Annotated in this window: 43 protein-coding genes (2 of these 43 running past the window's edge); 17 read left to right on the top strand and 26 right to left on the bottom strand. The window is 69.9% G+C overall.

The window, feature by feature from the left end:
* The 8 genes in view from AC1HIL_RS40835 to AC1HIL_RS40800 are tightly spaced (at most 31 nt apart) and all read left to right on the top strand, a layout consistent with a single transcriptional unit that may run on beyond the window.
* Positions 1–748, top strand: partial view of a PDR/VanB family oxidoreductase gene (locus AC1HIL_RS40835; protein WP_413765467.1) — the 3' portion only. It extends 224 nt beyond the left edge of the window; only the last 748 of its 972 coding nucleotides appear in the window; its start codon lies beyond the left edge, outside the window; the stop codon is at positions 746–748.
* Positions 749–764: 16 nt separating this feature from the next.
* Positions 765–1,514 carry a FadR/GntR family transcriptional regulator gene (locus AC1HIL_RS40830; RefSeq protein WP_261214255.1) on the top strand — a complete coding sequence of 250 codons (750 nt, stop codon included), beginning with the start codon at positions 765–767 and terminating at the stop codon, positions 1,512–1,514.
* Between the two features lie 31 nt (positions 1,515–1,545).
* The gene (locus AC1HIL_RS40825) at positions 1,546–2,526 is read left to right on the top strand and encodes a Bug family tripartite tricarboxylate transporter substrate binding protein (protein ID WP_261214272.1); all 981 of its coding nucleotides are present in this window, start codon (positions 1,546–1,548) and stop codon (positions 2,524–2,526) included.
* 11 nt (positions 2,527–2,537) lie between these two features.
* Entirely contained in the window at positions 2,538–3,830 is a 1,293-nt protein-coding gene (locus AC1HIL_RS40820) for a CaiB/BaiF CoA transferase family protein (RefSeq protein WP_479669303.1), read from the top strand.
* Complete coding sequence (locus AC1HIL_RS40815; protein WP_479669304.1) at positions 3,827–5,008, top strand: thiolase C-terminal domain-containing protein; 1,182 nt, start codon at positions 3,827–3,829, stop codon at positions 5,006–5,008. The genes AC1HIL_RS40820 and AC1HIL_RS40815 overlap by 4 nt, the downstream gene beginning before the upstream one ends.
* Positions 5,005–5,469: a Zn-ribbon domain-containing OB-fold protein gene (locus AC1HIL_RS40810; RefSeq protein WP_479669305.1), complete on the top strand. Its 465-nt coding sequence runs from the start codon at positions 5,005–5,007 to the stop codon at positions 5,467–5,469. Before AC1HIL_RS40815 ends, AC1HIL_RS40810 begins: the two co-directional genes overlap by 4 nt.
* The gene (locus AC1HIL_RS40805) at positions 5,462–7,210 is read left to right on the top strand and encodes an FAD-dependent oxidoreductase (protein ID WP_479669306.1); all 1,749 of its coding nucleotides are present in this window, start codon (positions 5,462–5,464) and stop codon (positions 7,208–7,210) included. The genes AC1HIL_RS40810 and AC1HIL_RS40805 overlap by 8 nt, the downstream gene beginning before the upstream one ends.
* Entirely contained in the window at positions 7,207–8,316 is a 1,110-nt protein-coding gene (locus tag AC1HIL_RS40800) for a CaiB/BaiF CoA transferase family protein (RefSeq protein WP_479669307.1), read from the top strand. Before AC1HIL_RS40805 ends, AC1HIL_RS40800 begins: the two co-directional genes overlap by 4 nt.
* Positions 8,317–8,332: 16 nt before the next feature.
* On the opposite strand, the gene AC1HIL_RS40795 is transcribed toward AC1HIL_RS40800, so the two are convergent.
* From AC1HIL_RS40795 to AC1HIL_RS40785, 3 genes are read right to left on the bottom strand one after another with little or no spacing between them, the layout of a single operon-like run.
* Positions 8,333–8,968, bottom strand: a complete 636-nt coding sequence (locus AC1HIL_RS40795) for an aspartate/glutamate racemase family protein (RefSeq protein ID WP_057595739.1) — start codon at positions 8,966–8,968, stop codon at positions 8,333–8,335.
* Positions 8,965–9,870 carry a polysaccharide deacetylase family protein gene (locus tag AC1HIL_RS40790; protein WP_057595740.1) on the bottom strand — a complete coding sequence of 302 codons (906 nt, stop codon included), beginning with the start codon at positions 9,868–9,870 and terminating at the stop codon, positions 8,965–8,967. The genes AC1HIL_RS40795 and AC1HIL_RS40790 overlap by 4 nt, the downstream gene beginning before the upstream one ends.
* Positions 9,867–11,177, bottom strand: a complete 1,311-nt coding sequence (locus tag AC1HIL_RS40785; protein WP_057595741.1) for an MFS transporter — start codon at positions 11,175–11,177, stop codon at positions 9,867–9,869. Before AC1HIL_RS40785 ends, AC1HIL_RS40790 begins: the two co-directional genes overlap by 4 nt.
* Positions 11,178–11,266: 89 nt before the next feature.
* Between AC1HIL_RS40785 and AC1HIL_RS40780 the strand changes: the two genes are divergently transcribed.
* From AC1HIL_RS40780 to AC1HIL_RS40770, 3 genes are all read left to right on the top strand, one after another.
* Positions 11,267–12,199 carry a LysR family transcriptional regulator gene (locus tag AC1HIL_RS40780; RefSeq protein ID WP_479669308.1) on the top strand — a complete coding sequence of 311 codons (933 nt, stop codon included), beginning with the start codon at positions 11,267–11,269 and terminating at the stop codon, positions 12,197–12,199.
* A gap of 111 nt (positions 12,200–12,310) precedes the next feature.
* Positions 12,311–12,583, top strand: a complete 273-nt coding sequence (locus tag AC1HIL_RS40775; protein ID WP_479669309.1) for a hypothetical protein — start codon at positions 12,311–12,313, stop codon at positions 12,581–12,583.
* Between the two features lie 127 nt (positions 12,584–12,710).
* Complete coding sequence (locus AC1HIL_RS40770; RefSeq protein ID WP_479672818.1) at positions 12,711–13,028, top strand: hypothetical protein; 318 nt, start codon at positions 12,711–12,713, stop codon at positions 13,026–13,028.
* Between the two features lie 24 nt (positions 13,029–13,052).
* On the opposite strand, the gene AC1HIL_RS40765 is transcribed toward AC1HIL_RS40770, so the two are convergent.
* From AC1HIL_RS40765 to AC1HIL_RS40715, 11 genes are all read right to left on the bottom strand, one after another.
* Positions 13,053–14,024 (bottom strand): tripartite tricarboxylate transporter substrate binding protein, encoded by a 972-nt coding sequence (locus tag AC1HIL_RS40765; protein WP_261214301.1) that lies wholly within the window; start codon positions 14,022–14,024, stop codon positions 13,053–13,055.
* 105 nt (positions 14,025–14,129) lie between these two features.
* Entirely contained in the window at positions 14,130–15,065 is a 936-nt protein-coding gene (locus AC1HIL_RS40760; protein WP_479669311.1) for a LysR substrate-binding domain-containing protein, read from the bottom strand.
* 74 nt (positions 15,066–15,139) lie between these two features.
* Positions 15,140–16,357: a CaiB/BaiF CoA transferase family protein gene (locus AC1HIL_RS40755; RefSeq protein ID WP_479669312.1), complete on the bottom strand. Its 1,218-nt coding sequence runs from the start codon at positions 16,355–16,357 to the stop codon at positions 15,140–15,142.
* A gap of 46 nt (positions 16,358–16,403) precedes the next feature.
* On the bottom strand, positions 16,404–17,210 hold the full coding sequence (locus tag AC1HIL_RS40750) for an enoyl-CoA hydratase-related protein (RefSeq protein WP_479669314.1): 807 nt from the start codon (positions 17,208–17,210) through the stop codon (positions 16,404–16,406).
* A gap of 103 nt (positions 17,211–17,313) precedes the next feature.
* Positions 17,314–18,291 (bottom strand): branched-chain amino acid ABC transporter permease, encoded by a 978-nt coding sequence (locus AC1HIL_RS40745; RefSeq protein WP_479669315.1) that lies wholly within the window; start codon positions 18,289–18,291, stop codon positions 17,314–17,316.
* 10 nt (positions 18,292–18,301) lie between these two features.
* The gene (locus AC1HIL_RS40740; RefSeq protein ID WP_057595750.1) at positions 18,302–19,189 is read right to left on the bottom strand and encodes a branched-chain amino acid ABC transporter permease; all 888 of its coding nucleotides are present in this window, start codon (positions 19,187–19,189) and stop codon (positions 18,302–18,304) included.
* A gap of 4 nt (positions 19,190–19,193) precedes the next feature.
* Entirely contained in the window at positions 19,194–19,901 is a 708-nt protein-coding gene (locus AC1HIL_RS40735; protein ID WP_479669316.1) for an ABC transporter ATP-binding protein, read from the bottom strand.
* Positions 19,901–20,680 carry an ABC transporter ATP-binding protein gene (locus AC1HIL_RS40730; RefSeq protein ID WP_479669317.1) on the bottom strand — a complete coding sequence of 260 codons (780 nt, stop codon included), beginning with the start codon at positions 20,678–20,680 and terminating at the stop codon, positions 19,901–19,903. The genes AC1HIL_RS40735 and AC1HIL_RS40730 overlap by 1 nt, the downstream gene beginning before the upstream one ends.
* A gap of 60 nt (positions 20,681–20,740) precedes the next feature.
* Positions 20,741–21,946, bottom strand: a complete 1,206-nt coding sequence (locus AC1HIL_RS40725) for an ABC transporter substrate-binding protein (protein WP_296736690.1) — start codon at positions 21,944–21,946, stop codon at positions 20,741–20,743.
* Positions 21,947–22,054: 108 nt separating this feature from the next.
* Positions 22,055–22,999, bottom strand: a complete 945-nt coding sequence (locus AC1HIL_RS40720; RefSeq protein WP_412179720.1) for an NAD(P)-dependent oxidoreductase — start codon at positions 22,997–22,999, stop codon at positions 22,055–22,057.
* Positions 22,995–24,419: an aldehyde dehydrogenase family protein gene (locus AC1HIL_RS40715; protein WP_216087460.1), complete on the bottom strand. Its 1,425-nt coding sequence runs from the start codon at positions 24,417–24,419 to the stop codon at positions 22,995–22,997. Before AC1HIL_RS40715 ends, AC1HIL_RS40720 begins: the two co-directional genes overlap by 5 nt.
* Before the next feature lie 146 nt (positions 24,420–24,565).
* Here AC1HIL_RS40715 and AC1HIL_RS40710 point away from each other — a divergent pair, with 146 nt between their 5' ends.
* Positions 24,566–25,519, top strand: coding sequence for a LysR family transcriptional regulator (locus tag AC1HIL_RS40710; protein WP_057597802.1), 954 nt, complete (start codon positions 24,566–24,568; stop codon positions 25,517–25,519).
* Between the two features lie 39 nt (positions 25,520–25,558).
* Here the strand turns inward: AC1HIL_RS40710 and AC1HIL_RS40705 are convergent, their stop codons facing one another.
* On the bottom strand, positions 25,559–39,151 hold the full coding sequence (locus tag AC1HIL_RS40705; protein ID WP_479669318.1) for an autotransporter-associated beta strand repeat-containing protein: 13,593 nt from the start codon (positions 39,149–39,151) through the stop codon (positions 25,559–25,561).
* A 264-nt stretch (positions 39,152–39,415) separates the two neighbouring features.
* Between AC1HIL_RS40705 and AC1HIL_RS40700 the strand changes: the two genes are divergently transcribed.
* The 4 genes from AC1HIL_RS40700 (at position 39,416) to AC1HIL_RS40685 (ending at position 43,437) form a co-directional block, all read left to right on the top strand.
* Positions 39,416–40,237 (top strand): isocitrate lyase/PEP mutase family protein, encoded by an 822-nt coding sequence (locus AC1HIL_RS40700; protein ID WP_479669319.1) that lies wholly within the window; start codon positions 39,416–39,418, stop codon positions 40,235–40,237.
* A 229-nt stretch (positions 40,238–40,466) separates the two neighbouring features.
* Positions 40,467–40,628 (top strand): hemin uptake protein HemP, encoded by a 162-nt coding sequence (hemP, locus tag AC1HIL_RS40695; RefSeq protein ID WP_261211258.1) that lies wholly within the window; start codon positions 40,467–40,469, stop codon positions 40,626–40,628.
* A 129-nt stretch (positions 40,629–40,757) separates the two neighbouring features.
* Complete coding sequence (locus AC1HIL_RS40690; protein ID WP_057594672.1) at positions 40,758–41,171, top strand: ferric uptake regulation protein; 414 nt, start codon at positions 40,758–40,760, stop codon at positions 41,169–41,171.
* 142 nt (positions 41,172–41,313) lie between these two features.
* A complete protein-coding gene (locus AC1HIL_RS40685) occupies positions 41,314–43,437 on the top strand; it encodes a putative bifunctional diguanylate cyclase/phosphodiesterase (protein ID WP_057594671.1) in 2,124 nt (707 codons plus the stop codon).
* Here the strand turns inward: AC1HIL_RS40685 and AC1HIL_RS40680 are convergent.
* From AC1HIL_RS40680 to hutU, 7 genes are all read right to left on the bottom strand, one after another.
* Entirely contained in the window at positions 43,434–45,980 is a 2,547-nt protein-coding gene (locus tag AC1HIL_RS40680) for a PAS domain S-box protein (protein ID WP_479669320.1), read from the bottom strand. The two genes, AC1HIL_RS40685 and AC1HIL_RS40680, sit on opposite strands and share 4 nt — an antisense overlap.
* Before the next feature lie 135 nt (positions 45,981–46,115).
* Positions 46,116–47,087, bottom strand: a complete 972-nt coding sequence (locus tag AC1HIL_RS40675) for an NADPH:quinone oxidoreductase family protein (protein ID WP_479672817.1) — start codon at positions 47,085–47,087, stop codon at positions 46,116–46,118.
* The gene (locus tag AC1HIL_RS40670; protein ID WP_261211239.1) at positions 47,084–48,271 is read right to left on the bottom strand and encodes a CaiB/BaiF CoA transferase family protein; all 1,188 of its coding nucleotides are present in this window, start codon (positions 48,269–48,271) and stop codon (positions 47,084–47,086) included. Before AC1HIL_RS40670 ends, AC1HIL_RS40675 begins: the two co-directional genes overlap by 4 nt.
* A gap of 7 nt (positions 48,272–48,278) precedes the next feature.
* The gene (locus tag AC1HIL_RS40665; RefSeq protein ID WP_479669323.1) at positions 48,279–49,073 is read right to left on the bottom strand and encodes an ABC transporter ATP-binding protein; all 795 of its coding nucleotides are present in this window, start codon (positions 49,071–49,073) and stop codon (positions 48,279–48,281) included.
* Positions 49,070–49,963, bottom strand: a complete 894-nt coding sequence (locus AC1HIL_RS40660; protein WP_479669324.1) for an ABC transporter permease — start codon at positions 49,961–49,963, stop codon at positions 49,070–49,072. The genes AC1HIL_RS40665 and AC1HIL_RS40660 overlap by 4 nt, the downstream gene beginning before the upstream one ends.
* Positions 49,964–49,973: 10 nt before the next feature.
* On the bottom strand, positions 49,974–50,930 hold the full coding sequence (locus AC1HIL_RS40655; RefSeq protein ID WP_479669325.1) for an ABC transporter substrate-binding protein: 957 nt from the start codon (positions 50,928–50,930) through the stop codon (positions 49,974–49,976).
* 17 nt (positions 50,931–50,947) lie between these two features.
* Positions 50,948–52,684 carry a urocanate hydratase gene (gene hutU / locus AC1HIL_RS40650; RefSeq protein WP_296734448.1) on the bottom strand — a complete coding sequence of 579 codons (1,737 nt, stop codon included), beginning with the start codon at positions 52,682–52,684 and terminating at the stop codon, positions 50,948–50,950.
* 150 nt (positions 52,685–52,834) lie between these two features.
* On the opposite strand from hutU, the gene AC1HIL_RS40645 reads away from it, so the two are divergent.
* Entirely contained in the window at positions 52,835–53,797 is a 963-nt protein-coding gene (locus AC1HIL_RS40645) for a LysR substrate-binding domain-containing protein (RefSeq protein WP_261211233.1), read from the top strand.
* Here AC1HIL_RS40645 and AC1HIL_RS40640 read toward each other — a convergent pair.
* The 4 genes from AC1HIL_RS40640 to AC1HIL_RS40625 form a co-directional block, all read right to left on the bottom strand.
* Positions 53,775–55,733 carry a putative bifunctional diguanylate cyclase/phosphodiesterase gene (locus AC1HIL_RS40640; protein ID WP_479672816.1) on the bottom strand — a complete coding sequence of 653 codons (1,959 nt, stop codon included), beginning with the start codon at positions 55,731–55,733 and terminating at the stop codon, positions 53,775–53,777. The genes AC1HIL_RS40645 and AC1HIL_RS40640 overlap by 23 nt on opposite strands.
* A 181-nt stretch (positions 55,734–55,914) precedes the next feature.
* Complete coding sequence (gene rraA, locus AC1HIL_RS40635; RefSeq protein ID WP_057594661.1) at positions 55,915–56,400, bottom strand: ribonuclease E activity regulator RraA; 486 nt, start codon at positions 56,398–56,400, stop codon at positions 55,915–55,917.
* Between the two features lie 3 nt (positions 56,401–56,403).
* Positions 56,404–57,387: a Bug family tripartite tricarboxylate transporter substrate binding protein gene (locus AC1HIL_RS40630; protein WP_413765487.1), complete on the bottom strand. Its 984-nt coding sequence runs from the start codon at positions 57,385–57,387 to the stop codon at positions 56,404–56,406.
* 38 nt (positions 57,388–57,425) lie between these two features.
* A protein-coding gene (locus AC1HIL_RS40625) for an aconitase family protein (RefSeq protein WP_479669327.1) crosses the window boundary here: on the bottom strand, positions 57,426–57,671 show its 3' portion. The gene runs 1,758 nt beyond the window's last position; the window shows 246 of its 2,004 coding nt (coding positions 1,759–2,004); the start codon falls outside the window, past its right edge; it ends in the stop codon at positions 57,426–57,428.

Below are 57,671 nucleotides of genomic sequence, written 5' to 3'. Positions count from 1 at the left end.
CGACGCACAGGGCCGCGGCGGCTCGGCCTGGATGCATGCGCAGCCGCGCGTGGGCGACCGCTTGCGCGCCGGCCTGCCGGCCAACGACTTCGCGCTGGCCGAGGAGGCCGCGCACTCGGTCTTCATCGCCGGCGGCATCGGCATCACGCCGATCCTGTCGATGCTGCACCGGCTCGAGGAGCTGGGCCGGCGCTGGCAGCTGCATTACGCGGGCCGCTCGCCCGAGGAGACCGCCTTCGCCGACACGCTGCGCGCCATGCAGGGCGGACGCGGCCGCGGCGAGGTCGAGTTCTGCTTCGGCTCCTCGCGGGCCGAGCGGCTGGATATCGCGGCCATCGTGCGCAACGCGCCGGCCGGCGCGCACCTGTACTGCTGCGGCCCGGCGCGCATGATCGACGCCTTCGTCGAGGCCTGTGCCGGCCGGCCCGCGCACACGGTGCACTTCGAGCGCTTCGCCGCCGGCAGCGCGGCCGCCACCGAGGGCGGCTACGAGGTGGTGCTCGAGCGCAGCGGCCAGCGCCTCGCGGTGGCACCGGGCAAGACCATCCTCGACACGCTGCTCGACAACGCCATCGACGTGCCCTATGCCTGCAGCGCCGGCGTCTGCGGCACCTGCCGCACGCGCGTGATCGCGGGCGAGCCCGACCATCGCGACGACTACCTGGATGCGCAGGAGAAGCAGTCGAACGAGGCGATCATGATCTGCTGCTCGGGCTCGCGCTCGAAGACGCTGGTCCTGGACCTCTGAGGCAGGTGAGCAGTCCATGACGACCCGGCTCGACACCACGGCGGAACCGCAGGAAGCCAGTGCTTCCAACGCGGCGGGCGCGGGCAATGGCGCCATCGCCGGCATCCTCGCCTACCTGCGCGACCGGCGCCTGCAACCGGGCGACCGGCTGCCCTCCGAGCGCGACCTCGCCGAGCGCCTCGGCGTCGGCCGCAACGCGGTGCGCGAGGCGCTGGCCACGCTGGTCACGCTGCGCATCGTCGAATCGCGGCCCAACTCGGGCATCTACCTGCGGCACGTCGAGCGCGAAGGCAGCTTCGAGGCGCTGGTGATGCTCACCGACATGGGCGCCGTGCCCACGCCGGTGGAAGTGGCCGAGACGATGGAGGTGCGCGGCCATCTCGAGGTGCTGGCCGCGGGCCTGGCCTGCCAGCGCCGCACCGAGGCCGACCTCGCTCGCATGGAAGCCGTGCTGCAGCGCACCGAGCAGGTGCTGGCCGAGGGCGGCAACATCGCCGCGGCCGACACCGAGTTCCATGTCGCGCTGGTCGATGCCACCCACAACTCGGTGCTGGTGCGCGTGCTGCATGCCTTCTACCGCTTCACCGGCCGGCGCCGCGAGGCGATGTTCGCCGACACGGTGCAGGGTCGCGCCTCGCTGCTCGACCACCGCCGCCTGCTCGGCCACATCCGCGCGCGCGACGCGGCCAAGGCGCAACTGCTGATCCTGCGCCACATGGACCGCGCGCGCAGCTACTGGTCGAGCGTGCTCGGCGACACGGATTGACACGACACCCACGAACCCAAGGAGACCCCCGATGACAAGCTCTTTCTTCCCCCGCCGCGCGCTGCTGGGCGCCGCCTGCGCCGCGCTCGTGCTCGGCGCCCTGCCCGCCCATGCGCAGGGCGGCTATCCGAACAAGCCGATCCGCATGATCGTGCCCTATGCCGCCGGCGGCAGCACCGACCAGCTCGCGCGCGCCATCCAGCAGTCGATGAGCGAGACGCTGGGCCAGACCGTGATCGTCGAGAACAAGCCCGGCGCGGGCGGCACCATCGGCACCGACTACGTGGCCAAGGCCGCGCCCGACGGCTACACGCTGGTGTTCGGCAACACCGGCCCGAATGCGGTGGTCTCGCTGATGCGCAAGGTGCCCTACGACGAGCTCAAGGACCTGCGCCCGATCTCCACCGTCGCGATCACGCCGATGATCCTGGCCGTGCCCGCCGACAGCCCGGCGAAGACGCTGAAGGACTTCCTCGCCTACGCGAAAAAGAACGGCAATGCGCTCAACGTCGGCTCGGTCGGCAACGGCTCGCTGTCGCACCTGACGGCCGAGTACTTCAACGAGGCCGCGGGCCTGCGCATGCAGCACATCCCCTACAACGGCGGCGCGCCGATGATGACCGCCTTCGCCGGCGGCCAGCTGCAGGCCGCCTTCGTGACCGGCCTGGACGGCGCCACGCTGGTGAGCTCGGGCCGGGTGCGCTACCTGGCCGTGGGCACGCCCAAGGCCACCGAGACCGTGCCGGGTCTGCAGGCCATCGCCGACGAGGTGCCGGGCTTCCGCAGCTCGGCCTGGTTCGGCGTGCTCGCGCCGAAGGACACGCCCGACGAGATCGTCACGAAGCTGCACGACGCGATCGTGACCGCGGTCGCGCGACCCGAGGTGCGCAAGATGTTCTCGGTGCGCAACGTCGAGGCGCGCAGCAGCACGCCGCAGGAGCTCGAGAAGCTCATCCGCGACGAGATGGGCCAATGGGGCCCGGTCGTGCGCAAGGCCAACATCCAGATGTGAGAACCGCCCTCATGCTTGAAAAACTGGAATCCGATTTCCCCGAGCACCAGCCGCGCCCCGCGGGCGCGCCGCAGGCGCTGGCCGGCATCAAGGTGGTGGACTTCACCCACTTCATCGCCGGCCCCTTCGCCACCATGATCCTGGCCGACATGGGCGCCGACGTGATCAAGATCGAGGCGCCCGGGCGCGGCGACGACTTCCGCCAGTACCCGCCGGTGCATCCCGAGCTCGCGCAGGGCGCGCCCTTCCTCTGGTCGAACCGCAACAAGCGCAGCGTGGCACTGGACCTGAAGACGCCCGAGGGCCTGGAGGTGGCGCGCGCCCTGATCGCGAGCGCCGACGTCGTGGTCGAGAACTTCTCCACCGGCGTGATGGAGCGCTTCGGGCTCGACTACGAGAGCTGCCGCAAGGCCAATCCCGAGCTCGTCTACTGCTCGGTGTCGGCCTACGGCCGCGAGGGCGCCTTCGCCGACCGCCTGGGCTTCGATCCGATCGCGCAGGCCGAGAGCGGCTTCGTCTCGATGAACGGCTATGCCGACCGCCAGGGCGTGCGCGCGCTGTCGCCGGTGATGGACATCAGCACCGCGATGATGGCGGCCAACGCGATCCTCGGCGCGCTGGTGGCGCGCGAGCGCACCGGCCGCGGCCAGGCGGTGGAGGTGGCGCTGTTCGACAACGCGGTGCTGATGACCGGCTATGCGACGCTGCAGCACGTGTTCAGCGGCGCCGAGCCGCAGCGCCACGGCAACACCAGCCCCGACACCTGCCCCTCGGGCGTGTTCGAGGCCCAGGACGGCTCGTTCTACATCAACTGCGGCAACAACAAGATCTTCCAGCGCCTGATGACGCAGGTGCTCGAGCGGCCCGATGTGGCTGCGGACCCGGCCTATGCCAGCGGCCGCGAGCGCTCGCAGCGGCGCGAGGTGCTGTTCGCGCTGCTCGGCGAGGCTTTCGCGAAGCAGCCCTGGTCGCACTGGCAGTCGCGCATGCGCGCGGCCGGCGTGCCCTGCGGCCAGGTGCGCTCGGTCGGCGAGGCCATCCGCTCGCCCGAGGCGCGCGAGCGCCGGCTGGTGACGCGCATCCCGCATCCGCAGGTGGGCTGGGTGCCGAACATGGCGCTGCCGATCCGCTACTCGCGCACGCCGATCGCCGACCCGGTGGCCGCGCCCACGGTCGGACAGCACACGCAGGAGGTGCTGCGCGAGGCGCTGGGCTACGACGAGCAGCGCTTCGCGGCGCTCGCGCGCGCCGGCGCCTTCGGCCCGCCCGCCGAACGGCACGAACCCGCCGGCACGCCGGCATGACCAACCGCACGCTGCGCGGCCGGGTCGCCGTGGTCGGCATCGGCGAGACCGCTTACTACCGCCACGGCCAGTCGCCCGACGCGGAGTTCAAGCTCGCGCTCAAGGCCATCCTTGCCGCCTGCGCCGACGCGGGCCTCGATCCGCGCGAGATCGACGGCTTCGCCTCGTACAGCGACGACCGCAGCGAGGCCTCGCGGCTGGCGGCCGCGCTGGGCATCCACCGCCTGCGCTCGGCCACCATGCAGTGGGGCGGCGGTGGCGGCGGCTGCGCGGCGGCGGTGGCCAATGGCGCGGCCGCCATCGCGGCCGGGCTGGCCGACTGCGTGGTCGTGTTCCGCGCGCTCGCGCAGGGCCAGCACGGGCGCTTCGGGCAGGTCGGCGGCATCGACACCATCTCCGGCGAGAAGGCCTACCTCATGCCCCACGGCGTGCTCTCGCCGCCGCAGCGCTTCGCGATGCGCGTGCGCCGCTTCATGCACGAGCACGGCGTGCGGCAGGAGGCGCTGCGCGCCATCGCGCTCGCCTCCTACCACCATGCGCAGGCCAATCCGCGCGCCGTGATGCACGGCAAGCCGCTCGACGCCGCGAAGTACGACGCCTCGCGCTGGATCGCCGAGCCCTTCCACCTGTACGACTGCTGCATGGAGAACGACGGCGCCGCCGCCATCGTGCTGGTGGCGGCCGAGCGCGCGAAGGACTTCGCGCACAAGCCCGCCTACCTGCTCGGCGCGGCCTCGGGCTCGGGCTTTCGCGCCGGCGCCCATCCGCACAATGCGCCGCGCTATGCGAGCGCGGGCTTCGACACCGTGGCCCCCGACCTCTATGCCATGGCCGGCATCGCGCCGGCCGACGTGGGCGTGGTGCAGAGTTACGAGAACTTCACCGGCGGCGTGGCGATGGCATTGGCCGAGCACGGCTTCTTCGAACCCGGCGAGGCCAACGACTTCCTCACGCTCGAGAACCTCGTCGCCCCCACGGGCCGGCTGCCGCTCAACACCAGTGGCGGCAACCTCGCCGAGTGCTACATGCACGGCTTCGAGCTGGTGCTCGAGGCGGTGCGCCAGGTGCGCGGCAGCTCGACCAGCCAGGCGGCGCGCAGCGACGTGGCGCTGGTGATCGGCGGCCCCATGGTCACGCCCGCGAGCGACCTGCTGCTGGGATCGGAGAACGTGCTGTGAACGACACGAACGACGCGAACGACGAGAAGCGCTACCTGCCCGCGGGCCTGCCGATCCCCGTGTCGGAGCCCGACGGATTGTCGGAACCCTATTGGCAAGGCCTGCGCGAGAGCGTCCTGCGCGTGCAGCGCTGCACCCACTGCGGCACCTGGCAGTTCGGCCCCGAGTGGATCTGCCACCGCTGCCATGCCTTCGATCCCGCCTGGGTGGAAGTCGCGCCGCGCGGCCGCATCTACAGCTGGGAGCGCGTCTGGCATCCGGCGCACGCGGCGCTCAAGGAGCATGGCGCCTACCTCGTGGTGCTGGTCGAGCTGCCCGGGGCCGGCAAGGTGCGCATGGTCGGCAACCTGCTCGGCGATCCGATGCAGGCAGTGGAGATCGGTGCCGAGGTCGAGGGCGTGTTCGAACACCATCCGGATGCGCAGCCGCCGTACGCGCTGCTGCAGTGGCGGCGTGCCTGAGTCCGCGCGCACCCGCGCTCAGGAGGCGGACACCTGCGACCTGCTCGTGATCGGCGCCGGCGCGGGCGGCATGAGCGCCGCGCTCGCGGGCGCGCTCATGGGCCTCGACGTGGTGCTGTGCGAGGCCGGCGAACAGGTCGGCGGCACCACCGCCACCTCGGCCGGCACGCTGTGGGTGCCCGGCAATGCGCAGGGCGCGGCGGCGGGCTTCGCCGACTCGGCCGCCGAGGCAGCGCGCTATCTCGACGCGATCCTCGGCGAGGACGATCCGCGCGGGCTGCGCGCCGCCTATCTCGCGAGTGCTCCCGAGGCGATCGCCTTCCTCGAAGCGCATTCGGAACTGCGCTTCGCCTCGGCCGGCCGCCACCCCGACTACCTCGCGCTGCCCGGCGCGGCCGTGGCGGGCCGCGCTCTCTCGCCGCTGCCCTTCGACGGCCGGCGGCTGGGCCGCGACTTCGAACGCATCCGCGCACCGATGCCGGAGTTCATGGTGCTCGGCGGCATGATGGCCAACAAGGCCGACGTGCAGGCCCTGGCCTACCGCTGGCGCAGCGTCGCGAACTTCCGCCATGTCGCGCGGCTGGTGCTGCGCCATGCGCGCGACCGGCTCACGCATGCGCGCGGCACGCGCCTGGTGCTGGGCAATGCGCTCGTCGCGCGGCTGTACTTCAGCCTGCGCCAGGCCGGCGTGCCGGTGCGATTCGGCATGCGGCTGCGGCAACTCGATATCTCGGCGGGCCGCGTCACCGGCGGCGTGTTCGAACACGAGGGATCGACGCGGCGCATCGCGAGCCGCCTCGGCGTGGTGCTCGCTACCGGCGGTGTCGGCCATCATGCGGCGTTGCGCGTCCAGCTGGCGCCGGCCAGCGTGTCGCCGCGCACGCTGCGACCGCAGTCCTTCGAAGGCAACCGCGGCGAGGGCCTCGATGCCGCGCTGCGCGCCGGGGCCCGGCTCGAACGCCATCGGGGCGACTTCTTCTGGCAGCCCGTTTCGCTGGCACCGCGCGCCGGCGGTGAACCCGGGCTCTTTCCGCACCTGTACCTCGACCGCGCCAAGCCCGGGCTGATCGCCGTCGATGCCGACGGGCGCCGCTTCGTCGACGAGAGCGCCTCGTACCACCACTTCGTCGAAGCCCTGCTCGCGCGCATGCGCCCCGGCGCATCGACGCCGCCGGCCTGGCTGGTCTGCGACGCGGCCTTCGTGCGCGCCTACGGCCTCGGCACGATCCCGCCCGGCACGCGCGCGAGCGCGCTGCGGCGGCACGAGGCATCGGGCTATCTCGTGCTCGCGCACGACATCGACGCACTGGCCACACGGCTGGGCATCGATGCGCGCACGCTCGCCGCCACCATCGCGCGCCACAACCGCCATGCCGAAGCCGGCGAGGACCCGGACTTCGGCAAAGGCGGCACCGAGCTCGGCCGCTTCAACGGCGATGCGGCGCATGCACCGAACCCCTGCCTCGGCCCGATCGCGCACGCGCCGTTCTGCGCGCTGGCGGTCTGGCCCGGCGAAGCCGCATCGAGCTCGGGTCTCGCCACCGATGCCGACGGGGCCGTGCTCGACACGGACGGGCGGCCCATCGCGGGCCTCTACGCCTGCGGCAACGACATGGCCTCGATCATGCGCGGCGCCTATCCGGGCCCGGGCATCACGCTCGGGCCCGCGATCGTGTTCGGCTGGCGCATCGCGCGGCATGCGGCACGACGCAACCCCCACACACCTTCCTCCCCACGATGAATCCCACCTCCACTCCCCGCGAGGCCAGCGGCCCGCTCGCCGGCCTGCGCGTGATCGAATTCGCCGGCCTCGGGCCCGCGCCCTTCGCCTGCATGCTGCTGTCGGACATGGGCGCCGACGTGATCACCATCGACCGCCCCGCGCGCCGACTCGGCGACCGCAGCGACATCACGGGCCGCGGCCGCACCGTGGTGCTGGCCGACCTCAAGGACCCCGGCTCGCGCGAGGAGGTGCTGGGCCTGCTGGCGCGCGCCGACGTGCTGGTCGAGGGCTTCCGGCCCGGCGTGATGGAGCGCCTGGGCCTGGGCCCCGACGAGGTTCTGCGGCGCAATCCGCGGCTGGTCTACGGGCGCATGACGGGCTGGGGCCAGCACGGCCCGCTCGCGCAGGCAGCGGGCCACGACATCAACTACATCGCGCTGACCGGCGCGCTGCATGCCATCGGCTCGGCCGGCGGCGCGCCGGTGCCGCCGCTGAACCTCGTGGGCGACTACGGCGGCGGCAGCCTCTACCTCGTCGTCGGCCTCCTGGCCGCGCTGCTCGAAAGCCGGCGCTCGGGACAGGGCCAGGTGGTCGACGCGGCCATCGTCGACGGCGTGAACTCGCTGATGAGCCTGTTCGCCACCAGCGCGATGCGCGGCACCTTCCGCGAGGAACGCGGCACCAACGCGCTCGACGGCGGCGCGCCCTACTACGGCAGCTACGCCACCGGCGACGGCCGCCATGTCTGCATCGGGCCGATCGAGCCGCAGTTCTTCGCCGAACTGTGCGAGCGCCTGGGCGTCGACCCCGCGCTGCGCGACGCGCAGCACGACCGCGCGCGCTGGCCCGCGCTGCGCGCCGAGTTCGAGCGGCTGTTCCGCACGCGCAGCCGCGACGAATGGACCGCGCTGTTCGACGGCAGCGATGCCTGCGTCGCGCCCGTGCTCGCGCTGAGCGAGGCGCCCGCCCATCCTCACCAAAGTGCGCGCGAAGCCTTCGTCGATGTGGAAGGCGTGCGGCAGCCGGCACCGGCGCCGCGTTTCTCGCGCACGCCTTCGCGAATCCAGGGGCCGGCGGCGCGCGAGGCGACGCCGGCTGCGGAGGTACTGGCGCGCTGGGACTGAGCGGGCCGTCGGCGCTTCAGCCCTCGCCGAGCCAGGCGAGCAGGTCCGCCACCGGATCGATCACCTGCCGCATGCCGGCATCGCGCAGCCCCGCGGCAAGCGCCAGACCGACCACGCCGACCACGAAGACCGGCTGCCGTCCGCCGAAGGCCTCGCAGCGCTCGCGCAGCGCATCCAGCGCGATCTCGGGCTGCGCGGCGATGACGGCCGGCGCGAGATCGATCACCTGCCAGCCGTCGATCGTGCCCGCATGGCCGGTCGCCTCGAAGGCGGCCTCGTAGAGCGCCGTCATGCCGCGGTCGAAGGTCACGATGTCGAGCCGGTGGCCGAGCTTGCGGTGCAGCGCCAGCACGCTGCGCGTGAAACCATGGGCCGCATCGCCGAAGCGCTCGCGCACGATCTCGTAGCCCGTGTCGACCGACGACATCGCCACCACCCGGTCGAAGCCCTCGCTCAGGCCCGGCAGCGCGCGCGCCAGCGCCGCCTCGGCCCGCGCGTTGTCGGCGGCGGAGCCGATGATCCGTGGCGCCGCCTCGACCTCGGCGATGGCCCAGCACCCGGACGGCCAGCCGCCACGCGCGATGTGGCGCCGCAGCGTGGCCGTGATCTCGCGGCTCGAGTTCGGATTGAGAAACAGCGTCCTCGCCGTCATGGCGTGGCCGGAAAGCGATGCCGCCAGAACTGCGCGATGTCGCGCCGCCGGCAGAACCAGACATCGGGGAATTCGGAGGCCGCGAGCAGGAACTCGCGCAGCGCCTCCGTGCGCCCGGGCCGCCCGGCCAGGCGCAGGTGCAGGCCGATCGACATCATCGACGCCTGCCGGCGGCCCTCGCGCCGCAGGCAGGCGAGCGTGCGCCGCAGGTGGTCGGTGAAGTCGTCGGGCGTGTCGAAGCCCGGCGCCGAGGCGAAGCGCATGTCGTTGCAGTCGAAGCTGTAGGGCAGCACCAGGTGCGGCTTGTCGCCGACCCGCGTCCAGTACGGCAGGTCGTCGTTGTAGGCATCCGAGTCGTACTGCAGTCCCTGCTCGACGGCGAGCGCGCGCGTGCGCGGGCTCACGCGGCCCGTGTACCAGCCGACCGGGCGTTCGCCGCACAGGCGCTCGAGCACGTCGAGCGAACGAACCATGTGCGCGCGCTCGGTCGCCTCGGGCACCTCGTCGTAGTCGATCCATCGCGCGCCGTGCGAGACCACCTCGTGTCCGGCCTCGACGATCGATCGCGCGGCCTCGGGATGCTTCTCGAGCGCGCCCGACACCGCGAAGTAGGTGGCCGGCACCCGGCATTCGGCGAGCAGGTCGAGGATGCGCCAATGGCCGGCCCGGCTGCCGTATTCGTAGTGCGACTCCACCACCAGGTTGCGGCGCCCGGCGCGCGCCGTCGCGCCCGACACGTCGCTGTTGAGCACCTCCGAAAAGGTATCGCCCTCGAGCACGCAGTTCTCCGCGCCCTCCTCGTAGTTGACGACCACGCTGAGCGCGACGCGGCGCCCGCCCGGCCATTCGAAGTCCGGACGCACGCGCCCGTAGCCGATGAAGTCGCGCACCGCCTCGCTCATCGCTGCACCTTCGCCTTCGCCACGCACACCCCGATCAGCAGCAGGCCGAGGGTGCAGTAGATCGAGATCGACAGCGGGCTGTCGAAACGGTCGAGCAGCCAGACGCAGATGCTGGGCGCGAGCGCGCCGCCGAACACGCCCGCGAGCTGGAAGCCCAGCGATGCGCCCGTGCACCGCACCCTGGACTCGAACATGTCGGGGATGAAGGCCGCGAGCGGCGCCCACAGCGAAGCCTGGCAGACCATGCCGATCACCGAGGCCAGCACCACCAGCGAGGGATTGCGCGTCTCCAGCAGCGGAAAGTACGCGAACGACCAGACGATCGAGGCGGCCACGCCGAGCAGCAACATCGGCTTGCGGCCGAAGCGGTCGGACAGCGCGCCGAACAGCGGGATCGCGACCACGCCGACCGCGGCGCCCCACAGCACGGCGTTCAAGGCCACCTGCCGCGGCAGGCCGAGCCGGTTCGGCACGTAGATCAGGAGCAGCAGCGAGAACACGTACCAGATGACGCCCTCGCCGGCGCGTACCCCGATCGCCAGCAGCACCTGGCGCCAGTGCTTGCGCAGCGTCTCGGCCAGCGGCGCCTCGGCCTTGTGGGCGCTCTTCTCGAGGCTCCTGAAGACCGGGGATTCCTCGATCGTGCGGCGGATGAAATAGCCGATGCCGACGAGCAGGATGCTCGCGAGGAAGGGCACGCGCCAGCCCCAGTCCATGAACTGCGCGTCGGTGGTGACCGTGTTCATGAAGCCGAACATCGCATTGGCGATCAGCACGCCGATCGGGCTCGCGACCTGCACCAGGCTGCCGTAGAAGCCGCGGCGGCGCCCGCTGGCATCGAACTCGTTGACCATCAGCGCCGCCCCGCCCCACTCGCCGCCCAGCGCGAGCCCTTGGGCGAAGCGCAGCAGCGCCAGCAGCAGCGGCGCGAGCAGCCCGACGTGCTCGTAGGTCGGCAGCAGCCCGATCAGGAAGGTCGACAGGCCCATGACCAGCAAGGTCGAGACCAGCACGAAGCGCCGCCCGAGCTTGTCGCCCAGCGAGCCGAAGATCGCGGCGCCCACCGGCCGCGCGACGAAGGCGATGCCGTACGACAGCAGCGACAGGATGGTCGCGACGAAGGGATCGGTCTGCGGGAAGAACAGCTTCGGAAACACCAGCGCCGCCGCCGTGCCGAAGACGAAGTGGTCGTAGAACTCCAGCGTGGTGCCGACCAGGCTCGCGGCGGCGACGCGCCGCGGGCTGGTCGAGGATGCGGGCCGGTCTTCGGCGCGCGGGGCCGTGTTCGCCGTGGCGGATGTCGTCATGGGGATGCTCCTGATCGATGGACGGCGCCATTGCAGCACCGGCTCAATGCTTGGACAATCAGAATGATCCGAACGATTATTCGCCAAATATGAATATTACGCTGCGCCAGATCCGCGCCTTCCTCGCGGTGGCCGAGGTCGGTGCCTTCGCCCGCGCGGCCGAGCGCATGCACCTGTCGCCCTCCGCGTTGTCCACGCTGGTCAAGGAACTCGAGGAGCAGATCGGCCTGCGGCTGTTCTACCGCAGCACGCGCGTGGTCCAGCTCACCGAGGCGGGCGCCGAGTTCCTGCCGCTGGCGCGCAAGGCGCTCGAGGACCTCGAGGCCGCGGTCGCCGGATCGCGCGCGCTGGCCGAGGTCAAGCGCGGCCGGGTCACGGTGGCCGCCTCCATCGTGATCGCCGCCACGCTGCTGCCCTGGGTGATCCAGTCGTTCCAGCAGCGCCATCCGGGTATCCAGTGCATCCTCAAGGACGGCTTCGAGGAGACCATCCGCGACCAGGTGCGCCGCGGCGAGGTCGACCTCGGCGTCGGTACGCTGGTCGAAGGCGAGCCGGGGCTGACGGAGGTCACGCTCTACCAGGACCATCTGGTGGCGCTGGTGCCCGATGGCCATCCGCTCGCGGAGCGCGGCGCCGTCACCTGGCGCGAGCTGGCCAGGCATCCGCTGATCAGCCTGTCCGACCAGAGCCCGTCGCGCGCACTGGCCGACGCGGCCTTCGATTCGGTCGGCCTGCGGCCGGTGCCCGCGCATGTCGCGACCTTCTCCTCCACGCTGATCAGCATGGTGGCCGCGGGCATGGGCGTGGCTGCGCTGCCGGTCAACGTGCGCCAGCTCTCGCGCCGCACCGGCGTGCAGACGCGGATGCTGGTGCGGCCGACGGTCAAGCGGAACATGGGCGTCTATTCGCGCAGCGACGCGGAGCTGACGCCGGCGGCGAACGCCTTCCTGAAGCACATGCAGGCGTTCGTGAAATCGAAGGGGAGCCTGCCGAACGAGGCGGCCGAAGTCGCCGCGCATTGAAGCCGCATCGAGGAGCGAAAGACGTTTCCGCTGTGTCAATCTGTTCCAGGCCGTTGACGCCCGCGCAACCCCCTCGCTACATTCGTTCGACCCCTCCCCAGAGCACACCCATTGCACGGCCCCCTCCCCTACGTCCTCGCAGCCATCGCCATCGCGGTCCTCGCGGGCGACCTGGCCGCAACGGTCGTGGTGCTGCGCAGCGATTTCTACTCGGGGCCGCAGCGCGCATGGCAGCTGGCCCTGGTATGGCTCATTCCCATCGTCGGCGCCGCCTGCTGCCTGAGCTTCGCCGCCATCCACAGGCGCGCGATCCCCAAGCCTTCCGAGGCATTCCCCGGTTCCGATATCTACAACCTGCCCGGTGGTGAAGCCAACTCTCTCTGAACCGGTGCGGCGCCTTGCCGGTGCCGCCCTTCTGCTCGCGATGTTCGCCTGTCCGGCAGCGCTGGCGCAGACGCCTTCGCGCGACCTCCCGCCGTCAATCGGGCCCGACCACAGCGCATCGCTGACGGTGGACGACTTCCTGCGCGGCGCGCAGGTGCTCGGCGAGGTCGGTCCCGAGCGCGCGGAGCAGAACGCCGACTACGTGGCGGCGATCCGCGGGCTGGCGAACATCGGCGACAACTACCGCACCGACGTGCTCAAAGCCAGGGCCGCGGGCACCACGATCGACAGCTGCCCCGGCAAGTCCGCGAAGGTCACCACCGACACGCTGATCCCCTTCCTGCTGCACCTGCCGCCCGAGCAGCGGACGATGCCGATGGAGCAGGCGTTCCGGCTGCACATGCGCGAGCTCTACCCATGCCCCGCCAAGGGCGCCGCGCGGTAGCCGCCAGCTCGCTCGATCGAGCGCCTATTCGGGCTTGATCCCCTGCTCGCGCACCACGCGCGTGAACTGCACGATCTCCTGCGAGACCAGCTTGTCGAGCGCCTCGGGCGAGCCGCCAATCACGCGCCCGGCCTGGGTTTCCATGCGTGCCTTGACCTCGTTGTCGGCCAGGGCCGCGAGCGTGGCCTGGTGCAGCTTGTCGACCACGGCCTGCGGCGTGCCGTGCGGCACGAAGGTGCCGATCCAGGTGTCGGATTCGTAGCCCGGTACCGACTCCGCGATGGTCTGCACCTCGGGCAGCAGCGGCGAGCGCTCCTTCGAGGTCACGGCGATCGCCTTGAGCTTGCCGCTGCGGATGTGCGGCAGCGCGCCGCTCAGGGTGCCGAACACCGCGGGCACCTGGTTGCCCACCACGTCCGCGATCGCCGGTCCCGCGCCGCGGTAGGGAATGTGCTGCAGCGAGAGCTTGCCCATCGACTGCAGCAGCCCGCCCGCGAAGTGGCCCGGCGATCCGATGCCGCCGGTCGCGTACTGACGGTACCGCGGATCGCGCTGGCCCAGCGCGATCCACTCCTTGAGATTGCTGGCCGGCACCGAGGGATGGACCGCGAGCACCTGCGGCAGCGCGCCGATCAGCGTGACACCGCGCAGGTCGCGCTCGGTGTTGAAGGGCAGCGAGGGGTACAGGGCCTGGTTGATGCTGTGCGAGGAGACGGTGAACAGCACCGTGTAGCCGTCGGGCGCGGCCTTCGCGACGTAGTCGGTGGCGATCGATCCGCCGGCGCCCGGCTTGTTCTCCACGATGACCGTCTGGCCGAGCTTCTCGCTCATCTTGGCGTTGAGCGAGCGCGCGATGGTGTCGGAGCCGCCACCCGGCGCGAAGGTCACGATCAGGCGCACCGGCTGGCGCGCGGGATAGTCGGGCTGCGCGCCCGCCAGCAGGGGCATGGCGATCAGCGCCCAGGATACGAGCCGTGTGGCCCTGAGGATGTTCATGGTGTCTCCGTCGATTTGTGCAGTCGACTGTAGGGACGGCCTCCCGAACTGAACACTACGAAATCCTGCTACCGGTATAGCGCCGAGCGATGGCGCCACGCACGCTCAGTTTCCGGCCACCAGTCGGGCCCCGTCCCAGCGGCGGGAGCGCACCAGCTCGCGCACCACGCTCACGATCAGTGCGTGCACGCAGGCGGCGGCGGGCTGCAACCGGTTCAGGCGCGAATGCGCGAGCGTCGCGTGGCGCACGATCTGTGGCTCGATCGGGGTCTGGCGCAGCAGCTGCGCGGCCGCATGCCAGGCCAGCGCCGAGTGCGGGATCATGGTGCCCGCGCCGCCTTGCGCGACCATCGCCAGCACGGTGTGGATCGAGCTCGCCTCGGCCTTGATCCGCGGCGCCACGCCCGCCTCGGCGAAGGCACGGTCGACCAGGTCGCGCAAGGTGGTGACCTGCGTGGTGAGCATCAGCGGCACGCTGGCCACCGTCGGCAGGTCGATGCTGCGGCCCGCGCGCACCAGCGGCTTGCGGCGCGGCTGCACGAAGTACAGCGGCTCGTCCACCAGCGGCACCGCCTCGATGCCGGGCAGCGCCACGTCGTCGACCAGCACGCTGAGCTCGACGCGCTCGTTGATCAGGTGGGCCGCGAGGAAGGTGCTGGGGCTCTCGTAGACCTCGAGCACGATCTGCGGATGGCGCTCCTCGAGCGCGGCGATCAGCGGCCCGACCAGCACCATCGCGATGCTCGACGGCAGCCCGAGCCGCACGCGGCCGCTCAGGCCCGCGTCCGACGCCTTCACCACGTTCTTCGTGTCGCCCGCGAGCTTGAGGATCTGCTGCGCGTGGCGGTACAGCGCCTGTCCCGCATCGGTCGGCGTGACGCCCTTGACGCTGCGCTGCAGCAGCTGGGTGCCGAGCTCTTCCTCGAGCTGGGTCATCTGCTGGCTCAGCGCGGGCTGGACGATGTGGACCAGCGCCGCCGCGCGCGAAAGAGAGCCGCTGTCGACGATCGCGACGAAGTAGCGCAGCTGGCGAATTTCCATGGCGCAAGTCCGTGATGGCTGCCTCGGCGCGCGCGGCCGGGGCGATGGAGGGAACGGGGACCGGTACGGCGAATTCAGCCGGGGCCGTGACCGTGCTGGCGCACGACACCGTCGGCGAGCCAGGCATCGATCCGCTCGCGACCATAGCCGAAATCCCGCAGCACCTCGACCGTGTGTTCCCCGAGCAGCGGCGGCGGCAGCCGCACGCTGCCGTCGCGCAAGCCGTCGATGCGCACCGGGTTGCCGACCTGCCGCATGGGCCCGATGACGGGATGGGTGAATTCCTCGACCAGCCCGCAGTGCTTCACCTGCGGATCGGCGAACACATCGGCGATGTCGTTGATCGGCCCCGCCGGAATGCCCAGCGCGACCATCTGCGCGGTCCAGGCCGCGCGCGGCTGCGTGCGCAGGCGTTCCTCGAGCAGCTCCTTGAGCGCGATGCGGTGCTGCATGCGCGCCGCGTTGTTGACGAAGCGCGGATCCGACAGCAGCGCCTCCAGGCCGAGCAGCCGCGCGATCTTCACCCATTGCTCCTGCGTGGCGCCGCCGATGTTCAGCGGCCCGTCCTGCGCCTCGAACACGCCGTACGGCGCGATCACCGGATGCACGTTGCCCACCGGCGCCGGCACCTCGCCGAGCGACAGGTAACGCTGCCCCTGCACGCTGAGCAGCCCGACCAGGCTCGCCAGCAGCGAGGTCTCGACCTTCTGGCCTTGGCCGCTGGCCTGGCGCTGGATCACCGCCGCCAGGATGCCCATGGCGGTCCACATGCCGGAGGTGAGATCGCCGATCGCCACGCCCACGCGCTGCGGGCCGGACTCGGGCGTGCCCGTGAAGCTCATGAAGCCCGAGAAGCCCTGCGCGATCTGGTCGAAGCCCGGCCAGTGGCCCTTGGGGCCGTCGCTGCCGAAGCCGGTGATGCTGCCGTGGATCAGCCCGGGGTTCAGCGCCATGAGCTCGGCCTGGCCCATGCCCATCTGCGCCATCACGCCGGCGCGGAAGTTCTCCACCAGGATGTCGGCCTTCGCTGCCATCTCGCGCACGATCGCCAGGCCCTCGGGGTGGCGGAAGTCCAGCGCCACGCTCTTCTTGTTGCGGTTGCCCGAGAGGTAGTAGACGCTGGTGTCCTCGGCGAACGGACCCCACTGCCGCACCATGTCGCCGTGCGGCGCCGGCTCGATCTTCACGACCTCGGCGCCGAAGTCGCCGAGGATCATCGAGCAGAACGGGCCGGACAGCGCGCGCGAGAGGTCGAGCACGCGGAGGCCCGCGAGGGGCAGCGCTTGGGTCATGAGAGGTCTTTCTTGAGGGGCGATCGGCAAGGCGCCGGCCGGCGTGCTAGCGGCCGACGAATTCGGGACGGGTCTTCTCGCGAAAGGCGCGCAGTCCCGTGCGGTAGTCCTGCGTGTCCGCGAAGGCATAGCTCGCCAGGCGTTCTTCCCGCGTCACGGGACTCGGGTCTTCCATCAGGCGGCGCAGCTGCCGCTTGAGCGCGCGAACCGCCAGCGGTGCGCTCTGCGCGATGGCGTCGGCGGCCGCCTGGGCGCGCCGCTCGACATCCGCATCGTCCACCACGTCGGTCAGCAGGCCCTTGGCCCACGCGGTCTGCGCATCGAGCATGCGGCCCTCGAACAGCAGCTCGGCCGTGAGCGCGGGACCGGCGAGCCGGTAGAGCCATTCCATCTCGCCGAGCGCGAGCGGAAAGCCCAGCAGCCGGATCGGGATGCCGAGGCGGGCGCCGCGGCCCGCGATGCGCAGGTCGCAGACCGAGGCGATCTCCAGGCCGCCGCCCGCGCAGGCGCCCTCGATCAGCGCGATCACCGGCACGGGCAGGTCGTGGATGGCGCGCAGGGCACCTGACACGCACTGCTCGTGGAACTCCGTCACCTGCTCGCGCGTGGCACGCACCTGCTCGAACTCCGAGATGTCGGCGCCGGCCGCGAAATTGCCCGCCGCACCGCGCAGCACCACGCAGCGCAGCGTCTCGCTCTGCCGCAGGTCGGCGAACACCGCCTGCAATGCCTCCCACATCGCCACCGTCAGCGCATTGCGCCGGCCGGGGTTCTCGATGGTGACCGTGGCGATGAAGCCCGATTGCGACAGCCCGATGCGGCCAGGGGCGCGAAGGCCTTGTTCTTCATTCATGTGGCACGGATCCTAGGGTCCGTGCGCGGCGCCGAAAACTACAAGGTATTGATACCACCATAGGTTTTTCTGATGGCATCGTCGTCCAGCACGCGCGGGCCGGCTACGGGCGGCGCCGCGCCATGAACGCCACCACCTCGCCCATGATCCCCTTGCGGAAGGCCAGCACGCACACCACGAAGATCAGGCCCGTGACCATGGTCACCGACTCGCCCAGCGTGTTGAACCACTCGATGGTGGTGATTCGCGCGAGCAGGCTGCCGAACTCGCCGAGCTTGTTCTCCAGCAGCACGACCACGGCCGATCCCACCAGCGGGCCCGACAGCGTGCCGAGCCCGCCCACCAGCGTCATCAGCACGACCTGGCCCGACGCGGTCCAGTGCACGTCGGACAAGGTGGCGAAGCCCAGCACCAGCGTCTTGAGCGAACCCGCGAGGCCCGACAGCGCCGCCGAGATCACGAAGGCCAGCAGCTTGAAGCGGCTGACGTCGTAGCCCAGCGAGAGCGCGCGCGGCTCGTTCTCCTTGATGCCCTTGAGCACCTGGCCGAACGGCGAATGGACGGTGCGCACGATCAGCAGGAAGGCCAGCACGAACACGGCGAGCGCGACGTAGTACATCGTGAGGTCGTTGCTCAGGTCGAGCAGGCCGAACAGCTTGCCGCGCGGCACGCCCTGCAGGCCGTCTTCGCCGCCTGTGAACCTCGCCTGCAGCGCCACGAAGAACATCATCTGCGCCAAGGCCAGCGTGATCATCGCGAAGTAGATGCCCTGGCGGCGGATCGCCAGCGCGCCGAAGACCCAGCCGAGCAAGGCGCCGGTGAGCGTGCCCGCGAGCAGGCCGAGCTCGGGCGTCAGGCCCCAGGCCTTCATGGCCTGGCCCGCGACATAGGCCGAGCAGCCCAGGAATGCCGCGTGCCCGAAGGACAGCAGGCCGGCGAAGCCCAGCAACAGGTTGAAGGCGGCCGCGAACAGCGCGAAGCACAACAGCTTCATCACGAACACCGGATAGGCGCCGAGGAAAGGCGCGAGCAGCAGCCCGGCGAGCAGCAGCGGATAGAGGACGAGAGAAATCTTCTTCATGACCGCGGACTCACTTTTCTTTGCCGAACAGGCCGGCCGGGCGCACCAGCAGCACGATGACCATGATCACGAACACGACCGAGGACGAGGCCTCCGGGTAGAACACCTTGGTGAGCCCTTCGATCACGCCCAGGCCCAGGCCGGTGAGGATGGCGCCCATGATCGAGCCCATGCCGCCGATCACGACGACGGCGAACACCACGATGATGAGGTTCTGTCCCATCAGCGGCGAGACCTGCATCACCGGCGCGGCCAGCACGCCCGCGAAGGCGGCCAGGCCGCAGCCGAAGGCATAGGTCAGCGTGATCATCAGCGGCACGTTGACGCCGAAGGCCTCGACCAGCCGCGGGTTCTCGGTGCCCGCGCGCAGGTAGGCGCCCAGCCGCGTCTTCTCGATCGCATACCAGGTGGCGAAGCACACGGCGAGCGAGGCCACGACCACCCAGGCGCGGTAGTTGGGCAGCACCATGAAGCCCAGATCGCTGGCGCTGGCCAGTGCCGCGGGCGTGTCGTAGCTCAGGCCCGAGACGCCGTAGACCGAGCGGAACGCGCCTTCGATCAGCAGCGTGAGGCCCAGGGTGAGCAACAGGCCGTAGAGGTGGTCGAGCTTGTAGATCCAGCGCAGGAACAGGCGCTCGATCAGCACGCCGAGCAGGCCGACAACCAGCGGCGCCACGGCGAGCATCGCCCAGTAGCCGATGCCCAGGTAGCTCATCGCCATCCAGCTGAACACCGCGCCCACCATGAACAGCGCGCCATGCGCGAAGTTGATGACGTTGAGCAGCCCGAAGATCACCGCGAGCCCGAGGCTCAGGATCGCGTAGAACGACCCGTTGACCAGCCCCAGCAGCAATTGGCTCAGCAGGGCCTGCACGGGAAAACCAAAGACAGTCGTCATCGCCTCAGACTCCCAGCAATTCGTTGAGCACGGGCATCCTGGCTTCGAGCTCGTCGGCGCCGAACTTCAGGACGATGCGGCCGTGCTCCATCACATAGAAGCGATCGGCCAGCGGCGCCGCGAAGCGGAAGTTCTGCTCCACCATCACGATGGTGTAGCCCTTGGAGCGCAAGGTCGTGATCATTCGCGCCAGCGCCTGCACGATCACCGGCGCCAGGCCTTCGGAGATCTCGTCGAGCAAGAGCAGCTTGGCGCCCGTGCGCAGGATGCGCGCGACCGCCAGCATCTGCTGCTCCCCGCCTGACAGCCGCGTGCCCTGGCTGTGGCGACGCTCCGCCAGGTTCGGGAACATCGCGTAGATCTCGTCGACCGACATGCCCTGCCCCGCGCCCTTGAGCTCGGGCGGCAGCATCAGGTTCTCCTCGCACGACAGGCTCGCGAAGATGCCGCGCTCCTCGGGGCAGTAGCCGATGCCCAGGTGCGCGATGCGGTGCGTGGGCATCGCGATCGTCTCCTTGCCATTGACCTCGATGCTGCCCTTGCGCGCGCCGGTCAGGCCCATGATCGCGCGCAGCGTGGTCGTGCGGCCCGCGCCATTGCGGCCCAGCAAGGTGACGACCTCGCCCGGCTGCACGACCATGTCGACGCCATGCAGCACATGCGATTCGCCGTACCAGGCCTGCAGGCCCTTGATCTCGAGTGCGGCGGTCATCAGTTAGCCCCTTGCAGTTGGCCGTCCGTGGTGCCCATGTAGGCCTCCATGACCTGCGGGTTCTTCGAGACTTCCGCGTAGGGTCCCTCGGCCAATACCGCGCCACGCTGCAGCACGGTGATGGTGTCGGCGATGGTCGAGACCACGCTCATGTTGTGCTCGACCATCAGGATGGTGCGGCCCGCCGACACGCGCTTGATCAGCTCGGCCACGCGGTGCACGTCCTCATGGCCCATGCCCTGCGTGGGTTCGTCCAGCAGCATCAGCTCGGGCTCCATCGCGAGCGTGGTCGCGATCTCGAGCGCGCGCTTGCGGCCGTAGGGCAGGTTCACGGTCTGCTCTTCGGCGAGTTCTTCGAGGCCCACCTCGGCGAGCAGCTCGCGCGCCCTGGTGTTGAGCGGCTCGAGCGACTTCTCGCTCTTCCAGAAGTGATACGAGGTGCCCAGGCGGCGCTGCAGCCCCAGGCGCACGTTCTCCAGCAGCGTGAGGTGCGGGAACACGGCCGAAATCTGGAACGAGCGGATGATGCCGCGCCGCGCGATCTGCGCGGGGCGCTCGCCCGTGATGTCCTGGCCGTTGAAGAGAATCGTGCCGCTGGTGGGCTCGAGGAACTTCGTGAGCAGGTTGAAGCAGGTGGTCTTGCCCGCGCCGTTGGGTCCGATCAGCGCGTGGATCGAGCCGCGCACCACCGACAGGTCGACCTTGCTGACCGCGGTGAAACCCTTGAATTCCTTGGTGAGCTGGCGTGTTTCGAGAATGATGTCCGTGCGATACGACATGGAGAGGAGAGTGGGAGCAAAGGAAAAAGCCGCGCGGCGGCGGCACGGCTTCGGCGCTGATCAGCTCTTCGGCATCAGGTGGCAGGCGCCGGGCTTCGTCGGCGCATAGGCCTGCTCGCCCGGGATCTTCGAGACCACCTTGTAGTAGTCCCACGGCTGCTTCGATTCGCTGCGCTTCTTGACCTGCATCAGGTACATGTCGTGCACCATCGCGCCATCCGCGCGGATGTAGCCCTGCGCGAACATGTCGTCGATCTTGAGCGACTTGAGCGCGGCCATCACCTTGTCGGCGTCGGTGCTCTGCGCCGCTTCCACCGCCTTCAGGTAGCTCAGCGTGGCCGAGTAGTCGCCGGCCTGGAAGGTGGTGGGCATCTTCTTGTGCTTCTCGTAGAAGCGGGTCGCGAAGGCGCGCGACTTGTCGTTGAGGTCCCAGTACCAGCCATCGGTCAGGTACATGCCGCTGGTGGTGTCGAGGCCCAGGCTGTGCACGTCGGTGATGAACACCATGAGGCCCGCGAGGCGCATCTTGCTGCTGATGCCGAACTCCTTGGCCGTCTTGATCGAGGTGATGAGGTCGCTGCCGCCGTTGGCGAGGCCGACCACCTGCGCGCCCGATGCCTGCGCCTGCGTCAGGTAGGACGAGAAGTCGCTCGCGTTCAGCGGATGGCGCACGCTGCCCTTCACGGTGCCGCCGCTGGCCTGCACCACGTCGATGCTGGCCTTCTCGAGCGAGTAGCCGAAGGCATAGTCCGCGGTCACGAAATACCAGCTCTTGCCGCCCTGCTCCACCATGGCCGTCGCCGTGCCGCGCGCCTGGGCCGAGGTGCTGTAGGTGTAGCGCACGAGGTAGGGCTGGCAGGCCTCTTCCGTCAGGCTGTCGGCGCCCGCGCCGGCGGAGATGAAGACCTTCTTCTTTTCCTTGGAGATGTTGCTGATCGCCAGCGACGCCGAGGAGTTGGACCCCGCGATGACCAGCTCGACCTTGTCCTGGTCCCACCACTGGCGCGCCTTGTTGGCCGCGATGTCGGCCTTGTTCTGGTGATCGGCGGACAGCACCTCGATCGGCCGGCCCAGCACCTTGCCGCCGAAATCCGCGACGGCCATGCGGACCGCGTCGAGGCCGCCGGCGCCGTCGAAGTCGGAGTACGGCCCCGACATGTCGGTGACGAAGCCGATCTTGAAGCGATCGGGCGCGGCTTGCGCGCTGGCGTTCTGGATCCAGGGCAGTCCCGCGAGGACCGCCAGGGCGATGGCATGCATTCTCATTGTTTGTCTCCTGGGCAACCGATGCTTCGGCTGCGCTTTCTTGTTGATCGGGAGGCAAGAGATCGAGCCTCTTGCCGGACTCGTTTCGCTCGAAAACCTTGACCCTCGTCAGGCGGCCTTCCAGCCCGCGGGCACCCGTGCGCGCTCGATCCTCGCGAGGTCGCAGACCGCATCGGCGATGCCCGAGAAATCGATCTTTCCGTACTCGCTGGCGCGCGCCAGGCTGAACGATTCGAAGACCGCGGCGGCCACGGGCATCGGCACCCTGGCCGCGTGGGCCGCGCCCATCACCAGCGCCATGTCCTTGTGCGCGAGGTCGATCGTGAAGCCCGGCGTGGTGTCGCCCACCAGCACCTTGTTCGGGAAGTTCAGGCGCAACTGCCCGTTGGTCGCCGAGGTGCCGTAGAGCACCTGCAGGGTGCGCGTGATGTCGAGCCCGAAGCGCTGCGACAGCGCAAGCGCCTCGGCGTTGACCTGGCACAGCGTGACCGCGACGTAGTTGTTGACCAGCTTGGTCCGGCCGCCCGTGCCGACGTCGCCGCAGTGGTAGACGGTCGAGCCCATGACATCGAGCAGCGGCCGCACGCGGGCGAAGTCCTCCTCGGTCGCGCCGACCATGAACAGCGATTCGCCGCGGTCCGCGTGTTCGGCCAGGCGGCCCACGGGCGCGTCGACCACGGACTGCCCGGCCGTGCGAGCCGCCGCGGCCAGCCGGTCGGTGGCCAGCGGATCGATGGTGCTCATGTCGAGCAGGATGTTGCCCTTGCGCGCGTTGGCGAAGATACCCTCCGCGCCCAGGGCCACCTGCTCCACTTCGGTCGAGCTGGGCAGCATCGTCGCGACGATCGAACACTCGCGCGCGATCTGCGCGATGCTCTGCGCGCTCGCCGCGCCGGCATCGACCAGCTCGTTGACCGCCGCGGCGTTCAGGTCGTGGACCACCAGCGGGTAGCCCTTTTTTCGAAGGTTCAGGGCCATGGACTTGCCCATGCGCCCGAGCCCGATGAAGCCGATTTTTTCCATTCGATGTCTCCGGTGGTTCCTGGTATCAATGCCCGATGTAGGCGGTCTTGGTCAGCGTGTAGAAATCGGCGGCGTAGCTCCCCTGCTCGCGCGGGCCGAAGCTCGAGCCCTTGGTGCCGCCGAAGGGCACGTGGTAGTCGAGGCCGGCAGTCGGCAGGTTGACCATGGCCAGTCCGCTCTTCACGTTCAGGCGGAAGTGGGTCGCGTGCTTGTGGGACTGCGTGCAGATCCCGGCCGAGAGGCCGTATTCGGTGTCGTTGGCCAGCGCGAGCGCTTCCTCGTAGCCGCGCGCGCGGATCACCGTGGCGAACGGGCCGAACACCTCCTCGCGGTTGATGCGCATGTCGTTGCGGGTGTCGACGAACAGCGTGGGCGCCATGAAGAATCCGGGCGTCGAACGCTCGAGCACGTTGCCGCCTTCGATGAGCCGCGCGCCCTCGTCCTTGCCGACCGCGATGTAGCGCTGGACCATGTCGAGCTGGCGCTGGTTGATCACCGGACCGATGTCGGTACCCGCCGCCAGGGCGTGGCCCACCTGCACCTCGCGCATGCGTGCACGCAGGGCCTCGACGAAGCGGTCGTGGATGCCGTCGGTGACGATCAGCCGGCTGGAGGCAGTGCAGCGCTGGCCGGCCGAGAAGAAGGCGCCGTTCAGCGCGCACTCCACCGCCTGCGCCAGGTCGGCGTCGTCGAGCACGACGAGCGGGTTCTTCCCGCCCATCTCGAGCTGAACGCGCACCATCCTCGCGACCGCGGCCTGGGCCAGCTTGCGGCCGGTGGCGACGCTGCCCGTGAAGCTCAGCGCATCGACGCCTTCGACGATGGCCGCGCCCGCGACCGCGCCATGGCCATTCACCAGGTTGGCGACGCCCGCAGGCAGGCCGTTGCGCTCGAGCACGCGGAAGAGTTCGCTAGCCACCGCGGGCGTCTCTTCGGAGGGCTTGAGCAGCAGCGTGTTGCCGAAGGCCAGCGCGGGCGCGATCTTCCAGGCAGCGATGGCGATGGGGAAGTTCCACGGCGTGATCAGGCCCACCACGCCGATCGGCTCGCGGCTGGTCTGCACGCCGATGTTCGGCCGCACCGACGGGAGGTTCTCGCCGCCGTAGCGCACGGCCTCGCCGGCGAAGAAGCCGAAGATCTGGCTGGCGCGCGTGACTTCGCCGATGCCTTCGGCGCGCGTCTTGCCGGCTTCCCGCGAGACCAGTTCGCCGATCTCCTCACGGCGCGCGAAGAGCTCGTGCGCCGTGCGTTGCAGCAGGTCGCTGCGGACCTGCGTGGTCGTTGCCGCCCAGGCCGGCTGGGCGGCGCGCGCGGCCGCCACGGCCTGGCGGACCTGTGCCGCGTCGGCTAGCGCGAACCGGCCCACCACGTCGTGGGTGTCCGACGGGTTGATGCTGGCGATCGATTCCTGGCCGGCGATCCATTCGCCGCCGATGAGGTTCTTCTGAATGTCCATGGTCCTGTCTCCTGGTCTGCCGGGTCACTCGCGGATGCGTGTGCCGGTGTGAAGTGGGCGGATCATAAATTTGCATTTCACATGCCGTCGAATTACCATTTCTGATCGATAAATCACTTTTTTTGCTGGCAGGAAACGCGATGGATACGCGGCAGATTCGGGCCTTTCTGGCAATCGCGGACACCGGCAGCGTGACGCGCGCCGCCGAGCTTCTTCATGTGGTGCAGCCCGCGATCTCGCGGCAGCTCAAGCTGCTGGAGGACGACCTCGGCGCACTGCTCTTCGAGCGCAGCCGCGGCGGCATGGTGTTGACGGAGGCGGGCCGCACGCTCGTGGAGTACTCGCGGCGCGCGCTGCGCGAGCTCGACAACGCGAGGTCGGAGATCCAGCCCTCGGGCCCGTCGATCGCGGGCATCGTCCACGTGGGACTGCTGCCGAGCAGCTGCGAGCTGCTGGCCGCGCCGCTGGTGCTGGCACTCAAGGAGCGCTACCCCGGCGTGCAGGTGTCGCTGTCGGTGGGCTACACGGACCATCTCGCGCGCTGGCTCGAGACGGGCGAGCTCGACATGGCGTTGCTGTACGACGCCCCGCAACGGCCGAGCGTGAGTCTCGAGCCCTTGCTCAAGGAGGTGCTGTGCCTCACCGCGCCAGCGGCGCACGGCCTCTCGCTGAAGAAACCCGTGAAGGTCCGCGCGCTGGGCCAGGCACCGCTGGTGCTACCGAGCCGGCCGCACAACCTGCGCGGGCTCGTGGAGCATGCGTGCGCGGTCGCCGACGTGCCGTTCAGGATCGCGGCCGAGACGAATGCGCTGTCGGTCCAGCGCGACCTCGTCGTTCAGGGCGTGGGCTTCTCGGTGCTGCCGGCGGTCGCGATTCGCAGCGAGCTCGAACGCGGCCTGCTGTCGGCCGCCCCGATCGCGGCACCCGAGTTCGCGCGCAGCATCTACCTGGCGCTGCCCACGACGCGGCGTAGCTCCACGGCGGTGCAATGCGTGGTGGGTGAACTCAAGCGTTGCATGGAGGCCGCGGTCGAGAGCGGCGAATGGACCGGGGCGAAATGGATCCGGGCCGCGGGCGAGAACGGGCGGACGTAGTCGCGGTTGCCGCGCCTGCCGCCTGCCCGGCCCTCAGCCTCACCACTTCACGCGAACGCCCACCCCCGCATTGACCGAGCTGCCCACGCGAGCCACGCCACCCGATGCCCACTGCTTGCCGAGCTCGCCATACAGGCTCGTGCGCTGGCTTACCGCCAGCGTGAAGCCTGCCGCCAGCTCGGTGCTCGTGCCGCCGATCGGCGCGCCCACCGGCGTGATCGCCGCCGGGTTCACGAAGCGCGCGACGTCGTTGCCCTTCGAGCTGCGGTAGACGTTCAGGCGCGCATACGGCTGCAGCGTGCCCGCTCCCGTCGCGAAGCTGCCCTTGATCCGCACACCGGCGCGTGCGGTCCAGCTGCTGTCGGCATCCTGCTGCACCAGCGCACCGGGAATCGCCACGTCGTCCAGGCGCAGGCGCTGATGGATCAGCTGCAGCTGCGGCTCCACCGACCAGCCACCGGTGCCCAGCGCGAAGGCCTTGCCGATCTCGATCGAGGCCAGGAAGCTGTTGCCCTTGCCCGTCACGCCCGCGCTCAGCTGCGGCTGCACCGTGTAGCGGTGACGGCCCGCCTGCAGCACCGTGTCGGCATAGAAGCCGTCGTCGCTCGTGAACGTGCCGTACAGGCCCAGGTACTGGCTGCGCAGGTCGTTGCGGCCTGCAGCGCCGTTCAGCAGGCCGCTGCTGAAGCCGCTGACACGCGTGTCGCCTTCGAGCTGGCCGACATAGATGCCCGCGCGCCAGTTCGCATTGGCCCACAGGTCGGTGCCGGCCTGCAGCCCGCTCACGCGGCCCTCGGCATGCGGCGACACGGTGCCGCCCTGGCGGATGTCCATGTCGGTGGAGATCAGGCGGCCCCAGGCTCGGCGGTTGCTGCCGTCCACGCTCTGGCTCGCGCCGCCGCTGCCGCGCACGTCGTCGTCGCCGATGCGCTGGCTCAGGCTCGAGAGCATGGCCAGGTTGCTCTGGCGCAGTTGGTTCGGCAGCGCGGCGAACAGCGAGGCTTCGGCGCGGTAGGTCGGCAGCGAGGCGCCCGGTTCTGCTTCGGTGCGCAGGTACCAGTTCTCGCCCTCGCCGCCCGCATCGCCTGCGTACAGACGGTACTCATAGGCGCCGGCGTCGACTCGGCCGCCCGAGAGCACGAAGGCGTCCTTGCTGGTCTGCGCGGTGGTGGTCGCGCCGTTCTTGGCACTGACCACTTCGATGCCCGCGCCGCTGGTGCGTGCGCCCAGGCCGCCGAGGTTGGTGACCTGCACTGTCGTCTTGCCGCTCGCGCTGGCCGATGCACCGTCGAGCACCAGGCGGTCGGCGATGCCGGGGTTGTCGAGCTTGGCGCCCAGGCGCAGCACGCCGTTGTTGCCGACGTAGGGGCCGGTCAGCGTCAAGGTGGTGCCTGGGACCGTGCCGAGCAGGGAGACCGTGCCCGAGTTGTTCAACCCCGCCATCTTCTGGCTGAAGCCCCCGAGGTCGAGCGTGGCGCCGCTGGCGACCACAGCACTCGATGCTGCGCTGAAGGCATTGGTAGCGCCGGCCCTCAGAGTACCTGCTGCGATGCGGGTCTCGCCGCTGTAGGTCGCGGTGCCTGCGAGCGTGAGCGTGCCTGCGCCGACCTTGACGAGCGAGCCCGTCGTGCCGGTGATGGCGCCCGAGATCGTGTTGTCAGTGCCAAGCGCACCGGTGGTCAGCGCCTTGGTGCCGAGCACCACATCGCCTGCGCCGCCGAGCGAGCCGATGCTCGTGCCCGTGGTCGTCAGGTCGATGCGCACCTGGCCGCCCGCTGCATTGGTCACCGTGGCACCCGCAGCGGTCGCGGTGTCCTGCAGGCTCAAGGTGCCCGCGTTGGCGATCGCGAGCTTGCCCGCATCGGCCTTGCCGCCGAACTGCAGCGTCGCGCCCGATGCAATGCTTGCCGCGCCGCTGCCGAGTGCGCCTGTCACTTCGGTGGCGAGCGTCCCCGCATCCACCAGCGTGCCGCCGCTGTAGCTATTGGCACTGCTCAAGGTCAGCGTGCCCGTGCCGATCTTGCGCAGCTTGCCGGTGCCGCTCATCGTGCCCGCATAGGTACCGGCCGTCTTGCCCTGGTCGAAGGCGACTTCGGCGTTGTTGACGATATTGCCCTGCAGGCTCGTCGCACTGCCCTGCAGCACGCCGCCCTTGACGGTGGTGCCGCCGGTGTAGGTGTTGGTGCCGCCGAGGATCAGCCGGCCGGCATCCTCCTTCGAGATCCCGCCCGTGCCGCTGAGCGCCACATTGAGGGTCGCGGTCATCGCCGCACCCGCGGCCGTCCCATCGCCCACGCGGATCACCGAGTTGGCGTTGTCCACCACGATGCCATCGCCCTGCACCACATAGCCATCGGTGGCGAACTGCGCACCGGCGATGCGCACCGCGCCGCCAGCCGCATCCACCGTCACGGTGCCGGCCTTGCCGCCGAACACCGCGAACTGGTTCTGCGCCCAGTTGGCGTTGACCTTGCCGTCCATGTCGGTCCAGGCATCCATCGAGGGCTGCGGGTTGCCCACGCGCCAAGTGCCGCTGCCACCGGCGATCTGGCCGTCGTTGTACTTGGTGCTGTCGCCGCCGTCCCAGAAGTTCAGCGACAGCCCAGCCTTGTTCACCAGGTTGACCTGGTTCGCCACCGAGGTCTGCACCTGCAGGTCCGCCACCTTCGCGGAGCCCGGCACCGTGCCGATGTCCAGGCCGTTGTCGGTGAAGCTGCCGCCGTAGCTCATGAGCCTGTAGAGGCCCGGGCCGAAGCTGCCGCCAGCCGACTGCGCGATGTTCAAGGTGCCATCGAGTTGCAGGTTGCCGGTGACGTTGATCAGGTCGTTGAGCGCGCCGCCCGGAACACCGGCCTGGCCGAGTTCGTAGTTGAGCGTGGAGCCGCCGGCCAGGGTCAGTGCGCCCAAGGTCAAGGTGCCGGGGCTGTTGCCCGCCGCGAGGATGCCGCCCTTGTCGATAGTGACCGCGCCCGCGATGCTGCCGCTGCCAGCCAACGTCGCGCCCGATTGCACCTGCACCGCGCCCGTACCCGTCGCGCTGCCGCTCTTGTTGTTCACGCTCAGCGTGCCCGCACCGACGGTGGTACCGCCGGTGTAGGTGTTGGCACCAGTGAGCGTGAGCGTGCCGCCGCCCACCTTGACGAGCGAACCGCCCGTCCCGCTGATCGTGCCCGACAGCGTGGTGTTGTCGCCGCTCGCGCCCAGCGTGAGCGCCTTGGCACCGAGCACGAACTCGCCCGCGCCGCTCAGCGAGCCGAAGCTCACGCCGGTGGTCGCCTGGTCGATGCGCACCTGCGCGCCGGCCTGGTTGAGCACCGTGGCCTTGTCGGCCGTCGCGTCGCCCGCGAAGGCCAGCACGCCGCCCGCTGCGTTGGTGATGGTCGACGCACCCGCGCTCGCCTTGTCCTGGAAGCGCACCGTGCCCTGGTTGCCAATGGCCGCAGTGCCGGCATCGAAGCCGCCACCCAGTTGCAACGTAGCGCCCGAAGCCACGCTCGCCGCGCCGCTGCCCAACGCTCCGGTCACGTCGGTGGCCAGCGTGCCGGCGTCGACGGAGGTACCGCCGGCGTAGCTGTTGGCGCTGCTCAACGTCAGCGTGCCCGCGCCGATCTTGCGCAGCTTGCCACTGCCGCTCATCGTGCCCGCATAGTTGCCGGTCTTGGCCTGGTCGAACACGACCTCGGCGTCGTTGACGATGCCGCCCTGCAGGCTCGCCGTGTTGCCTTGCAGCACGCCGGCCTTGACCGTGGTGCCGCCGGTATAGGTGTTGGTTCCGCCGAGGATCAGGCGACCCACGTCGTCCTTCACCATGCCACCCGCGCCGGTCAGCGCGACATTCACCGTGGCCGTGCGATCGACGTCCGTTCCCGAGCCATCACCCACGCGCACCACCGTGCCCGAAGCACCGAGCTCGATCGCATCGCCCTGCAGCACATAGCCATCGGCCGCGAACTGCGCGCCGTTGATGCGCACCGTGCCGCCCGCATTGCTGACCGTGACCGTGCCGCCCGTGCCGCTGAACACCGCGAACTGGTCCTGTGCCCAGGCCGCGTTGATCTTGCCGTCCGCACCGGTCCAGCCGTCGCCCGGCACGCCCACGCGCCAGGTGCCCGTGCCACCCGCGATCTTGCCGTCGTTGTACTTGGTGTTGTCGCCGCCATCCCAGAAGTTCAGCGACAGACCCGTACGGTTCACCAGATTGACCTGCTGCGCCACCGAGGTCTGCACCTGCAGGTCCTTCGCCGCGACCGGCGCGCTGCCGATGTCCAGGCCGTTGTCGGTCAGGCTGCCGGTGTAGTCGATGAGGCGATAGATACCCGCGCCGAACACGCCGCCCTTCGATTGCGCCACGTTGAGCGTGCCGTCGAGTTGCAGATTGCCATTGACCTGCACACGGTCGTTGAGTGCGCCACCGGCCGTATTGGCCTGGCCCAGGTCGTAGTTGAGCACCGAGCCTTCGGCGAGGTTCAGGCCGCCCAACGTCAGCGTGCCGACGCCTGCGTTGCCCGCCGACAGCACGCCGCCCTTGGCGATGCTGACCGCGCCTGCGACGCTGCCATTGCCCGCCAGGGTTGCACCGCCCTGTACTTGGACGGCACCAGTACCCGTGGCGCTACCGCTCGCGTTGTTCACGGCCAGCGTGCCCGCAGCCACCGTGGTACCGCCGGTGTAGGTGTTGGCACCACTCAGCTCGAGCGTGCCGCTGCCCACCTTGACGACCGAACCACCGGCACCGCTGATCGTCCCCGACACCGTCGTGCTGGTGTTCAGTCCACCCGTTGTCAGCGCCTTCGCGCCCAGCAGCACGTTGCCCGCGCCTTCGAGCGAGCCGATGCCCACGCCCGCGTTCGTCAGGTTGCTGATGCGCAGCCGCGCCCCCGCGTTGTTCACCACCGTCGCCTGGTCCGCGCTCACGCGGTCGAACAGGTCGATCAAGCCGCCGCTCTCGTTGACCAGGCGTGCCTGGCCCGCGCTTGCATCGTCGAGCAGGTTGATCTGCCCGCCATCGAAGTTGGTGATCTGCGCCTTGCCTGCGTTCGCGTCGAACCACAGGGTGGTGATGCCGCCGCGGTTCTCGATCACGGCATTGCCCGCGCTCGAGGTACCGCGGAACTCGACCGTGGCGTCCTTGTTCGCCGTGATGGTCGCGCTGCCGGCAGAGCTGCTGTCGCTGAAGGCCAGGAAGCCGCCGTTGTCGGTCGGCGCACTGCCGCGCTGTGCCACGGTGATCGCGAGCTTGCCCGCGTCGGCCTTGTTGGTGAAGACCAGCGAGGCATTGCCCGCGACCGACACCGGGCCCGTGCCCAGCGCGCCCGTGACCAATGCCTCGACCGAGCCGATCGCCACTTCGGTGCCGCCCGCGTAGCCGTTGGCCGCGCCGAGTTGCAGGGTGCCCAGACCAGTCTTGCGCAGGCCGCCCGTGCCGCCGACCGTGCCATTGAGCGCCACGGTGCGGATCAGGTCGATGTCGAAGGTGTTGACACCCGCGCCCAGGCTCACGGCGCGCGTGCTCGCGGTGTCGCCGGTCACGTGCAAGGTGGTTCCTTCCAATGCGAGGCCGCCCGTGGCCGCGCCGAGGTTGGCGTCCGACGCGATCTGCAGGATGCCGCCCTTGACGGTGGTGCCGCCGCTGTAGCCGTTGCTGCCCTCGAGCACCAGGGTGCCCAGGTCCTCCTTGACCAGGCCGCCGGTGCCGTTGAGTGCCGAGGCGATGGTCGCGGTCATGCCCGCGCCGGCCGCGGTGCCGTCGCCCACGCGCACGGTGGTGGCCGCGTTGCCGAGTTGGATCGCGTCGCCCTGCACGCGGTAGCCGTCGGTGGCGAACTGCGCGCCGGTGATGCGCACGGTGCCGTTGCCGCCGTCCACGCTGACGATGCTGGCGGTGCCGCTGAAGACGGCGAACTGGTCCTGCACCCAGGCGGCGTTGATCTTGCCGTCGGCGCCAGTCCAGCCGTCGCCCGGCACGCCCACGCGCCAGGTGCCCGATCCGCCGGCGATCTGGCCGTCGTTGTACTTGCTCGCGTCGCCGCCGTCCCAGAAGTTCAGCGACAGGCCCGCGCGGTTCACGAGGTTGACCTGCTTGGCCACCGAGGTCTGCACCTGCAGATCGGCCTTGGCGCCCGGTGCGCTGCCGATGTCCAGGCCGGCGTCGATCAGGCCGCCGGTGTAGCTGATGAGCCGGTACAGGCCCGCGCCGAAGCTGCCACCCGTGGACTGCGCGACGTTGAGCGTGCCGTCCAGGCGCAGGTCGCCATTGACGTTGACGAGGTCGTTGAGCGGACCGCCCACGGTGTTGGCCTGGCCGAGCTGGTAGTTCAGCACGGCGCCGTCGGCGAGGCTCAGGCCGCCCACCGTCAAGGTGCCGGGGCCGCCATTGCCGGCCGACAGCACGCCACCCTTGGCAATGCTGACCGCGCCCGCGATGCTGCCGCTGCCCGCGAGCGTGGCGCCGGACTGCACCTGGACCGCGCCCGTGCCCGTGGCGCTGCCGAGCGGGTTGTTCACGGCGAGCGTGCCCGCCGCGACGGTGGTGCCGCCGGTGTAGGTGTTGGCGCCGCTCAGCGTGAGCGTGCCGCTGCCCACCTTGACGATGGACCCGCCCGTGCCCGAGCCCGGCTGCGTGAACACGCTGCCCTTGTCGCTCACGGTGCCCCAGAGGGTGTCGGTGGTGTTCAGCCCGCCCACGGTGAGCTGCGTGGCGCCGAGCACCACGTTGCCCGCGCCCAAGAGCGAACCCAGTTCGACGCCGGTCTTGGCGGTCGAGCCCGACACGTCGACCACGCCGCCCGCGGCGTTGCTGACCGTGGCTCCCGCGCCCGAGCTGCTGTCGGCGAAGCGCACGAGGCCGCCGAAGGCATTGCTGATCTGCGCGCTGCCCGCCGTGGCGGTGCCGCCGAAGCCCAGCAGGCTCTTGGCGCCGTTGGCGATGGTCGCCGACCCGGCGCTGGCGTTCTCGAAGAAGCTGATCGAGCCGCCGGCATTCGTGATGCTCGACGTGCCCGCGCTCGTGTTGCCGCTGAACTGCACCGAGTTCGCGCCGACCATCTGCCAGGTCGCGCCATTGAGCGTGATCTTCGAGTTCGCGGCCGTGGCGTTCTGCGAGAACAGCAGCATGTTGCCGGCGTCCGCGCTCAAGGCGCGGCCCACGGTGTAGTCGTTGCCGCCCGCGCTCGCCGTGCCGGTGTACAGCAGCAGCGTGCCGTTGCCCTGCTGGCGCACCGCGCCGCTGCCGAGCACGCCGCTCGCGGTGGTGGTGATGCTCGCGCCGTCCTGCAGCAGCGTACCGCCGCTGTAGCTGTTGGCCGTCACCAGGCCCAGGGTGCCGCCCTTGCCGGTGACGGTGAGCAGGCCCGTGCCGCTGACGAGGCCGCCCACGCCGAAGACGCTGTTGCCCAGGTCGATGGTGGCGCCGCCCGCGCCGAGCGCGAGCGCGCGCATGCTGAAGAACGGGGTGGAACCGGCCGCGATGCGCAAGGTGGCGCCATCGATCGCGAGCCCCGTGCCGAACGCGCCGAGGTTGTTGTCGGCCGCGATCTGCAGGATGCCGCCCTTGATGGTCGTGCCGCCGGTGTAGCTGTTGTTGCCGCTGAGCACCAGCGTGCCGCCGTCGTCCTTGACCAGTCCGCCCGCGCCGCCAATCGATGCGGCGATGGTCGCGGTCATGCCCGCGCTGGCATTGGTGCCGTCGCCCACGCGCACCACCGTCTGCGGGGCGCTGATCGTGAGCGGGTCGCCGTTGATCGTGTAGCCGTCGACCGCGAACTGCGCGCCGCCCAGGCGCACCGCGCCGCCCGTGCCTTTGTTGTCCACCGTGACGGTGCCGGCGGTGCCGCTGAAGATCGCGAAGCCGTCCTGCACCCAGGTGCCGTTGGCCAGGCCGTTGGCATCGGTCCAGTTGTCGCCGGGACTGCCCGCGCGCCAGGTGCCCGTGCCGCCCGCGATCTTGCCGTCGTTGAAGTTCGCGCTGTTGCCGCCGTCCCAGAGGTTGAGCACGAGGCCGTCGCTGTTGATCAGGTTGACCTGGTTCGCCACCGAGGTCTGCACCGCGAGCTTGTTCGTGGGTGCCGTGCCGATGTCCAGGCCGTTGTCGGTCAGCGTGCCGGTGTAGTTGATGAGGCGATACAGCCCCGCGCCGAACTTGCCGCCCGCGGTCTCGCTCACGTTGAGCGTGCCGTCGAGCTGCAGGTTGCCGTTGACGTTGATCAGGTCGTTGAGCGCGCCGCCCGCCACGCCGGCCTGGCCGAGCTGGTAGTTCAGCACGGAACCGGCCGCGAGGCTCAGGCTGCCGAGCGTGAGCGTGCCGGCGCCTGCGTTGCCTGCGGACAGCACGCCGCCCTTGGCGACCGTGACCGCGCCCGCGATGCTGCCGCTGCCCGCGAGCGTGGCGCCCGCTTGTACTTGCACAGCACCAGTACCCGTCGCGCTGCCGCTCGCGTTGTTCACGGCCAGCGCGCCCGCGGCGATGGTGGTGCCACCGGTATAGGTATTGGCCCCCGTGAGCGACAGCGTGCCGCTGCCCACCTTGACGACCGAACCGCCCGCACCGCTGATCGTGCCCGACACCGTCGTGCTGGTGTTCAGCCCGCCCGTGGTCAGCGCCTTCGCGCCGAGGAACACGTCACCCGCGCCTTCGAGCGAGCCGATGCCCACACCCGCATTGGTGAGGCTGATGATGCGCAGTTTCCCGCCCGCGTTGTTCACCACCGTCGCCTGGTCCGCGCTCACGCGATCGGCCAGGTTGATCACCCCGCCGCTCTCGTTGACCAGGCGTGCCTGGCCCGCGCTCGCATCGTCGAGCAGGTCGACGCGACCGCCCGCGAAGTTCGTGATCTGCGCCTTGCCGCCATCCGCGTTGAACCACAGCGTGGTCGAGCCGCCCCGGTTCTCGATCACCGAGTTGCCCGCGCTCGATGTGCCGCGGAACTCGACCGTGGCGTCCTTGTTCGCCGTGATGGTCGCGCTGCCGGCAGAGCTGCTGTCGCTGAAGGCCAGGAAGCCGCCGTTGTCGGTCGGCGCACCGCCGCGCTGTGCCACGGTGATCGCGAGCTTGCCCGCATCGGCCTTGTTGGTGAAGGCCAGCGAGGCATGGCCCGCCACCGACACCGGGCCCGTGCCCAGCGCATCGGTGACCTGTGCCTCGACCGAGCCCGCGGCGACATCGGTGCCGCCCACGTAGGCATTGGCCGCACCGAGCTGCAGGGTGCCCGCGCCGGTCTTGCGCAGGCTGCCCGCGCCGCTGACCGTGCCGTTCAGCGCGACCGTCCGGTCGATGTCGAAGCTGTTGACGCCCGCGCCCAGGCTCACGGCGCGCGTGCTCGTGGTGTCGCCGGTCACGTGCAAAGTGGCGCCTTCGAGCGCGAGACCACCGGTGGCCGCGCCGAGGTTGGCGTCCGATGCGATCTGCAGGATGCCGCCCTTGACGGTGGTGCCGCCGCTGTAGCCGTTGCCGCCCTCGAGCACCAGGGTGCCCAGATCGTCCTTGACCAGGCCGCCGGTGCCGGTGATGTCGGACGCGATGGTCGCGGTCATGCCAGCGCCCGCGGCGGTGCCGTCGCCCACGCGCACCGTCGTGGCCGGAGCGCCGATCGTGAACGCATCGCCGTTGACCGTGTAGCCGTCGACCGCGAACTGCGCGCCACCGATGCGCACCGCGCCACCCGTGCCCTTGTTGTCCACCGTGACCGTGCCGGCGGCGCCGCTGAAGATGGCGACACCGTCCTGCTGCCAACCGCCATTGAGCGTGCCGTCGACGCCGGTCCAGTTCGCGGTCGAACCGCCCGCGCGCCAGGTGCCGCTGCCGCCCGCGACCTTGCCGTCGTTGAAGTTCGCCGGATCGGCGCCGTCCCACAGCGTGAGCGTCACGCCTTCGCTGTTGATCAGGTTGACCTGCTTGGCCACCGCGGTCTGCACCTGCAGGTTCTTCGCATCGGTCGGCGCGCTGCCGATCTCCAGGCCGTTGTCGGTCAACGTGCCGGTGTAGTCGATCAGGCGATAGAGCCCGGCCCCGAACTTGCCGCCCTGCGATTGCGTCACGTTGAGTGTGCCGTCGAGCTGCAGGTTGCCGTTGACGCTGATCAGGTCGTTGAGCGCGCCGCCCGCCACGCCGGCCTGGCCCAGTTCGTAGTTCAGCACGGAGCCGGCTGAGAGGTTCAGGCCGCCGACAGTCAGCGTGCCGGCGCCGCCATTGCCCGCCGACAGCACGCCGCCGTCGGCCACCGTGACCGCCCCCGCGATGCTGCCGCTGCCCGCGAGCGTCGCGCCGGCCTGGACCTGCACCGCACCCGTGCCGGTCGCGCTGCCGCTCTTGTTGTTCACGCTCAACGTGCCCGCGGCCACCGTCGTGCCGCCCGCATAGGTGCTGGCGCCGGTGAGATCGAGGCTGCCGCTGCCAGCCTGCGCCAGGCTGCCGGACCCGCCGATGCTGCCGACGAAGCTCACGGCGTCGGAACGATCGAAGGCCAGCTCGCCGTTGGCGACCACGTCGCCCGAGATGCTGCCCGCCGTGCCGCCGTTGCCGATCTGCAGCCGGGTGCCCGCGGCAATCGTGGTCGTGCCGCCGGGGACCCTCGTCGTCAACGAGCCCGTGACCACCGCGCCCTTGCTCACGTCGAACGAGAGATTGTCGGCGGCCACCTTGCCGGTGATGCTCAGTGCCCGTCCATTGGCAAAGCTGAAGCCGCCGGTTCCGGGGACGCTGCCGGCGTCGAAATCGCCCAGGGTCGCGACCATGTTGGCGCCGGTCAGGTTGACGACGCCCACGGCGCTGCCGCTCAGGGTGTCGGCGACGATCGCGCCGGAACTCGTCTGCCCGATCGCGCCGGTCGAGAACAACACCGTGTCGGTTGCGCTCACCGTGCCGGAGATCGACAGGTTGCTTCCCATCAGGTAGGTGCTGGCACCGCCGTCCACCTTGCCCGTGACGTTCAGCTGGAGACCGCTCTTCACGGTCAGGCCCTGCGCGCTGAAGTCGCCGAGCGTGCCGATCTGGTTGGCCTCGTTGGAGAGCGCGACCGCGCCCGCGGCACTGCCGGTCAGCGTGCCCGCGGTGATCGTGCCGCTGGACTGCGCGATGCCCTGGCTGCTGTTCAGGCTCAGGGTGCCGGCCGTCTCGACATCGGCGGCCAATGCAATGCCATCGCGCCCGCCCAGCGTGACGTTGCCGCCGCGCACGGTGTTGCTGATGCCCAGTTGCCCGCCTTCCGCGGCGAGGACCACGTTGCCGGTGCCGGCATCGATGGCCTGGCTCGGCAGCACGAGCTGGCCGCCCGCGACCACCGAGACGCTGCCATTCGTGCCGTTGGCCAGCGAAGACACGGTGAGGTCGTTGCGGTCGCGGATGGCAATGCTGCTGCCCTGCAGGCTGACCGCGGCACCGAAGTCGTTGTTCGCATCGGTCAGCGCGATGGCGCCCGTCGCGTCGAAGCTGCTGGTGCCGACGACCGACAGCGCACCGGTCTGCGTGATCGCGCCGCCGCTCGTGAGGCCCAGCGTGCCGCCGACCGCGCCGGCGCTCAGCGTCAGGCCCGAGGCAGCGACGATCGAGGTGTTGCCGCCGGTGATGCCCAATGCGCCGCCGAAGCTGTTGCCCCCTTGCGTCAGCGTGATGGTGCCCGTGCCTGCATTCAGCATGGTGGTGCCGGCGACCGCCAGCGGGCCGGACTGAACGATGGTGCCGTTGTTGCTCGTGGCATTGATCGAGGCGGCGCTTCCCTGGCCGAGCGAGAGCGCCCCATTGCTGGTTGCGGTGAGGTCGCCCGTTGCGAGGTTGCCCAGCGTCAATGCGTTCGCGTCGGTGATCTCCGTCGTGCCGCCGGTCAGATGCACCACGCTGCCGAAGTCGTTGCCCGTGCTGTTGAGCGTGATGGCGCCAGTGCCCGCCGCGGCGGAGATGGTGGTCGTGCCAGCGACACTGATCGCCCCGCCCTGGACGACGGCACCGCTCGTGCTGGTGGCATCGATCGATGCGGCACTGCCTTGCCCGAGCGACAGCGCGCCGCCGCTCACGGCGGTCAGCGCGCCGGTCGCGATGTTGCCCAGCGTCAGGGAATTGGCGGCATTGATCTGCGTGGCGCCGCCCGCGAGGTTGACGAAGCCGCGGAAGTCGTTGGCCGTGTTCGTGAGCGAGATCGCGCCACCGTTCGCTTCGATACTCAGCGCCGCGCCAGCGTCGATGGCGCCGCTCAGAGCGATGGCGGAGCCCGAGCTCGTGATGCTCCCCGTGTTGGCCATGACCACCACGCTGCGCGCGCTCGTCAGATCGCCGGTCGCTGAGAGCGTACCGCCGTCGAGCACGAGCCGGCCGAGGCCCAGGTTGGCATCGCTGGCGACCTGCAGCACGCCATTGCGAACGACCGAGTCGCCCGTGTACACGTTGTTGCCGCTGAGCACCAGCGTGGCGCCGCTTGTTTGCGTGAGGTCCCCGCCACCCGAGATCACGCCCGAGAGTTGCAGGCTGTTCGCGCCCGTGAAGGTCAGCCCGCCGGCGCCGAGAACGACGTCGTTGGCGAGCGAGAGACCGGGTACCGCGGCTCCCAACGCCCCGCCGTTCGAAGTGACCGTGCCCTTGCCCAGCGACAGCGCGTTGTCGATCACCGCGGTTGCGCCCGATCCCAGCGTGGCCTGCGTGGCACCCGACACGCCGTTCAGCGTCCAGCTTCCGCTCTGGACATCGAGCTGGTTGAAGTTCAGATATTTGATGTTCGAGATGGTGCCCGTGAGCGAGGTGCCCTGTTGCAGGCGCAGCGTGTTGTTGCCGCCCAAGCCGCCGTCGACCATGCCCGCGGCGGCGAAATTGACCGTGACGGCGCCGATGCCCAGGTTGGTCGCCAGTGCAGTTCCCCCTGCCGCATTGACCGACGAGTCGGTCGTCGCCACGAACAGGTTGGTGCTGTTGGCGCCGAGGGAGACGCTGCCATTCACGGTGCCCGAATTGGTGAAGGTATTGCCCCCGGCCGAGGAGCCCAATCCGACGCGCCCGGTGATGGTGCCGGAGTTGTCCACGTTCACCCGACCGCCGCCATAGCCCACCATCACCCCTGCGTCGGGAGCGCTCAAGGTTGCCCCGAAGATGGGGGCCGTGGACATCGTGCCCGTGTTGGTGATGTTCGAGGTGCCCCCGGCCCCGTTCTGAATCGCCAGCGCCATCCCGGTCAGCCCCACCGACAGGCCCCGGGTCCCGCCGAGGATGCCGTTGTTGGTCACGGTCTGCGTGCTTCCCGCCGCGTTGCCCATGACCACACCCGACGACAACACGCCCAGGCCCGAGCCCAGGAGGGTCGGATCGATTCGGCCGTTGTTGGTCAGCGTGTCGTTGGAGCCCGTGAGCGTCATCGCATTGCCGCCCACGCCCAGGAGCACGCCCACGCTGCCGCCCGGGTTCACCGTCACGTTCAGGTTGTTGCTGCCATTGGCGTAGCTCGGCGCCAGCGGGTTGGCCGCGCCGCTGCAGCTCACGTTCGAGCCTGCTGTCGTGCATGCCGCCTGAGCGGGGAAGAAGCTCGTAGCGAACAGGGCGACCGCCGCGCCCGCAACGGCGGTCGATACGCTGCGCTTGCCGCGGGAACGGGTCGTTTCCGGTACGGCGACCCAACTGCCCGTGGCTGCATTCCAGAGGCTTCTGAAGGCGATGTTCATGGGGATGTCTCGATGTCTTGTTGACGGTTAGAACGTTTTGACACAATTATGAATTGCAGCGCAATGTTTCCTAACTGTTAATTCAGCTTTTGGTCAGTCTTGAGCTCGGGCCGTTGCGAAGAGAGAACAGTCCAGCCTCCCCGGTCGGAACGGGACACGCTCTCGCCGGCAGCACTTTCCAAGGCGCGCGACCGCAGTTTTTTCCAAGCCGCGGCGTCCCGCCGTTCCTAAGCTCTGGCCACCTTCGTCCAACCGCCATAGCCCATGCCATCCCAACTCGACCTTTTCCACCGCCTGCATTCGGGCCCCGCGCCCCTGATCCTCGTGAACGCCTGGGACGCCGCCAGCGCCCGCGTCATCGAGCGCGCCGGCGCGAGCGCCATCGCCACCACCAGCGCGGGCATCGCGTGGTCGCTCGGCTACGCGGACGGCGAACGGATGCCCGCCGACGAACTGATCGCGGCCTGCGCGCGCATCTGCCGCGTGGCGCGCGTGCCGGTCAGCGTGGACCTCGAACGCGGCTACTGCGACAGCACGCAGGCCGTGCGCGACGTGGCGGCCGCGCTCATCGACCTGGGCGTGGCCGGCATCAACATCGAGGACGGCACGCGGTCCGGCACGCGCGAGCTGGCGCCGCCCGAAATGCTGTGCGAGCGCATCGCCGCGATCCGTGCGCTCGATGCGCGCTTCTTCATCAATGCGCGCACCGACACGCACATCGTTCCCTGGGATGACCCGGCGGCGCGCTTCGAGGAAACGCTGCGCCGCGCCACGCTTTGCGCGGCGGCGGGCGCGGACGGCATCTTCGTGCCCGGCCTGTCGAGCCCCGAGGAAATCGAAGGCCTGTCCCGCGCGGTGGCCCTGCCGGTGAACGTGTACGCGGGCTATGCCGGCGCGCCCCCGGCCGAGAGCTTCGCGCGGGCTGGCGCGCGTCGCATCAGCCTCGGCTGCGGCCCGCTGCAGGCGGCGCTGGGCCTGGTGGGCCGGCTCGCGAGCGAGGCCTTGGCGCACGGCCGCTTCGATGCGATGGACGAACGCATGCTGTCGGTCGGCGAGCTCAACGCGCTCTTTTCACCCGCCGCATGAAAATTCAGTTTTCATTAATGCGAATCACTCTCATTTAGTGCTATAGTCGAGCCAAGTCACCAACCAGCTTCATTCCGAAGCGACCACCGCCACCATGCAAGCTCTCCTCTCTCCAGGAAGCCAACCGTCCCCGTCGGGACTGCCGAGCCAACGTCCGACCCTGCGCGTGCGCCGCGCGGCCGCGCCGCAGCCCGTCGACGTGACGGCCGAGGCCTTCGTGCACGCGCCGGTGCTCGCGGACGAAGTCGCCCGTGAAGCCGCCGCGCAGGCGACGGCCAGCCTCGATAGCGCCGCGCTGCTGCGCGGCCAGAAGGTGGTCGAGATCTCGCACAACGGATTCGTGTACAGGCTGCAGGCCACCAAGCTGGGCAAGCTCATCCTGACCAAGTAGTTTCAGTTTCATCGTGGGGCGACTCCGAGACTCAACGGTCTCCAAGGGTCGTTTTTTGCTAGCCATCGGTTCACCGGCCAGCCATGCATTTTTTTCCCACGCCGACGAACATCGACCGGACGCACGCGCATGGACGAGCACGCCGCCGCTCCCGACCTGAAGCAGACCGGGCTCAAGGCCACCCTGCCCCGCCTGAAGGTGCTGGACCTGTTCCGCACCAGCAAGCAGCGGCACATGGCGGCGGAAGACGTCTACCGCCAGCTGGTGGCCGAGCAGACCGACCTCGGCCTGGCCACCGTCTACCGCGTGCTGGCCCAGTTCGAGCAGACGGGGCTGCTCAAGAAGAGCCAGCTCGGCAACAACAAGGCCGTCTACGAACTCAACGACCGTGAGCGCCACCACGGCCACCTGGTGTGCACCAAGACCGGCGACGTGCTCGAGTTCTTCGACCCCGAGATCGAGAACCGCCTGAAGGTCATCGCGGCGGAGCTGGGCTACGAGCTCTCCGACTACGTGGTCACGGCCTTCGGCGCGCGGCGCTAGCGACCATGCGTGATCGAGCGGCGAGATGCCAGGCCCCGAGGCGGGCCCGGCCCGTCGTTCCGCTCTCCCAAACTCGGATCCACGGCACGGCCACTCGCTCCCGCGTCGACGCCTTGTTACAGGCTCGCGAGATACTCGGGCGGTGAACCCGCCGTCTCTCTTTCTCCCTTCCCACCACGACCCGCTGATCGTCGCGGCCTCGCTGCTGATCGCCACCCTGGCCTCTTTCGTCGCCCTCGACCTGTCGCGGCGCATGCGCGGGAGCGCCGGGGATTTCCGGCCGCTGTGGTGGAGCGTGGGCTCGGTGGTGCTGGGCACGGGCATCTGGTCGATGCATTTCGTGGGCATGCTGGGCTTCACGCTGCCGATCGAGCTGGGCTTCTCGGGCTGGTACACCTTCCTGTCGTGGGTCGCGGCGGTCGCGGCCTCCGGGGTGGCGCTATGGGTCGCGAGCCGGCCCAACTACAGCCTCGGGCGGCTGGGCGTGGCCTCGCTGGTCATGGGCGGCGGCATCTGCGGCATGCACTACATCGGCATGGCGGCACTGCAGATGGCGCCCGGCATCCTGTGGCAGCCGGTGATCGTGGCGCTGTCCGCGCTGGTGGGCGTCGGAGCCTCCGCCGCGGCCTTGCTCATCATGCGCAACCTGGGCCGCGTGAGCACCGCCCGGCGCCCCGCCGTGCAACTGCTGGCGGCGCTGGTGATGGGCATCGCGATCTGCGGCATGCACTACACCGGCATGGCCGCAGCCAACTTCGCGCCCGATTCGGTCTGCCTGAGCGCCAACGAACTGCACGGCGCGGGGCTCACGGTGATCGTGGTGCTGGCTTCGTGCGTGCTGCTGCTGGGCACGCTGCTCGGCTCGATCCTCGAGGGGCGCATGCAGGTGGTCACGCAGCGCCTGGCCAACTCGCTCGAGAACGCCAACGCCGAACTCACGCAGGCCAACCGCGAACTGCAGCGCTACGCCTTCACCGACGCGCTCACCGGCTTGCCCAACCGCGTGCTGTTCGAGGACCGGCTGCAGCACGCGCTGGCGCGCATGGCGCGCGTCAACCAGCCGCTGGTGAAGGAACGCGTGGCGATCCTGTTCGTCGACCTCGACGGCTTCAAGCCGATCAACGACTCCTTCGGCCATGCGGCCGGCGACGAGATCCTGCGCGCCGCGGCCAGGCGGCTCGGGGAGGTCGCGGGCGACGGCGACACGGTGGCGCGCATCGGCGGCGACGAGTTCCTGCTGCTGCTCGAGGGCGTGAGCGACGCGGCCGAGGCCGCGCAGGTGGCCAACCGCGCGCTGCGCCGGCTGGCCGAGCCCTTCTCGCTGCAGGACAAGCCGCTGCAGATCGCCTGCTCGATCGGCATCGTGGTCTACCCGGGCCAGGGCGAGCCCGACAAGCTCGTGGCCAATGCCGATGCCGCGATGTACATCGCCAAGCGCGCCGGCGGCGCGAACTACGTGATGTTCGAATCGCACATGGGCTCCGACGTGGCGGCGCAGCTGCGGCTGCAGAGCGACCTGCGCCGGGCCGTCGACCTGAACCAGTTCGAGCTGCACTACCAGCCGAAGATGGACGGGCGCGACGGCTCGCTCAGCGGCGTGGAGGCGCTGGTGCGCTGGAACCACCCCGAGCTCGGCCTGATCGGGCCCGCGCAGTTCATCGGCCTGGCCGAGCGCTTCGGCATGATCGTGCGCCTGGGCGACTGGATCCTCGACGAAGCCTGCCGGCAGATCGCGCTGTGGCGCGCGCAGGGCCTGTCGATGCCGGTGGCGGTGAACCTGTCGGTGATGCAGCTGCGCGAGGTCGATTTCGTCGAGCGCGTCGAGCGCGCGCTGACCCGGCATGCGGTGCCGGCCTCGCTGCTGCTGTGCGAGATCACCGAGTCGGTGGCGATGGAGGACATCCGCGCCACGCACCGCACCTTCGAGGGCCTGGCGGCCGTGGGCGTGTTCCTGTCGATCGACGATTTCGGCACCGGCTACTCGAGCCTGAGCCAGTTGCGCCGGTTGCCGGCGCGCCAGGTCAAGATCGATCGCAGCTTCGTGCAGGACCTCGAATCCAAGGAGGACTCGCGCGCCGTGGTCGACGCCGTGATCCGGCTCGCACATGCGCTGGGCCTGAGCGTGGTGGCCGAGGGCGTCGAGAACGAGATCCAGCGCGACATCCTGCTGACGATGGGCTGCGACGAACTGCAGGGCTTCCTGTACTCGCGCGCGCTGCCGGCCTCGCAGCTGTTCGACTGGCTCGCGGTGCGCGCCGCAGCCTAGGACGCGTCCAGCACCTCGCGCACCCGCACCGCCAGTTCCTCGATCGTGAAGGGCTTGCCGATCAGGTGCACGCCCGCGTCGAGCACGCCGTTGTGCACCACCGCGTTGCGCGTGTAGCCGGTGGTGAACAGCACCTTGAGTCCGGGCCGCCGCCGCAGCGCCTCGTCGGCCAGCTTGCGGCCGTTGGTCTCGGGCATCACCACGTCGGTGAACAGCAGCTGGATCTCGGGATGGGCGTCAATCAGCTTCAGCGCCGCCGCGGCGCCGTCGGCCTGCAGCACGCGGTAGCCGAGTTCGGTGAGCGCGGCCACCGTCAGCTGGCGCACCGCGGGCTCGTCCTCCACCACGAGGATCAGCTCCTCGGTGCCGCCCAGCGGTGCATCGGGGGCGGCCTCGGCCTTCTCGTCCTCGGCGGGCGCGCCGAGCAGGCGCGGCAGGTAGACCTTCACGGCCGTGCCCTCGCCGACCTCCGAATAGATCTTCACGTGGCCGCCCGACTGCTTGACGAAGCCGTAGACCTGGCTCAGGCCCAGTCCGGTGCCGCGGCCCACTTCCTTGGTGGTGAAGAAGGGGTCGAAGGCCTTGGCGACCACGTCGGCGGGCATGCCCGAGCCGGTGTCGCTGACGGCGATCATCACGTACTGCCCGGCCGAGAGGCCAAGGTGCTCGACCGCATAGCGCTCGTCGAGGTGGGTGTTGGCGGTCTCGATGGTGAGCCGCCCGCCGTCGGGCATGGCGTCGCGCCCGTTGACCGCGAGGTTGAGGATCACGTTCTCGAGCTGGTTGGGGTCGGCATGCGTGCGCCACAGGCCGCCGGCCAGCACGGTCTCGAGCTGGATCGCGCCGCTGAGCGAGCGGCGCAGCAGGTCCGACATGCCCGCCACCAGCCGGTTGGCATCGAGCGACTCGGGACGCAGCGGCTGCTGGCGCGAGAAGGCGAGCAGCCGCTGCGTCAGCAGCGCGGCACGCTTCGCGCCGTCGCGCGCGGCCTCGACGTAGCGCCGGGCGCGAACGTCGTCGGCCGCGAGCTGCCGCCCCAGCAGGTCGAGCGAACCGATCACCACCGCGAGCATGTTGTTGAAGTCGTGCGCGATGCCGCCGGTGAGCTGGCCCACCGCCTCCATCTTCTGCGCCTGGCGCAGCGCCTCCTCGGTCTTGAGCCGCTGCGCGACCTCCTCAGCCACGCGGTGCTCGAGCGAGTCGTTGAGCTCGAGCAGCGCGCGCTCGGCGCGGTGGCGCTGGGTCACGTCCTGGAACAGCACCGCGACCTGGCGGCGCTCGGGCGGCTCGACGCGGAAGGCGGCCAGCTCGAGGAAGCGGCCGGTGCGCACCAGCTCGCGCTCGAAGCGCACCGGCTCGCCCGTGAGCAGCACGCGGCGGTAGATGTCGACCCAGCCGTCGGCCTCGTCGGGCACCATCTCGCGCACCCGCTGTCCCACCACGTCGGCAATGCCGGCATTGGCCAGGTAGGCCGGGTTGGCCGTGACGTGGATGTAGTCGCTCATCGGCCCGTGCGGGCCGTCGAGGAATTCGATGACGCAGAAGCCCTCGTCGATGGTCTCGAACAGGGTGCGGAACTGCCGGTGGCTCTCGCGCAGCGCGAGCTCGGCCGCCTTGCGCTCGGTCAGGTCGAGCATGGCACCGATCATGCGCAGCGGCCGGCCCTGCGCGTCGCGCAGCACCGTGCCACGGTCGAACACCGCGGCATGGCTGCCGTCCTTGCGCAGGAAGCGGTATTCCTGCGTCCAGGCCGTGCCGCCGCCGTCGATCACCGCATGGATGCCGGTCTCGACGCGCTCGCGGTCCTCGGGATGGATGTGGTCCAGCCACCAGTCGGCGCTGGTCTCTTCCTCCGTGTGGCCGAACAGCGTGGTCAGCGCCTGGTTCCAGACCACGTGGCCGTCGGACAGGCGCCAGTCCCAGACCGCGTCGTTGGTGGCCAGCACCGCGAGCCGGTAGCGCTCCTCGGTCTCCATGCGCTGCGCCTGGCGCCGCGTCGCCTCGTCCTCCTCCACGGCCAGCCGGCGCTGGGTCAGCACCTTGTCGGTGGTTTCCCAGACCGTGCACAGAAGGCCATGCACGGCGCCTCGTTCGTCGCGCAGCGGCGCATAGGAGAAGGTGAACCAGGTCTGTTCCTCGCGACCCTCGCGGTTCACCACGAGCGGCAGGTCTTCGCGATAGACCGGGCTGCCGGACAAGGCGGTCTGGACCAGCGACCCGACGTCGGGCCAGATCTCCGCCCAGACCTCGGCCAGCGGCGCCCCCATGGCCCGGGGATGCTTGCCCCCGAGGATCCGGGCGTAGGACTCGTTGTAGACCATGCCGAGCCGCGGGCCCCACGCCAGCCACATCGGCACGGCGGAGTCCTGCATCAGCGACACCGCGTGGCGCAGTGCGCCCGCCCAGCCCTGGGGCGGCCCGAGCGCCGAGCGGGTCCAGTCGTGCTCGCGCAGGAACGCGGCGGCGGGCGTGCCGTCCGGCCGGAAATGCCCGCCATGCTGCAGTGCGGTGCCGGGCCCGCCGTGTGTCTCGCTGTTCTTCATGAGTGCGTCCGCGTGCTGGGCGCATCCCTCGATACGCCTGTCCAGGGCGGTATCGTAGGGGCGCCGCGGGGCGGGACGCGTCGGCGGCCAGGCCGTTTTGGCGCGGACTTCGCGCCACCGGCAACGGGGACGGGGTCAGGCGCTTGCGTCGGGCAGAAGCACCAGCTTGCCGAAGGTGCGCCGCTCCTGCAGGTCGCTCAAGGCACGCGGCAACTCGCTGAAGCCGTAGCGGCCGCCCACGTCGGCATGCAGCTGCCCCTGCCTGAAACCCGCCAGCACGTCGTCCAGCGCCTGCCCGATCAGCGGCAGGTCGCGCTCATGGCTCCAGTAGATGCCCAGCGCCGAGGCGCTCTTGAGCAGGAGCCGGTTGGCGCGGATCTCGGGAATGCGCCCGCTCGAGAAACCCACGAGGCACAGGCGCGCGCCGTGGGCCAGGCACTTGACGCTGCGGTCCGTGATATCGCCCCCCACGGGATCGATGACCACATCCACGCCCTTGCCGCCGGTGGCCTGCATCACCTGCTCGACCCAGTCGTCCTCGCGGTAGTCGATGCAGACCGAAGCCCCGCGCTCCCTGCAGCGCGCGAGCTTGTCCTGGCCACCCGCGGTGGCGATGACGCGCGCACCGGCCCGAACCGCGAGCTGGGTGGCCGCCAGCCCGACCCCGCCGGCGGCCGCGTGCACCAGCACCGTCTCGCCGGCCTGCAACCGGGCGCGCGCGAACAGGGCGATCCACGCGGTCGGCCAGACCACCGGCAGCGCGGCGGCCTCGGCCAGCGGGACCTCCTCGGGCACGCGCACCAGCCATGAGGCCTCGGCCACCGCGAACTGCGCAAAGCCGCCCCACAGGACCTTGGTGGCGACCCGGTCGCCGGGGCCGAAGGCGCCACCGCCCGAGACGCTCTCGACGATGCCGCTGATCTCCTGGCCCGGGGTGAAGGGCAGCGGCGGCCGGATCTGGTAGGCGCCGCGCGCCATCAGCACGTCCGAGAAGTTGAGCCCGGCCGCCGCCACCCGTACCAGTACCCGGCCCGGCTTGGGATGCGGCAGCGGCATCTCCATGAGCTCCGGAGGCTGGGTGGTGTCCCTGACGATCCACGCCTTCATACGGCCCCCCGCGCGCGCAGTTGCGCAAGATCCGCCGGCGCGATGCCGATGCCCTGCAACACCTCGTCGGTGTGCGCGCCCAACAAGGGGTCGGCCTGGACCTTCGCCGGATCCCCCGAGGAGAACACGGCCGGCTGCAGCACGAACGGCCAGGGGCGCTCGGCATCCTGTGCCTGGGCGACCCGCCCTCGATCCTGCCGCGCGGCCTGCGCATGGGCCTGCTGCAGATCCCAGACCGGGCCCGCGGGCACGTCGGCCTCCAGGCAGGCCTGGACCACCTCGTCCACGGTCCGCTCGCGCGACCATGCCGTGATCGCCGCCTTCAGCGCCGGCTCGTTGCGCGCGCGCTGCGGGTTGTCGACGAAGCGCGGATCCTCGACCCACTCGGGCTTGCCGATCAACGGCGCGAAGCGGCGGAAGAACCCGTCGTTGCTGACCACGATCACCACCCAGCCGTCGCTGGCCTCGAAGCAGTCCACCGGCGAGGTCACGGGATGGCGGTTGCCCACGCGCTGCGGCGCCGTGCCGCTGGCGAACAGGCGGCTCGCGCTCGTGAGCTGCAGGGCCAGCATCGCATCGAACATCGACAGATCGATCTGGCGTCCCTGCCCGTCCCGCTCGCGGGCGAACAGCGCCGTCATCAGCGACCAGGCACCGAACAGGCCCGTCACGAGGTCCGCCACCGAGTCGCCCACGCAGGTGGGTTCCTGCCCGGGACGGCCCGTGGTGCTCATGAGCCCGGACATGGCCTGGATGATCAGGTCGTAGGCCGGCCTCCCCTTGAATTCGCCCTGCTGCCCGAAGCCGGAGATGCTCAGGTACACCAGCGAGGGATTGCGCGCCTTCAGCGTCTCGTAGTCCACCCCCAGCCGCTGCGCGACGCCGGGGCGGAAGTTCTCGACCACCGCATCGGCGGTATCGATCAGCGCATACAGCATCTCGCGCGCGCGCTCGTCCTTGAGATTGAGCGTGACGCTCTTCTTGTTGCGGTTCAGCAAGGAGAAGTAGACGCTGCGGCCGTCGACGAAGGGGCCGAAGTGGCGCGAGTCGTCGCCGGTCACGGGCGTCTCGATCTTGATCACCTCGGCCCCCACGTCGGCCAGCAGCGCGGTGCAGTAAGGCCCCGACATCACGCGCGACAGGTCGACGATGCGCAGGCCGTTCAGGAGTTGTTGTTGGGTCATGAGAGGGTCATCCCAGAAGAAGGCTGTCGTCGCTGAGTTCCTTGCCGCTGCGCTGGGAGAACAGCGCCAGCAGGTCGGGAACATCGAGCCGCTCGCGTTCGCTGCCGGCGATGTCGAAGACGATGCGCCCCTGGTGCAGCATGATGGTCCGGTCGCCGTGATCGAGCGCCTGGCGCATGCTGTGCGTGACCATCAGCACCGTGAGCTTCAATTCGTGCACGAGGTCGTCGGTGAGCTTCATCACGAACTCCGAGGTGCGCGGATCGAGCGCGGCCGTGTGCTCGTCGAGCAGCAGCAGCTTCGATTCGTTGAGCGACGCCATCAGCAGGCTGATCGCCTGGCGCTGTCCACCCGAGAGCAGGCCCATGCGGTCGTGCAGCCGGTTCTCCAGGCCGAGGCCGAGCCGGGCCAGCGCCGCGCGGATGCGCTCGCGCCGAGGCGCCGTCACCGCGTGACCCAGTCCGCGCGCATGGCCGCGCGCCAGCGCGATGGACATGTTCTCCTCGATCGTCAGTTCCTCGCAGGTGCCCGCCAGCGGGTCCTGGAAGACGCGGGCGATGGCGCCGGCGCGACGCGCGACCGGCCAGCCGGCGATGGCTTCGCCATCGATCGTGACGGCCCCGCCGGTGGGGGTCGTCTCTCCCGCCAGCACATTGAGCAAGGTCGACTTGCCGGCGCCGTTGGAACCGATCACCGTGATGAACTGCTGCTGGGGGATGTCCAGCGACAGGCCGCGCAGCACGTGGTTCTCGAGCGCGGAACCGGCGTTGAAGACGACATCGAGCTTCTCGACCCTGATCATGCTTTTCTCCCGCGCAGCGCACCGGCCAGGCCCACGCCGGGCGCAACCAGTGCCAGGGCCACGAGCGCCGCAGTCACCATGTTCAGGTCCGAGGGGGTGAGCCCGATGCTGTCGACGTCCAGGGCCAGCGCCACCGCGATGCGGTAGAGCACGGCGCCCACCAGCGCGGACAAGGTCGCGCGCACGATGGTCGTGTTCCTGATCAGCACCCCGCCGCCGATCACGGCGGCAAAGCCGACGACCACCACGCCGCCGCCCATGTTGACGTCGGCCGAGCCCTGCGTCTGCGCGAAAAGCGCACCGCCGAGGGCGGACAGTCCGTTCGCCATGGCGAGCCCCAGCCAGGTCATGCGGCCGGTGTGGATGCCGTAGGCCGCCGCCATGCGCGGATTGGCGCCGGTCGCCCGCAGGGCCAGCCCGGTCTCGGAAGCGAGGAAGCGGTTGAGCAGCAGCACGATCGCCGCGCACAGGAGGACGAGCACGAGCGGCACCGCATAGGCACTGCCGACGAAGTGCGCGCCCAGTCCCGTGAACACCGTGTCCGTACCCAGCAAGGGCGTGTTGGGCCGCCCCATGATGCGCATGTTCACCGAATACATCGCGACCGAGGCCAGGATGCCGCTGAGGATGTGCAGGATGCGCAGCCGGACATTGAGGAAGGCCGTGAGCGAACCCGCGAGCATGCCGGCGACGAAGGCCAGCAAGGTGGCCAGGTAGGGGTTGGCGCCCGCGACGATCGATGCGGCGGCCACGGCACCGCCGAGCGGGAAGCTGCCCTCCACCGTGATGTCGGGGAACTTCAGCAGGCGAAAGGTGATGTAGGTTCCGAGCGCGACGAAGCCGAAGATCAGCCCCGTCTCGAGCGCGCCCAGCAAGGCGTAGAAATTCATCCCGCCCTCCTCAGCGATTGACGATGTTGGCCTGGCGGGCCACGTCGTCCGGAATGCTCAGGCCCGCGGCCTGCGCGGCGCGCTGGTTCACGACCGTGCGAAACACCTGCGGCGTTTCCACGTCGATATCGCCGGGCTTCGCGCCCTTGAGGATCTTGACGACCTGGCGGGCCGCTTCCTCGCCGACGGCGTTGTAGTCGAAGCCGATCGAGGCGACCGCGCCGCGCTCCACGGTGCGGGTCTCGGCCGTGAACACGGGAATCTTCTGTTCCTGGCCGATGCGCACCGCCGATTCGAGCGCCGCGTACACGGTCGGATCGTTGGGAATCCAGACCACGTCCGTCTTGCCCACGAGCGAACGCATGGCCGAACCGACCTCGTTGGAGGTGGGCGCATTCGCCTCGACCAGCGTCATGCCATGGGCCTTGAGCAGCGGCTTGAGCACCTCGATCTGGTAGCGCGAGCCATCGAGCCCGGTGTTGTAGATCACCCCCAGGCGCCTGGCCTGCGGCATGAAGGCCTTGATCAGGCGCAGCTGCCGCTCGATCGGCGCGAGGTCGGAGATGCCGGTGGCGTTACCGCCCGGACGCTTCAGCGAAGGGACCACCTTGGCGCCGAGCGGATCGGTCACCACGGTGAAGACCACGGGCACCGTCCTCGTGGCCGACAAGGCGGCCTGCGCCATCGGCGTGGTGATGGTGACGATCACGTCGGGCGCCTCGCCGACGAACTTGCGCACGATCTGCGTGGCGATGCCCGCGTTGCCCTGCGCCGACAGGTAGTCGAGCCTGAGGTTCTGGCCCTCGACATAGCCCGCGCCGCGCAGCGCGTCCACCAGCCCCGTCTTGACCTGGATCAGTTGGGGAATGTCGACCATGTTCGCGATCGCCACGTGCTTGTTCTGCGCCGAGGCCATCGACGCGCCGACGACGAGCCCGAGGGCCAGGAAGTACCTTGTCCATTTCATGACGTGCTCCTTCAGAGTCAGGCTGCCAGCGAAGGCAGGTCCAGTTGGCGCTCGCGCGCGGTGCGCACGGCGATCTCGTAGCCCGCGTCGGCATGACGCATCACGCCGGTGGCGGGATCGTTCCAGAGCAGCCGCGCGATGCGCTCGTCGGTGCCTTGCGTGCCGTCGGCCACCAGCGCCATGCCCGCGTGGATCGAATAGCCCATGCCCACGCCGCCGCCGTGATGGATGCTGACCCAGTCGGCACCACAGGCCGTGTTGAGCAGCGCATTCAGGAGCGGCCAGTCGGCCACGGCGTCGGAACCGTCGAGCATGCCTTCGGTCTCGCGGTTCGGGCTGGCCACCGAGCCCGAATCCATGTGGTCGCGGCTGATGGCGATCGGCCCGCTGAGCTCGCCGTTGCGCACCATCTCGTTGATCGCGAGCCCGGCGAGATGCCGCTCGCCCAGGCCCAGCCAGCAGATGCGCGCGGGCAGGCCCTGGAACCTGACGCACTCGCGCGCCATCGTGAGCCAGCGGCCCAGCGCCTGGTCTTGCGGGAACAAGGCGCGCAGGCGCTCGTCCGTCTTGTAGATGTCCTGCGGATCGCCCGAGAGCGCGACCCAGCGGAAAGGCCCCTTGCCCTCGCAGAACAGCGGCCGGACATAGGCCACCACGAACGACGGAAAGTCGAAGGCTTGCGTCACGCCCTCGTCGAGCGCGACCTGGCGGATGTTGTTGCCGTAGTCGAACACCACGGCGCCGCGCGCCTTGAAGTCCAGCATCGCGCGCACATGCAGCGCGATCGATGCGCGCGCCGCCTGCTCGACCGCGCGGGGGTCGCTCGTGCGCGCAGCCTCCCAGCGCGCCACGTCCCAGCCGGCGGGCAGGTAGCCGTGCAGCAGGTCGTGCGCGGCTGTCTGGTCGGTCACCACGTCGGGACACAGGCCGCGCCGAACGATCTCGGGCAGGACCTCGGCGGCATTGCCGCACAGCGCGATCGACAGCCCGCGGCGCTGCGCACGTGCCTCGTCGACGAGTTCGAGCGCATGCGCGAGATCGCGCGCCTGCACGTCGAGGTAGCCGGTGCGCAGACGCATGTCGATGCGGCTCTGCTGGCACTCCACCACGAGGATCGCGGCCCCCGTCATCCGCCCCGCCAGGGGCTGCGAGCCGCCCATGCCGCCGAGCCCCGCGGTGAGCATCCATCGGCCCTCCATCGAGCCGCCGAAATGCCGGCGCCCGACCTCCGAATAGGTCTCGTAGGTGCCCTGCACGGTGCCCTGGCTGCCGATGTAGAACCAGGAGCCGGCCGTCATCTGGCCGAACATCATGAGGCCCTTGCGCTCGAGCTCGTTGAAGTGGTCCTGCGTGGCCCATTTGGGCACGAGGTTGGAATTGGCGATCAACACGCGCGGCGCCATCGCATGGGTACGGAACACGCCCACGGGCTTGCCGGATTGCACCAGCAGGGTGTGGTCGTCGTCCAGCCGCTCGAGCGTTTCGACGATGCGATCGAAGGCGTTCCAATTACGGGCCGCGCGCCCCACGCCGCCATAGACGATCAATTGCGCAGGATTCTCCGCAACGTCCGGATCGAGGTTGTTCATCAGCATGCGCAACGGCCCTTCCGTGCGCCAGCTGCGGGCTCGAAGTTCGGTCCCGCGGGCTGCGCGAACGACCCGGGGCAACGATGTCTCGTGAGGCAATTTCTTCTCCTGTGCGGTCCATGCCAAGGCGGCCGATTCAGCGTTGCCACCAATTCCATTGCTCATGGATCCGGAGAAAGATGGCATGCCTGAAAACGATGGGAATTACGCCTACTCTCCCTAGAATGCGGCGTGTCCGCGACGATTATGAAAATTGCGTTGCACGGCCGAAAGCGATTTTTCCTCCTTGGTTGATGACCAACGCTCATGCATTGAATGCGAACCCACACGCCCTCCCTTTCGTGCCTGCTCGCGTTCGAGGCCAGTGCCCGGCACCACAGCTTCACCCGCGCGGCCGACGAGTTGTGCGTGACGCAGGGCGCGATCAGCAAGCTCATCAAGGCCCTGGAGGACGAACTCGGCACGCTGCTGTTCGTGCGTGAAGGCAAGCGATTGACGCTCACGCCGGCGGCCGATGCGTACCTGCGGCGCATCCAGCCGCTGCTGCACAAGCTCGAGGCCGCGTCGGTCGAGCTCAAGGCCGGGGGCCGCAGCAGCGGCCGTTTCAACCTCGCGGTGCTGCCCAGCATCGCGGCCCGGTGGCTGATGCCGCGCTATTCCGATTTCTCGGCGCGCCATCCCGACGTCATCCTGAACCTCACCACCCACCTGTCGCCGTTCAACTTCCACATCGAGGACATCGATGCGGCCATTCATTTCGGCGCCAAGGCCTCATGGAGCGGCGCCGAAATGGAGTTCCTGCTGCAGGACGCGGTGGTGCCGATCTGCAGCCCGGATTTCCTGCGCCGCTACGGCCCGTTCGACGAGCCGCGCCGGCTGCTGGACTACACGCTCGTGCACCTGGCCTCGCGCATGGACTCGTGGAATTTCTGGCTCGGCAGCCTGGGCGTGGAGATGGGGCACACGCCGCCGGGCCCGGTGTTCGAGCACTACCTGATGATCGTGCAGGTGGTCACAGCCAGCCTGGGCATCGGGCTCGCGCCCTATTTCCTCGTGGCCGACGACATCGAGCAAGGCCGGCTGGCCGTGCCCTATCGCCATATGGCCAGCGAGGACCTGGCCTATTACCTGGTCTATCCGGCGGAGAAGAAGGACTATCCGCCGCTGCGCGCTTTCAGGGGCTGGCTGGCGCAGGAGTTGGTGGCGACGCAGGGGTCGATCGACAGCTTCCGTGCAAGCTGCCCGCATCCATCGTTCAGGACCTCGATGCCATCGTGACGGGAAGAGAATCCTGGCGCCGCTGCGCCCACGCCACCACCTGTCCCAACGGCGCCGGCCGCATGAAATAGAAACCCTGCAGCAGCGGGCAGCCAAGCCGCACGAGCGTCTCGAACTCCTCCTGGCTCTCGACGCCCTCGGCCACCACCTCGATGTCCATCGAGCGTCCGAGCCGCACCACCGCCTCCACCATCAGGCAACTGGCCGGCGAGGAATCGAGGCCGAACACGAAGCTGCGGTCGATCTTCACCTGGTGCACGTGCTCGCCGCGCAGCGAGGCCAGCGAGGAGTAGCCGACGCCGAAATCATCGATCGCGACCGCGACGCCGGACTCGGCCAGCGCGCGCAACCGGGCGCGCGCGGTCGAGGTGTCGAGCGCGACCTCCTCTGTGATCTCGATCTGCAGGCGTTGCGGCGGCAGGCCGTGGGCCGCGAGCACCTGCGAGGTGATGACATCGACCGGCAACTGCGACATCTCGCGCGGCGACACGTTCATGGCCACCGGCAGTTCGGCGAACGCGCCGCCGATGCCACCGAGTTGCACCAGGCCATGGCAGACCTCCTCGAGGATGTGGCGCAACAGGCGTTCGGCCAACCCGGTGCTCGCGGCAGCGAAGATCACCTCGCCGGGCGCGACCCAGCCGTGCTTCGGATGCCGCCAGCGCAGCACGGCCTCGAGGCTGTGCAGGCGCCGCCCGCGGTCGGCGAGGATCGGCTGGTACCAGGCGCAGATGGCGCGCGTCGCCATGGCCTCGACCATGTCGCGCTCGATGTCGCGCCGGCGCAGCAGGCGGCCGTGCAGCACCTCGTCGAAGCGGTGGCAGCGGTTGCGCCCGCGCCGCTTGGCCTCGTAGAGCGCCTCGTCGGAGAAGGCCAGCATCTCCTCGGCCGAGCGTTCGAGGCTGGTGCAGATGCCCACGCTCACGCCGAGCTGCCCGCCGTAGTGCGAGGTGGCATGGCCAATCGAGTCGATGAGCCCCTGTGCCACGTGCTCGGGCGCATCGGCCGTGCCGCGTGGGCGATAGAAGACCGCGAACTCGTCGCCGCCCCAGCGGCCGACCACGGCGTCATGCTGCGCCAGCCGCTGCTGCAACCACTGGCCGACGTCCTGCAGCACGCGGTCGCCGGTCTTGTGGCCAAAGGCATCGTTGATGGCCTTGAAGCCGTCGAGGTCCAGCATCAGCGCGGCATGCGGCACCACGTCCGCCTGCGCGGCCTCGAAGCGCGCGGCCGCCTTCGCGAAGCCCTCGCGGTTGAGCAGGCCGGTCAGCGAATCGTGATTGGCGCGGAAGTCCAGCTCGCGCGTCGCGCGCGTGGACTCGGCATGGGTGCGCTGCAGCTCGGCCGCCATGAACAGCGCCTCGTTCTTCAGCCGGCTGCTGGCGCGGAACGCGCGCTCGCCGCGCCGCGAGGCGTAGACCAGCGTGCACAGGTAGACGAAGACCATCGCCGCCAGCGCCTCGTGATGAAAGCCGCCGGCATGGAGCAGCCACGCGGTGACCGCGGCCAGCGCGGGTGTCACGAAGACGATCGGCACCGGGGCATAGGCCGCGCTGAAGATCACGGAGCCGGCGCAGACGCCGCAGACGATGGTCAGGAAGAACAGCGTCTCCGACGGGTTCCCGCTGTCGCAGAACAGCGGCAGCAGCGCCCACACGCAGCCCGACAGCAGGGACGACAAGGTGATCCGGCGGAAGCGTCTCGCGAGTTCGCGCTCGTCCATGCGGGCCACGGCCCGTTCGACCGCGCGCAGCGAGCGGCAGACGTAGGCGCGGTAGGCGTTCGACAGCACGACCAGCATCAGCCATGCAGCCGGCCCGGCCCAGTGGGCCGAGGCATAGAGCGCGACCCCGGCGGTCACGCAGCCCACGGCCATGCCCGAGGGCACCACGGCGCGCACGCTGCGCTGCACCGACAGGAGCTGGTCGCCCCTCACCCGTCTCGAGAGTTCGTCGGGCGACGGGCCGCTCGAGTGGTCTTGACCTGATGGAAGATCGACCATGGTGGGCAACGGGTAGCGGGAGCTCTCACCCCCTCCAACCATTGCGCACCCAATGCACCTCGGCGCGATTCGTCCATCTGCCCTTCGGGGCGTCGGCCTGCGCCGACAGAAGGCATCAGGCCGCGGACACGACCACGCCGTCCCCATCGAGCCACAGCCGATCGCCGGGCCGGAGCTCGATGCCGCCGAAGGCCAGCACCACGTCGCGCTCGCCCTTCCCGGCCAGGCTCGCGCGCCGGGGCGTGGTCCCGATCGCGAGCACGGCCAGCGGCAGCGCGGCCAGCAGTTCGGCATCGCGCACGGCGCCATGGATCACGACACCGGCCCAGCCGTTGGCGAGGCCGATGCGCGCGAGCCGGTCGCCGAGCAGCGCCATGCGGCAGGTGCCGCCGCCATCGACGACCAGGATGCGCCCCTCGCCCGCGGTCGCGAGCAGGTCCCGGACCAGGCCGGCATCCTCGTGGACACGCAGGCAAGCGATGAGGCCCGAGGCGCGGCGTGTCGATCCGAAGGAGCGCAAGCCGACTTCACAGACCCTGGCATCGGAACCGAGCCGGTCGGCGACATCGGCGGTGGCCTCGTGTGTGTCGTTGCCGTGCATGCCTCAATCCAGCGTCGCGCCCGACTGCCTGACCAGCTTCTGGTGCTTCGCCAGTTCCGACTGGAAGAAGGCCGGCGCCGCATCGGGCCCGATGTCGAGCACCGCGAGCCCCTGCCCCGTGATGGCGGCCTGCGCTTCGGGCGACTTCATGGCCGCGCGGATCGCCGTGGCTGCCGCGTCCACCGCCGGCCTGGGCAGGCCCGCGGGACCGACCAGCGCGATCCAGGCATCGAATTCGTAGCCGGACACGCCGGCCTCGGCGAGCGTGGGAACCTCGGGCAGCGCGGCCGAACGCTGGCGGGTACTGACCGCGAGCGCGCGCAGCGTGCCGGCCTTGACCTGCGGCGCAACCTGCGAGACGGACACGAAGGCCAGGTTCACCTGGCCGCCGATCAGGTCGGTGATCAACGGGCCCGTGCCGCGGTAGGGCACGTGCTTCATGTCGATGCCGGTCTCGCTCACGAGCAGTTCGGCCGCGAGGTGCAGCGTGCTGCCGTTGCCGGCCGAGCCGTAGTTCAGGGTGCCGGGCTTAGCCTTGGCGTGGGCCAGGAGTTCCTTGACCGACTTCACGGGCAGGGCCGGGTTGACCACGAGCACGAGCGGCACGGTGGCGAGCACGGCGATCGGCGTGATGTCCTTGAGGCTATCGAAGGGAATGGACTTGTAGATGCCGGGATTGATGACGTGGTTGGACGAGATCATGCCGAGCGTCAGCCCGTCCTTGGGCGCGCGCACGATCTGCTGCGTGCCCGGGATGCCGCCCGCGCCGGCGACGTTCTCGACCACCACCGGGTGGCCGGTGCCGCGGCCCAGCGCGGGTGCGACGGCGCGCGCGACCGCGTCGACCGTGGAGCCCGCGGCGAGCGGCACGATCATGCGCAGCGGCTTGTCGCCGCCCAGGGCCTGGGCCCAGGCGCCGATCGGCGCGAGGGTGAACGCGGTCGCCATCGCGGCCAGCGCGCGGCGTTTCATCGAGATGCTCGTCATGGGGTCGTCTCCGTTGGTTTGAATCTTGTCGTTGGCGCTCAGGCCTCGCCATGCCTTGCGCGCAGCTGCGCGAAGGACAACAGCTCGCCCGCGATCGCGCTCGCGGCCACCGTGGGCGGGCTCGCGAGCCAGACGCTGCCGGGACCGCCGCGGCCCGGAAAGTTGCGGTTGATGGCGCTGACGGTGACCTGCGCGGCATGCGTGGATCCGCCAGGGCCGCAATTGCCGCAGGCGCCGCACGAGGGCTGCAGGATGCGCGCGCCGACGCGCTCGAAGGCCTCGAG

This window comes from Variovorax sp. ISS6, from assembly GCF_056523145.1.
Note: the sequence above shows the minus strand (reverse complement) of the source record. Positions and strands in the feature narration are given on the sequence as shown.

Coding starts and splice junctions, on each gene's coding strand:
- AC1HIL_RS40665 (WP_479669323.1), bottom strand. CDS start 49,073: ATGATCAGGGTCGAGAAGCTCGATGTCGTCTTCAACGCCGGTTCCGCG.
- AC1HIL_RS40700 (WP_479669319.1), top strand. CDS start 39,416: ATGCCATCCCAACTCGACCTTTTCCACCGCCTGCATTCGGGCCCCGCG.
- AC1HIL_RS40670 (WP_261211239.1), bottom strand. CDS start 48,271: ATGACCCAACAACAACTCCTGAACGGCCTGCGCATCGTCGACCTGTCG.
- AC1HIL_RS40820 (WP_479669303.1), top strand. CDS start 2,538: ATGCTTGAAAAACTGGAATCCGATTTCCCCGAGCACCAGCCGCGCCCC.
- AC1HIL_RS40750 (WP_479669314.1), bottom strand. CDS start 17,210: ATGAATGAAGAACAAGGCCTTCGCGCCCCTGGCCGCATCGGGCTGTCG.
- AC1HIL_RS40735 (WP_479669316.1), bottom strand. CDS start 19,901: ATGACCGCCGCACTCGAGATCAAGGGCCTGCAGGCCTGGTACGGCGAA.
- AC1HIL_RS40740 (WP_057595750.1), bottom strand. CDS start 19,189: ATGACGACTGTCTTTGGTTTTCCCGTGCAGGCCCTGCTGAGCCAATTG.
- AC1HIL_RS40780 (WP_479669308.1), top strand. CDS start 11,267: ATGAATATTACGCTGCGCCAGATCCGCGCCTTCCTCGCGGTGGCCGAG.
- AC1HIL_RS40675 (WP_479672817.1), bottom strand. CDS start 47,087: ATGAAGGCGTGGATCGTCAGGGACACCACCCAGCCTCCGGAGCTCATG.
- hutU (WP_296734448.1), bottom strand. CDS start 52,684: ATGAGCAATGGAATTGGTGGCAACGCTGAATCGGCCGCCTTGGCATGG.
- AC1HIL_RS40800 (WP_479669307.1), top strand. CDS start 7,207: ATGAATCCCACCTCCACTCCCCGCGAGGCCAGCGGCCCGCTCGCCGGC.
- AC1HIL_RS40725 (WP_296736690.1), bottom strand. CDS start 21,946: ATGAGAATGCATGCCATCGCCCTGGCGGTCCTCGCGGGACTGCCCTGG.
- AC1HIL_RS40705 (WP_479669318.1), bottom strand. CDS start 39,151: ATGAACATCGCCTTCAGAAGCCTCTGGAATGCAGCCACGGGCAGTTGG.
- rraA (WP_057594661.1), bottom strand. CDS start 56,400: ATGCACGGCAACGACACACACGAGGCCACCGCCGATGTCGCCGACCGG.
- AC1HIL_RS40680 (WP_479669320.1), bottom strand. CDS start 45,980: ATGAAGAACAGCGAGACACACGGCGGGCCCGGCACCGCACTGCAGCAT.
- AC1HIL_RS40730 (WP_479669317.1), bottom strand. CDS start 20,680: ATGTCGTATCGCACGGACATCATTCTCGAAACACGCCAGCTCACCAAG.
- AC1HIL_RS40795 (WP_057595739.1), bottom strand. CDS start 8,968: ATGACGGCGAGGACGCTGTTTCTCAATCCGAACTCGAGCCGCGAGATC.
- AC1HIL_RS40755 (WP_479669312.1), bottom strand. CDS start 16,357: ATGACCCAAGCGCTGCCCCTCGCGGGCCTCCGCGTGCTCGACCTCTCG.
- AC1HIL_RS40660 (WP_479669324.1), bottom strand. CDS start 49,963: ATGAATTTCTACGCCTTGCTGGGCGCGCTCGAGACGGGGCTGATCTTC.
- AC1HIL_RS40815 (WP_479669304.1), top strand. CDS start 3,827: ATGACCAACCGCACGCTGCGCGGCCGGGTCGCCGTGGTCGGCATCGGC.
- AC1HIL_RS40655 (WP_479669325.1), bottom strand. CDS start 50,930: ATGAAATGGACAAGGTACTTCCTGGCCCTCGGGCTCGTCGTCGGCGCG.
- AC1HIL_RS40785 (WP_057595741.1), bottom strand. CDS start 11,177: ATGACGACATCCGCCACGGCGAACACGGCCCCGCGCGCCGAAGACCGG.
- AC1HIL_RS40830 (WP_261214255.1), top strand. CDS start 765: ATGACGACCCGGCTCGACACCACGGCGGAACCGCAGGAAGCCAGTGCT.
- AC1HIL_RS40710 (WP_057597802.1), top strand. CDS start 24,566: ATGGATACGCGGCAGATTCGGGCCTTTCTGGCAATCGCGGACACCGGC.
- AC1HIL_RS40645 (WP_261211233.1), top strand. CDS start 52,835: ATGCGAACCCACACGCCCTCCCTTTCGTGCCTGCTCGCGTTCGAGGCC.
- AC1HIL_RS40690 (WP_057594672.1), top strand. CDS start 40,758: ATGGACGAGCACGCCGCCGCTCCCGACCTGAAGCAGACCGGGCTCAAG.
- AC1HIL_RS40760 (WP_479669311.1), bottom strand. CDS start 15,065: ATGGAAATTCGCCAGCTGCGCTACTTCGTCGCGATCGTCGACAGCGGC.
- AC1HIL_RS40790 (WP_057595740.1), bottom strand. CDS start 9,870: ATGAGCGAGGCGGTGCGCGACTTCATCGGCTACGGGCGCGTGCGTCCG.
- AC1HIL_RS40765 (WP_261214301.1), bottom strand. CDS start 14,024: ATGAACATCCTCAGGGCCACACGGCTCGTATCCTGGGCGCTGATCGCC.
- AC1HIL_RS40630 (WP_413765487.1), bottom strand. CDS start 57,387: ATGACGAGCATCTCGATGAAACGCCGCGCGCTGGCCGCGATGGCGACC.
- AC1HIL_RS40825 (WP_261214272.1), top strand. CDS start 1,546: ATGACAAGCTCTTTCTTCCCCCGCCGCGCGCTGCTGGGCGCCGCCTGC.
- AC1HIL_RS40745 (WP_479669315.1), bottom strand. CDS start 18,291: ATGAAGAAGATTTCTCTCGTCCTCTATCCGCTGCTGCTCGCCGGGCTG.